General features: G+C 39.6%; 35 protein-coding genes and 2 pseudogenes. 16 read left to right on the top strand and 21 right to left on the bottom strand.

Annotated elements, in window-relative coordinates; genetic code table 11:
- Nucleotides 1-142: 142 nt before the first annotated feature.
- Nucleotides 143-1,144: an adenosine kinase gene (locus tag PL11201_RS10835; RefSeq protein ID WP_079678604.1), complete on the bottom strand. Its 1,002-nt coding sequence runs from the start codon at nucleotides 1,142-1,144 to the stop codon at nucleotides 143-145.
- Nucleotides 1,145-1,323: 179 nt separating this feature from the next.
- On the opposite strand from PL11201_RS10835, the gene PL11201_RS10830 reads away from it, so the two are divergent.
- On the top strand, nucleotides 1,324-2,865 hold the full coding sequence (locus PL11201_RS10830; protein WP_079678602.1) for a bifunctional aminoglycoside phosphotransferase/ATP-binding protein: 1,542 nt from the start codon (nucleotides 1,324-1,326) through the stop codon (nucleotides 2,863-2,865).
- A 219-nt stretch (nucleotides 2,866-3,084) separates the two neighbouring features.
- Entirely contained in the window at nucleotides 3,085-4,338 is a 1,254-nt protein-coding gene (locus PL11201_RS10825) for a glycoside hydrolase family 10-like protein (protein WP_079678600.1), read from the top strand.
- A gap of 17 nt (nucleotides 4,339-4,355) precedes the next feature.
- Here PL11201_RS10825 and PL11201_RS10820 read toward each other — a convergent pair whose 3' ends face one another.
- From PL11201_RS10820 to kdpA, 5 genes are read right to left on the bottom strand one after another with little or no spacing between them, the layout of a single operon-like run.
- Entirely contained in the window at nucleotides 4,356-5,504 is a 1,149-nt protein-coding gene (locus PL11201_RS10820) for a histidine kinase (protein WP_079678598.1), read from the bottom strand.
- Nucleotides 5,501-6,085, bottom strand: a complete 585-nt coding sequence (gene kdpC, locus PL11201_RS10815; protein WP_079678597.1) for a K(+)-transporting ATPase subunit C — start codon at nucleotides 6,083-6,085, stop codon at nucleotides 5,501-5,503. Before kdpC ends, PL11201_RS10820 begins: the two co-directional genes overlap by 4 nt.
- A 48-nt stretch (nucleotides 6,086-6,133) precedes the next feature.
- Nucleotides 6,134-6,403, bottom strand: coding sequence for a potassium-transporting ATPase subunit F (locus PL11201_RS10810; RefSeq protein WP_079678595.1), 270 nt, complete (start codon nucleotides 6,401-6,403; stop codon nucleotides 6,134-6,136).
- Between the two features lie 43 nt (nucleotides 6,404-6,446).
- Nucleotides 6,447-8,513 carry a potassium-transporting ATPase subunit KdpB gene (gene kdpB, locus PL11201_RS10805; protein ID WP_200816770.1) on the bottom strand — a complete coding sequence of 689 codons (2,067 nt, stop codon included), beginning with the start codon at nucleotides 8,511-8,513 and terminating at the stop codon, nucleotides 6,447-6,449.
- 38 nt (nucleotides 8,514-8,551) lie between these two features.
- Entirely contained in the window at nucleotides 8,552-10,234 is a 1,683-nt protein-coding gene (gene kdpA / locus PL11201_RS10800; RefSeq protein ID WP_079678592.1) for a potassium-transporting ATPase subunit KdpA, read from the bottom strand.
- Nucleotides 10,235-10,579: 345 nt separating this feature from the next.
- Between kdpA and PL11201_RS10795 the strand changes: the two genes are divergently transcribed.
- Both PL11201_RS10795 and PL11201_RS10790 read left to right on the top strand, forming a co-directional pair.
- Nucleotides 10,580-11,650 (top strand): sensor histidine kinase, encoded by a 1,071-nt coding sequence (locus PL11201_RS10795; RefSeq protein WP_079678590.1) that lies wholly within the window; start codon nucleotides 10,580-10,582, stop codon nucleotides 11,648-11,650.
- Between the two features lie 38 nt (nucleotides 11,651-11,688).
- A complete protein-coding gene (locus tag PL11201_RS10790; RefSeq protein ID WP_079678588.1) occupies nucleotides 11,689-12,360 on the top strand; it encodes a response regulator in 672 nt (223 codons plus the stop codon).
- Between the two features lie 46 nt (nucleotides 12,361-12,406).
- On the opposite strand, the gene PL11201_RS10785 is transcribed toward PL11201_RS10790, so the two are convergent.
- Nucleotides 12,407-13,708, bottom strand: coding sequence for a CrcB family protein (locus PL11201_RS10785; protein WP_079678587.1), 1,302 nt, complete (start codon nucleotides 13,706-13,708; stop codon nucleotides 12,407-12,409).
- Between the two features lie 8 nt (nucleotides 13,709-13,716).
- The gene (thrB, locus tag PL11201_RS10780; protein ID WP_079678585.1) at nucleotides 13,717-14,652 is read right to left on the bottom strand and encodes a homoserine kinase; all 936 of its coding nucleotides are present in this window, start codon (nucleotides 14,650-14,652) and stop codon (nucleotides 13,717-13,719) included.
- Between the two features lie 175 nt (nucleotides 14,653-14,827).
- On the opposite strand from thrB, the gene PL11201_RS10775 reads away from it, so the two are divergent.
- Nucleotides 14,828-15,208 (top strand): cyclic nucleotide-binding domain-containing protein, encoded by a 381-nt coding sequence (locus tag PL11201_RS10775; protein ID WP_339394359.1) that lies wholly within the window; start codon nucleotides 14,828-14,830, stop codon nucleotides 15,206-15,208.
- A gap of 11 nt (nucleotides 15,209-15,219) precedes the next feature.
- Here PL11201_RS10775 and PL11201_RS10770 read toward each other — a convergent pair whose 3' ends face one another.
- Nucleotides 15,220-16,365 carry an ATP-dependent 6-phosphofructokinase gene (locus tag PL11201_RS10770; RefSeq protein WP_079678582.1) on the bottom strand — a complete coding sequence of 382 codons (1,146 nt, stop codon included), beginning with the start codon at nucleotides 16,363-16,365 and terminating at the stop codon, nucleotides 15,220-15,222.
- Between the two features lie 340 nt (nucleotides 16,366-16,705).
- Between PL11201_RS10770 and gap the strand changes: the two genes are divergently transcribed.
- Nucleotides 16,706-17,728, top strand: a complete 1,023-nt coding sequence (gene gap / locus PL11201_RS10765; RefSeq protein WP_079678580.1) for a type I glyceraldehyde-3-phosphate dehydrogenase — start codon at nucleotides 16,706-16,708, stop codon at nucleotides 17,726-17,728.
- Between the two features lie 88 nt (nucleotides 17,729-17,816).
- Here the strand turns inward: gap and PL11201_RS10760 are convergent, their stop codons facing one another.
- From PL11201_RS10760 to PL11201_RS27500, 4 genes and pseudogenes are all read right to left on the bottom strand, one after another.
- Nucleotides 17,817-18,014 carry a cyanobactin biosynthesis PatC/TenC/TruC family protein gene (locus tag PL11201_RS10760; protein ID WP_079678530.1) on the bottom strand — a complete coding sequence of 66 codons (198 nt, stop codon included), beginning with the start codon at nucleotides 18,012-18,014 and terminating at the stop codon, nucleotides 17,817-17,819.
- A 47-nt stretch (nucleotides 18,015-18,061) separates the two neighbouring features.
- On the bottom strand, nucleotides 18,062-18,268 hold the full coding sequence (locus PL11201_RS10755) for a cyanobactin biosynthesis system PatB/AcyB/McaB family protein (protein WP_079678578.1): 207 nt from the start codon (nucleotides 18,266-18,268) through the stop codon (nucleotides 18,062-18,064).
- A 63-nt stretch (nucleotides 18,269-18,331) separates the two neighbouring features.
- Nucleotides 18,332-19,555 (bottom strand): annotated as a pseudogene (locus tag PL11201_RS10750) (PatA/PatG family cyanobactin maturation protease); the annotation flags it as partial.
- Entirely contained in the window at nucleotides 19,548-19,664 is a 117-nt protein-coding gene (locus PL11201_RS27500; RefSeq protein ID WP_369821840.1) for a hypothetical protein, read from the bottom strand. The pseudogene PL11201_RS10750 and the gene PL11201_RS27500, both read right to left, overlap by 8 nt.
- A gap of 225 nt (nucleotides 19,665-19,889) precedes the next feature.
- Here PL11201_RS27500 and PL11201_RS10745 point away from each other — a divergent pair.
- Together PL11201_RS10745 and PL11201_RS10740 are read left to right on the top strand one after the other, a co-directional pair.
- Nucleotides 19,890-20,309: pseudogene (locus tag PL11201_RS10745) on the top strand (ISAs1 family transposase); the annotation flags it as partial.
- Between the two features lie 374 nt (nucleotides 20,310-20,683).
- On the top strand, nucleotides 20,684-22,144 hold the full coding sequence (locus PL11201_RS10740) for a formylglycine-generating enzyme family protein (RefSeq protein ID WP_079678572.1): 1,461 nt from the start codon (nucleotides 20,684-20,686) through the stop codon (nucleotides 22,142-22,144).
- A gap of 246 nt (nucleotides 22,145-22,390) precedes the next feature.
- Here PL11201_RS10740 and PL11201_RS10735 read toward each other — a convergent pair whose 3' ends face one another.
- Together PL11201_RS10735 and PL11201_RS10730 are read right to left on the bottom strand one after the other, a co-directional pair.
- Entirely contained in the window at nucleotides 22,391-22,756 is a 366-nt protein-coding gene (locus PL11201_RS10735) for a clan AA aspartic protease (RefSeq protein ID WP_079678570.1), read from the bottom strand.
- Complete coding sequence (locus tag PL11201_RS10730; RefSeq protein WP_079679558.1) at nucleotides 22,753-23,025, bottom strand: hypothetical protein; 273 nt, start codon at nucleotides 23,023-23,025, stop codon at nucleotides 22,753-22,755. The genes PL11201_RS10735 and PL11201_RS10730 overlap by 4 nt, the downstream gene beginning before the upstream one ends.
- A gap of 272 nt (nucleotides 23,026-23,297) precedes the next feature.
- On the opposite strand from PL11201_RS10730, the gene PL11201_RS10725 reads away from it, so the two are divergent.
- Entirely contained in the window at nucleotides 23,298-25,829 is a 2,532-nt protein-coding gene (locus PL11201_RS10725) for an AAA family ATPase (RefSeq protein WP_079678568.1), read from the top strand.
- Nucleotides 25,830-25,865: 36 nt separating this feature from the next.
- Here PL11201_RS10725 and PL11201_RS10720 read toward each other — a convergent pair whose 3' ends face one another.
- On the bottom strand, nucleotides 25,866-26,474 hold the full coding sequence (locus PL11201_RS10720) for a 4Fe-4S single cluster domain-containing protein (protein WP_079678566.1): 609 nt from the start codon (nucleotides 26,472-26,474) through the stop codon (nucleotides 25,866-25,868).
- A 65-nt stretch (nucleotides 26,475-26,539) separates the two neighbouring features.
- Between PL11201_RS10720 and PL11201_RS10715 the strand changes: the two genes are divergently transcribed.
- Entirely contained in the window at nucleotides 26,540-26,773 is a 234-nt protein-coding gene (locus PL11201_RS10715; RefSeq protein WP_079678565.1) for a hypothetical protein, read from the top strand.
- A 60-nt stretch (nucleotides 26,774-26,833) separates the two neighbouring features.
- Here the strand turns inward: PL11201_RS10715 and PL11201_RS10710 are convergent, their stop codons facing one another.
- Together PL11201_RS10710 and PL11201_RS10705 are read right to left on the bottom strand one after the other, a co-directional pair.
- A complete protein-coding gene (locus PL11201_RS10710; RefSeq protein ID WP_079678563.1) occupies nucleotides 26,834-27,883 on the bottom strand; it encodes a coiled-coil domain-containing protein in 1,050 nt (349 codons plus the stop codon).
- A gap of 57 nt (nucleotides 27,884-27,940) precedes the next feature.
- Nucleotides 27,941-28,129 carry a hypothetical protein gene (locus PL11201_RS10705; RefSeq protein WP_079678561.1) on the bottom strand — a complete coding sequence of 63 codons (189 nt, stop codon included), beginning with the start codon at nucleotides 28,127-28,129 and terminating at the stop codon, nucleotides 27,941-27,943.
- 216 nt (nucleotides 28,130-28,345) lie between these two features.
- On the opposite strand from PL11201_RS10705, the gene PL11201_RS10700 reads away from it, so the two are divergent.
- A complete protein-coding gene (locus PL11201_RS10700; RefSeq protein ID WP_079678560.1) occupies nucleotides 28,346-29,209 on the top strand; it encodes an amino acid ABC transporter substrate-binding protein in 864 nt (287 codons plus the stop codon).
- 67 nt (nucleotides 29,210-29,276) lie between these two features.
- Here the strand turns inward: PL11201_RS10700 and PL11201_RS10695 are convergent, their stop codons facing one another.
- Nucleotides 29,277-29,468: a hypothetical protein gene (locus tag PL11201_RS10695; RefSeq protein ID WP_369821837.1), complete on the bottom strand. Its 192-nt coding sequence runs from the start codon at nucleotides 29,466-29,468 to the stop codon at nucleotides 29,277-29,279.
- Nucleotides 29,469-29,685: 217 nt separating this feature from the next.
- Here PL11201_RS10695 and PL11201_RS10690 point away from each other — a divergent pair, with 217 nt between their 5' ends.
- The 4 genes from PL11201_RS10690 to PL11201_RS10675 all read left to right on the top strand — a co-directional run bounded on the left by PL11201_RS10690 (nucleotide 29,686) and on the right by PL11201_RS10675 (nucleotide 41,339).
- Nucleotides 29,686-30,453, top strand: coding sequence for a pentapeptide repeat-containing protein (locus tag PL11201_RS10690; protein ID WP_079678557.1), 768 nt, complete (start codon nucleotides 29,686-29,688; stop codon nucleotides 30,451-30,453).
- Between the two features lie 115 nt (nucleotides 30,454-30,568).
- Nucleotides 30,569-32,284: a hypothetical protein gene (locus PL11201_RS10685; RefSeq protein ID WP_079678555.1), complete on the top strand. Its 1,716-nt coding sequence runs from the start codon at nucleotides 30,569-30,571 to the stop codon at nucleotides 32,282-32,284.
- Between the two features lie 161 nt (nucleotides 32,285-32,445).
- Nucleotides 32,446-32,754, top strand: coding sequence for a small RNA NsiR4-regulated ssr1528 family protein (locus PL11201_RS10680; RefSeq protein ID WP_079678553.1), 309 nt, complete (start codon nucleotides 32,446-32,448; stop codon nucleotides 32,752-32,754).
- 395 nt (nucleotides 32,755-33,149) lie between these two features.
- The gene (locus PL11201_RS10675; protein WP_079678551.1) at nucleotides 33,150-41,339 is read left to right on the top strand and encodes a Calx-beta domain-containing protein; all 8,190 of its coding nucleotides are present in this window, start codon (nucleotides 33,150-33,152) and stop codon (nucleotides 41,337-41,339) included.
- Nucleotides 41,340-41,471: 132 nt separating this feature from the next.
- Here the strand turns inward: PL11201_RS10675 and PL11201_RS10670 are convergent, their stop codons facing one another.
- Both PL11201_RS10670 and PL11201_RS10665 read right to left on the bottom strand, forming a co-directional pair.
- The gene (locus PL11201_RS10670) at nucleotides 41,472-41,924 is read right to left on the bottom strand and encodes a KGK domain-containing protein (protein ID WP_079678550.1); all 453 of its coding nucleotides are present in this window, start codon (nucleotides 41,922-41,924) and stop codon (nucleotides 41,472-41,474) included.
- 188 nt (nucleotides 41,925-42,112) lie between these two features.
- Complete coding sequence (locus PL11201_RS10665) at nucleotides 42,113-42,502, bottom strand: KGK domain-containing protein (RefSeq protein ID WP_159451528.1); 390 nt, start codon at nucleotides 42,500-42,502, stop codon at nucleotides 42,113-42,115.
- A gap of 353 nt (nucleotides 42,503-42,855) precedes the next feature.
- Between PL11201_RS10665 and purD the strand changes: the two genes are divergently transcribed.
- Nucleotides 42,856-44,127 carry a phosphoribosylamine--glycine ligase gene (purD, locus tag PL11201_RS10660; protein WP_079678546.1) on the top strand — a complete coding sequence of 424 codons (1,272 nt, stop codon included), beginning with the start codon at nucleotides 42,856-42,858 and terminating at the stop codon, nucleotides 44,125-44,127.
- Nucleotides 44,128-44,236 lie beyond the last annotated feature (109 nt).

Below are 44,236 nucleotides of genomic sequence, written 5' to 3'. Positions count from 1 at the left end.
AGGGGGAGCAGGGGGAGCAGGGGAGGTAGGGGAATAAGTGTCCTCGCTCGTCAATAACCCTGAACTCTGAACTTTGAACCCTGAACTTTGAACTCTGAACCCTGAACTTTGAACTCTGAACCCTGAACTCTGACCCCACAGCCTAACTAATAATTTCCTTTAATTTATCCTGTTGAGATACGGGTAAGCGGGGGCCATGAATTTGAACGATTTGGGAACCCAGGTAATTTCCCCAACGGGCGGCTTGGGTGGTGGTTAAACCGTTGGTGAGTCCGTATAATACCCCACCAGCAAAGGCATCTCCGGCTCCAACGGTATCCACGGGTTTAACCGGGAACCCCGGAACGTGAATGAGGCTTTGGTTTTCCACCACTAAACAGCCCTTATCACTATTGGTAATAAAAACAAAATTCGCCTTTTCTCCTAACTGACGGGCGCAAACCTCTAAATCTTCGCTACCGCAGAAGTGACGCACCTCATCCGCATTGCAAAACAACACATCACAATATTCGGTTAAAACACTGCGAAAATCATCCCCAAACCGTCCCACTAAAAACATATCGGAGAAGGTAAACGCCACCTTTACCCCTAGGCGTTTCGACTGTTCCATGGTTTCAATACTGGCTTTGCGGGGTTCGGGGGCATCCCACAAATAGCCTTCAATATAACTGTATTGACACTGACTCAAATGATCAATATTAATATCCGTCACGGATAAAGTTGTAGAAACCCCCAAATTCGTACACATGGTGCGTTCTGCGTCGGGAGTTGTTAATACCAAACAGGTTCCCGTCGGCCCTTGGGTACTCTCGGTGGGTTCAATTTCAAACCCAATTCCGGCGGCGACCATATCCTGTTGATAAAATTCGCCATTGGTGTCCGTACTCACTTTACCCGAATAAATGCCCGTACCGCCACTTTGGGCGATCGCAATCATGGTATTTGCAGCCGAACCCCCACAGCGTAATTCTAAAGGATGGCTCTCCAATTGTTGTAACAATTTTCCCTGTTTGACCGTATCCATCAGGGTCATGGCGCCTCGGTTGAGGTCATGGCTTTGAATAAAATCATCCTCAACTAATGCCAAAATATCGAGGAGGGCATTTCCCACACCAAAGACATTAAAGGATTTGGGTTCTGTCATTGACTATTTATATAAAAACGACTTGAGCAATTCAATGATTAATCCTATCAAATTTTCTGTAACTTTTATTTTCAAATCCTGAGAATTTGGTTTTTTCGGTGAGATAATAAAAATAAGACTCAACTGATTATCCTTTTTGTTGGGTAACTCAATTCATTTTTATCTTTATTTTTTTTAATATGACTGACTCTGACCTTCCTCCACTGATTCAACAAATGTTAGAACCGAATTTTTATCCCCATTCGGTAGAAGAACCCATTGAACTTTTACAAACTCATATTTCATTTATTCTGTTAACGGGAGAATATGCGTATAAAATAAAAAAAACCGTTGATTTTGGATTTTTAGATTATTCGACCTTAGAGAAACGGCGCTATTTTTGTGAACAGGAATTGCAACTCAACCAGCAACAAGCACCGGAATTATATTTAGAAGTTTTACCGATAGTAGAAATAGGCGATCGCTTTCAATTTGGGGATAATCAAAATTCTGCCGTTGAATATACTTTAAAAATGCGTCAATTTCCCCAAGAAAACTTATTTATTAATTTATTTAATCAGGATAAACTCACAAAACAAGAAATGGAGGACTTAGGAAATATCGTAGCTAAGTTTCATCTGAATTGTCCAACAAATGAGGAAATTTTAAAATTTGGAGAAATTGCTCAAGTTCGCCATTCCATTGATGGCAATTATCAAAAAACAGAAAAATATATTGGTTGTTGTCAAACTCAAGAACAATATGAACAAACTAAAGAATATACAGATAGATTTTTTGAAACCCATGAAGCTATTTTTAAAAGTCGAATTGAAAACCGATGGATTCGAGAATGTCATGGAGATTTACATTTAAAAAATATCTGTATTTATCAAGACAAAATTATTTTATTTGATCGAATTGAATTTAATCAAGAATTTCGCTTTGTAGATGTGATTTATGATGTGGCTTTTGTGGTTATGGACTTAGAAGGACGAGGAAGGACTGATTTGGGAAATCGGTTTTTAAATACTTATATAGAACAAACGGGAGACTGGGAAGGATTACAATTATTACCCTTTTATTTAACCCGTCAAGCCTATGTTAGAGCTAAAGTTAATTCCTTAATATTAGATGATCCTGCCGTTTCTGAAGAACAGAAAGAAACAGCCAAACAAGAAGCCACTCAATATTATAAATTAGCTTGGCAATATACCCGCAGATCTCCAGGAGGAATAGTCATGATGTCGGGGTTATCGGGGTCAGGAAAAAGCACAACCGCCCGACAACTATCTAAACAATTAAATGCAATTCATATTCGTTCCGATGCGGTGAGAAAACATTTAGCGAATGTTCCTCTCCATGAACCAGGAGGAGAAGAAATCTATACTCCAGAGATGACAGAAAAGACCTATAAACAACTATTAGAGTTAGGATTATTATTAGCAAAACAAGGATTTTGGGTAATTTTAGATGCCAAATATGAGCAACAAGAACGACGGGGAGAAGTAATAGAAACCTGTAATACCAATCAATTACCGTTACAAATTGTTGAATGTATAGCACCCATGGATATTTTACAAGAACGTTTACAACAACGTCAGGGGGATATTTCTGATGCAACTATTGATTTATTAACATCTCAACGTGCCATATCTCAACCTTTTACAGATTCCGAAAAAAGCTATCTTACTACTATTGATACAACCCAAAATATCGATAATCAATGGAAGAAATTATATTAAAATTTAGATCCCCCCTAACCCCCCTTAAAAAAGGGGGGAACTGGATGCACTTATTCCACCAGGACAGCCCGAAAATTAAAATTCAAAGTCCCCCTTTTTAAGGGGGATTTAGGGGGATCTAATCTAAGGGTTAAAGCAGGAGTTTCTAGGGCTGAAGTTGACACTAATACGAATAGCAAACTCCCTAGGACTGATCAATATTTTATCTGCGGTATAATAATGAAATTAAGAAAAAAAACTAGCTTAATTATCTATGGGATTTCCAGTTTAATTTTATCATTGATTTTAGCGATCGCCCTTTTAATTCCGCCCACCTCCCCCCAACCTATTTTAATTATCCCGAATGAAATTAGAGGGGTTTGGTTAACCAATGTTAGTAGTGGAGTCTTATTTTTTCCCTGGGGAATTAATCGTGCTTTAGAACAATTATCGCAACTCAAATTTAATACCATTTATCCCGTTGTTTGGAACCGAGGAAACACCTTTTATAAAAGTGCAGTGGGGAAAAGAGTCATGGGTCGCTCTCAAGATTCCCTATTAAATATAACCCAATTAGGGGGAGATATTCTCTCAAAAATTGTCTTAGAAGGACACCGAAAAGGGTTAAAAGTCATTCCTTGGTTTGAATATGGGTTTATGGCTCCTAAAAACTCGGCTATTGTGCAACAACACCCCGACTGGATTGCTGAAACTCAAAAAGGCGAAAAAGAATTAAATCATTTCAGAAATAGCGAGGATGTTTCCTATCAAACTAAAGTTAAAAACTGGATTGTGAATCAAATTTTAGAATCGATGACGATTCAGAATGTCTGGTTAAATCCTTTTCATCCCCAAGTCCAACAGTTTATTGAAGATTTAATTTTAGAAGTCGTGATGAAATATAATATTGATGGGATTCAACTGGATGATCATTTTGGTCTTCCCGTTGAATTTGGCTATGATGAATATACCATTAAACTTTATCGAAAAGAACATAATGGTCAATCTCCCCCCAATAATTATTATGATCAAGAATGGCGAAGTTGGAGAGCCAATAAAATCACTGAGTTAGTTCAACGTATTGTTAAAAAAGTTAAAATAGTTAAACCTAATTGTATTATTTCTCTATCTCCTAATCCCTATGAATATACTTATGAAATGTATTTACAGGATTGGTTAACTTGGGTGAATCAAGGATTAGTAGATGAAATTATTTTACAGGTTTATCGAGATAGTATGGGAAAATTTATTTCAGAATTAGACCACGAATCAGTTCAAATTGCACGGCGGAAAGTTCCGGTCATTATTGGGTTATTAAGTGGAACATTAAGACATCCTGTTCCCATGGAGCAAATTGAAAAACAAATGAAGGTTGTGCGCGATCGCGGCTTTGATGGAATCTCATTTTTTTATTGGGAAACCCTCTGGAGTTATTTTACTCCCGACTCCCCCCGATATCGTCGCCAAAGCTTTAAAACCTTATTTTTAGATTAGCTATAAATCCCATAATATTAAGAGGGTAAATTCAATATTTTCTCAGCATCAATAATATGAATATCAACTCCTTTGAGATATTTTAATAATTGTTGAACAGGTGATCCTTTCCAAACCAATTCCCAGCGAGATTTGCGTGTATGTCCGAGAACAACTTGAGTGATATGATATTGGTGAGCAACTTGAGCGATCGCTTCAGAAACATTATAACTTTTCACCCTAATAAATTCTCCCCCAAACTCCTTAATTAAATCCTGACAAGTTTCTAACAGTAAACTTTCTTCTTTCGTTAAAAAACGTTCTGGATTTTCCACATATAACCCATATAAACGCGCTTTCATCGCATTCGCTAAACGTAATCCTCGCCGCAAAAGTTGAGGGGAATTTTGATAAGTAGAAATACAAACTAAAACTCGCTCATGAACATTACAAAATAAAGTCTTTTCAGTGGTTTCTGCGGCAGCTTCAATATTATCAGCAACTTCCCGCAAAGCTAACTCTCGCAACGCCACTAAATGACGACGTTGAAAGAAATTTTGTAACGCTTGTTCTATTTTTTCAGGTGCATAGATTTTACCCTCTTTTAACCGTTCTTGTAGGGTTTCTGGGGTCACATCAATTACCACAACTTGTGTCGCTTCATCCAAAAGACGATCGGGAATTCGTTCTCGAACAATAACTCCCGTAATTTTTGCAACTAAATCATTTAAACTTTCTAAATGTTGAATATTCACCGTTGAATAGACATCAATTCCATGATTAAGAATAATTTCTACATCTTGATAGCGTTTTTCTCGAATAGAACCCGGAACATTAGTATGAGCCAATTCATCCACTAAAACCAATTGAGGTTGACGAGCTAAAATCGCATCGGTATCCATTTCCCATAACGTTATTCCTTGATGAAAAACCGTTTTTTTAGGAATAAGTTCTAAATCTATGGCTTTTTCTGCGGTTTCTTCCCGTCCATGGGTTTCTAATAACCCAATTACAATATCAATCCCTTCTTCTTTTAATTGATGTCCTTCTTCTAACATTCGATAGGTTTTACCGACCCCAGGAGACATCCCAATAAAAATTTTATGTTTTCCTCGATTTCGAGAGGATGTTTGATCATAGGATTCAGGGGAATTCTTTTGAGTTTCAATTTCACTGCTGTTAATCATCGTGAATTGGATAGGTTGTCTAAATCTAGGTTTAGTTTTAGCACATTAACTCCCGGTTTTCCAAAAATTCCTAAAAATCTATTTTTGGTATTTTTGTTAACGAGAATTTCCACTTGATTGGGATTCAAAGAACGCGCCTTAGCGACTCGTTGAATTTGGGCGTTTGCGGCTTGAATACTAATATGAGGATCTAACCCTGAACCCGAGGAATAAACTAAATCCGCCGTTGGAGTAATATTATTAGATTGTAGTTGATTAATTCGTTCTGTTACTTTTTTTAACAAATCTGGATTACTCGGTGCTAAATTACTTCCTCCTGAAATTCCCGTTGCTAAACCATCTTTAACGGGACTATAATCAACGCTACTCGGACGGGAGATAAAATAACGATTGGAGGTAAAATTCTGACCGATTAGAGCCGAACCAACAATCTCTCCTTGAGGATTTTTGATCAAACTTCCATTCGCTTGAAAGGGAAAAATTCCCTGACCGATTATTAGAATCAAAATCGGGTATAAAATAGCCGTTAAAACCCATAAAACTAGGGTAGTGCGGATGGCGGTTAACAAATCTCTAAACATAGTATATTTTGAAATTGAAGGTACATTTTTTAATGGTTTGACTGGTTTTTAAAACCGTTCAGGTTGCAAAATCACAGCTAATAAATAGAGGGCTATGGCTATTGTGACTAAAATTAAAACTCCAATAGCCCAAGCTGCTTTGCGAGTTATTTCTTCTCCCGTTGCTGCATAAATTACGGGGGCAAAGATTAAATTACAAGATAACAGGAAAAACAAAGAAAGGGGTAAAAAGTTGCGTTTACCTTGAGTTTGAATTAGGGAAATTATTCCTTTGAGTTCACTGGGTAATATTGAATTAAAATCGTCTAATGTTTTCATTTTTTACTCCTATTTTTTTTGACCCTAGAAACCTAGTTTATTTTTATATTAAACCAATAACAGCGATTATGCTATCAATCATTTTAATTCCAATAAAGGGTGCAATGATTCCTCCTAATCCATAAATCAAAATATTTTCTCTAAGTAATTGATTTGCACTGACGGGGCGAAACTTAACCCCTTTTAAGGCCAAAGGAATTAAGGCTGGGATAATTAAAGCATTATAAATTAGGGCGGATAAAATAGCTGATTGACTACTCGCTAACCCCATAATATTTAAACTGCCAATACCCGCCGCAGAAAACATCGCTGGAATGATCGCAAAATATTTGGCAATATCATTAGCAAGAGAAAAAGTAGTTAATGCCCCACGGGTAATCAATAATTGCTTACCAATGGTAACTAAATCAATCAATTTTGTGGGATCAGAATCTAAGTCAACCATATTTGCTGCTTCCTTTGCAGCTTGGGTTCCAGAATTCATTGCTAACCCGACATTCGCTTGAGCTAAGGCTGGAGCATCATTGGTTCCATCCCCGGTCATTGCTACTAATTTACCCTGGGATTGTTCCCGTTGAATTACAGCAATTTTATCCTCTGGAGTGGCTTCGGCAATAAAGTCATCTACCCCCGCTTCTTGGGCAATAACTTCCGCCGTAATTCGATTATCTCCCGTTAACATTACGGTTCGGACTCCCATCCGTCGCAGTTGGTCAAAGCGATCTTTAATTCCTGGTTTAATAATATCTTTCAAGTAAATAATTCCATACAATTCACTGTCTTTACAAACGGCTAAAGGTGTACCACCCAAACGGGAAACGCGCTGATAAGCGATATCTAAATCATCCGTTAGTTGACCTCCACGAGAACGAACAAACCCCTTAATGGCATCAACTGCTCCTTTTCTAACTTCACTGTTATCAGGTAAGTTTGTACCACTCATGCGAGTTCTAGCAGAAAACTCAATTCCTTCGGCTAATTCTCGATCAAAATTAACCATCGCCCCCATTTTTTCCGCGAGTCTAACAATTGATTTTCCTTCTGGTGTCTCGTCAAAAATACTAGCCATGAGTGCCACTTTAGCAACGGCTTCTGGAGTATGATTATTAACTGAAATAAACTCCTCAGCCAGTCGATTTCCTAAAGTAATTGTTCCAGTTTTATCCAAGACTAAAGTATTAATATCCCCACAGGCTTCCACCGCCCGCCCTGATGTGGCAACAACATTAAATTGAGCCACTCGATCCATTCCAGCAATTCCAATTGCACTTAATAAACCGCCAATTGTTGTGGGAATTAACGCTACCAATAGGGCAATTAAAATCACAATACTAACTGGAGTTTGAACGTAATTAGCAATGGGTGAAATCGTCGCAACCACAATTAAAAAAACTTCAGTTAATACGGCTAATAAAACCGTTAAGGCAATTTCATTCGGGGTTTTTGTCCGTTCTGCTCCTTCAACTAAAGCAATCATTCGATCTAAAAATCCTTTCCCCTGTTCCGATGTCACCCGCAAGATTAATTCATCAGAAATAATCCGAGTTCCCCCGGTTACAGAACTAGCAACATCACTTCCTGGTTCTTTCAAAACCGGGGCAGATTCTCCCGTAATTGCTGATTCATCAACGGAGGCAACTCCCGCAATCACTTCACCATCCACTGGAATCATATCTCCAGAAATAACTTTAATTTGATCTCCTTTTTTTAACGATGTGGAGCTAATTTCTTCAATCAAACCATCGGGTAATAATTTTCGGGCGGTGGTTTCTGTTTTCGTAGAACGTAAGGAATCTGCTTGGGCTTTTCCCCTTCCTTCTGCGATCGCTTCGGCGAAATTTGCAAACAGAAGGGTTAACAATAAAATCACTGTGACGAGGAAATTAAAAAAGCGATTATTTTCTCCTTGAACGGTTCCAAACAAATTAGGATCAAGAACTAATAAGGCTGTGATTATTGTTCCCAACCAAACGACAAACATCACAGGATTTTTAATCATGTATCGCGGATCGAGTTTGCCAAAAGCATCCCGAAATGCCCGTTGATAAAGTCCTTTAGTATTGACTTTTTTTTGCTTTTTTTGTTGTCGTTTATTTAAGCGAGTTCGCATCATAAAATTGCAGGAGTATTTAAGGAAGAACAGAGAGATTATTTGAAACTAGCAATTTGAAAGGCTTCTGCCACTGGCCCTAATGCTAAAACAGGCAAGAATGTTAAGGCTCCTAAAATCAAAATAACTCCCATTGTAACACTAGTAAATAGGAGAGAATTGGTTTTTAAAGTGCCAGGAGTTTCGGGAACAGGTTGTTTATTTAATAGACTTTCTGCTAACAGTAATAACGCCACAATTGGGATATAACGTCCGGCTAAAAGTACAACGCTGGTACTCAGATTCCACCAGATAGTATTATCCCCTAATCCTTCAAATCCTGAGCCATTATTAGCGGCGGCGGAAGCATATTCATAAATCACTTGGGAAATGCCATGAAATCCCGGGTTTGAAATCCCTGAAAGTTGAGGATAGGCGAGGGTAATAGCACCAGGAATTAGAATGGCAATGGGGTGAACCAGTAAAATTACACTGGCGAGAATAATTTGTTGTTTTTCGATTTTTCGCCCTAGAAATTCTGGAGTTCTACCCACCATTAATCCGGTTAAAAACACTGTTAAAATCAGGAAAATGAATAAGTAGACTGTTCCGGTTCCTTGTCCCCCCCAAACAATTTGTAAAAACAGGTTAAATAAACTTGAAAAACCTCCATTTGGCATAAAGGAATCCAGCATTCCGTTAACAGCACCACACATCGTTCCAGTTGCGGTAACAGCCCACAATGCTGTTCCTGCCCAACCGAACCGGATTTCTTTTCCTTCTAAATTCGGGGCTTGTTGACCGAGAACATGATTAACAATTGGGTTTCCTTGAAATTCCCCCAGGGCGGTAATAATGATAAAGCTAGAATAGATGAAAAATACCATTCCAAACAGTAACCAAGCTTGTTTTTTATCCTGGGTAAAAATTCCAAAGGTATAAATCAAAGCAGCAGGAATACTAACCATTGCTAAGGTTTCTATTAAGTTAGAAAACCCATTGGGATTTTCATAGGGATGGGCTGAATTTGCCCCAAAGAAACCGCCTCCATTTTCTCCGAGTTGTTTAATGATTTCAAAATGGGCAATTGGCCCCCTAGCGATGACTTGGGTTCCTCCGTCTAAGGGTGTAACAATTTGCGACCCAGCTAAGGTTTCAGGCACACCTAATGCTAATAAAATGACTGCACCGATTAAGGAAATAGGTAATAAAATTTGAGTAATAGAACGAATAAAATCAACATAGAAATTTCCTAATGCGCGACCTGTTATTCCTCGAATAAAAGCGATAGAAACCGCTAAACCTGTCGCAGCCGAAGTAAACATTAAAAACCCTAATGCAAGTACCTGGCTGGCATAGCTGAGGGTGTTTTCACCGGAATAATGTTGTTGATCCGTATTGGTTAAAAATGAAATGGTTGTATGTAGGGTTAAATCCCAACGTGGAGGATTTAATTGCATGGGATTTAAGGGTAAAACTCCTTGTAAACTGATGATAAAATAGACAAAAACTCCCATGACTAAGTTGATCAAAAGCATGGCACGAGCATATTGCCAACCTGTCATATCCCTTTGTAAACGAACTCCACTGAGTTTATAAATCAGGTGTTCCAGGGGATTAAGTATGCGGTCAAGAGGGGTCTTTTTCCCTAAGAAAACATCAGCAATATAGGTTCCGAGAATAGGAACAATCGCCACTAATAGTCCCAAAGTTAGGGCAATTTGAAAAAAGCCTTGCCACATAAATTATGATAGAGATTAGCCGTAGAATTTAATTTGATTGTCTGACTTTTTCCAGATAAAACCATCTAACGAAAAGTATAATTTTGAGCAGAACACGATATAAGCCAAAAATATAAGAGATATGTAGCTACTCCTATCTGAGCCAATAAACCCCTTGATATAGATGAGTATAACTAGAGATATATACCAATCCTAAAAAAATCTAGGGGTTGGGTCTCTAAACCTAGGCAGAAATAGGGTTGGGTCTCCTAACCCCTGTGATAAAATATTACAGCGCGGATTGCTATAGTTCACTTTCAACGGTAATTTTAAGCTAGATTAAAAATAGTAATTGATAAATAAATTATGATTTTAAAAAATACTTTAAAAATTCATTGGTTAATTTTAGGATTATTTACGGTGGTAATTTTATTAGAATATATGACCCCCGCAGAATATATTTTTGGTTATCTTTACACAATTACTATTTTATTAGCTCACCCCCGTTTGAATCAGAGGATTACCTTACAAGTGACCGTGGTCGCTTGTTTATTAACGTTATTAAACTTGGTTTTTCCGAATCATGAAATTATCAATTTAGCAACAGTCGGTAATCGAGTAATTGCTGTTTTTGCCTTAATTATTACAGGTTGGTTAAGTGATCGCGCTCGTCGTTATGAAGAAGCGATCGCCCAACAACAAGTTCAACTCCAAGCTCACAGCAAACTTGCCAGTGTTCGAGAAGATTTTGCCTCTACTCTAACCCATGATTTAAAAACACCCCTTTTAGGGGCAATTGAAACTCTAAAATCCTTTCAAAATGGACAATTTGGTGAAATTAATTCGACTCAAGAAAAAATTCTTAATATGATGTTGCGTTCTCACCAAAGCAGCTTACAATTAGTTCAAACTTTATTGGATGTTTACCGCAATGATACTGAGGGATTAAAACTAAATTTAGAACCGATTAATTTGGTCAGAATTGCAGAAGAAGCGATCGCAACTTTAATAGCTTTAGCCACAACCCGGCGCATTTATTTGGGTTTAAGTTATCGGGATTCCAATTTTCGGCGATTTCTCTGGGTAAAAGGCGATCAACTGCAACTTCAGAGGGTTTTTAGCAATTTATTAATTAATGGGATTAATCATTCTCCCCGTGGGGGTCGGGTCGAGGTGATATTGGAGTCTGAAGCTAATTTTCAAGTGGTGAAAATTCGAGATCAGGGTTTAGGAATAACCCCCGCAGAACTCCCCAATTTATTTGAGCGATTCTATCAGGGAAATAGCGATCGCCAAGCCCAAGGCTCAGGATTAGGATTATACTTGACTCGACAAATTATTGAAGCCCATGGGGGTATAATTTGGGCAGAAAACAAAATTCCCAATGGAGCGATATTTTGTTTTCGTCTTCCGGCTTTGGCTCAGGGAGAAATTTAACTGTAACACTTAAAATATTTTGAAAAAAGTTAGTAAAAATGCCATCAAACCTATTAAGAGTTTTATTAGTCGAAGATGATGAATTATTCCGTTTAGGATTAAATATTCGTTTGCAAAAAGAACCAGAAATTAAAATTATTGGAGAAGCGACTGATGGAGAAACAGCTGTTGAATTGACAAATCAATATTTACCCGATGTGGTACTATTAGATGTAGGATTACCGGGAATTGGAGGCGTAGAAGCCTGTCGTCAAATCAAACAAAACCATCCTGAAATTCCGATTTTAGTCCTAACTTCCCATTCCCAAAAAAGCCTAATTGAACGATTAATTAAGGCGGGTGCATCGGGATATTGTTTAAAAGGAATTGAACCAAATTTACTAATTTTAGCTTTATATTCTGTGGCGGCGGGAGCTTTTTGGTGGGATCAAACCGTAACGGCAGAAATTCGGACATTGTTTGATAATATCAAATCAGGAGAAACCCAAAATTCAGCGATCACTGATCATGATTTAACCCACAGGGAACAGGAAATTTTAGCCTTAATTGCCGATGGCAAAACTAATCAAGAAATTGCTAATTTACTTCATATTACATCAGGAACGGTTAGGAGTCATGTTCATGCTATTTTACAAAAGTTAGAGGTACGCGATCGCACCCAAGCCGCCATTTTAGCGATTCAAAAAGGATTAATTTCTAAACCTTCATAATTCCTGATTCAACTGTTATAAAATTTGATTTTTGCCTGTTTTATGATTATTCAGATTCATCTAAACGTTTTTGCCATTCTACATCAATTTTATCAGAATTTTGTTCCTCTTGTTCTAATAAATCCGTTTCAGTTGTATAAGCTAAATCATCTTTATTAATTACATTCTTCTTCGCAAATTGGCGGGCATAATTGAGTTTTTTCTGTATAATTGAATTATCATCATCCAAAATATTAACTCTGTCTTTGCGAGTTGTATTGCGAATATTGATTTTTTGATTTTTCCATTGTACCCAGAAATATCTAATTAAAGGAATCGTCAAAAATACTATACCATAAATCAATAGAACTGGATAAATTACATGAACAAATCCTAAAAATCCGGTTAAATATCCAGCAATCTCAGGGCTTTTCAATAAACTCCCTAACATTAATGCTCCAATTAAATTAACCGAACCTAAACCAATTGCTCCCATAATTTGCCCGGAACTTGCCAAACTAAATCGCCAAGATTTTTCCTTTAAATAAGCAGGAACTGACTGAGAATTAGATGCTTTGGCGGTGATTTGTAATTCCGGGAAATGATAGATTAACTGTCCCTCTGGACTCACCTCCGGTCTACCATCAAATCTAGTTAAAATCGGCAACATATAATCTTCATATTCTTGAGCCATGGAACTGCCAATTTCATCTAAATATGGAGTTACTTGTTCAGCAATAATCGCTCCTTTTTGGTTTTTAATAACTTTTGCAATGGTTTGCCATCGGCGTTCTTCTAAATTATAATTCGGATTCCCGTCTCCAAAAATAAACGAAAAAATAGATTCAAAAAAATTCATCTGTTGCTTTTCGCTACTCTTGGCTTTTTGGCGTTGATAATTATTATTATCGACACTATAAAACCACCGAAAATCAGGCATCAACCAAGCTATCCAAAACCAACTACCACCACTACGATTATTACTGGAACTATTATTATTTTGATTTGAATTAATCACAACTAAAATCGTAATAATAGCAGCGACAATCAGAAGAATCGAGGCAATTAAAATAATTCCAAAGGAAATTCTAATCAGATAAAATAAAACTTTCCAAATCTTATTCCACCAGTCTTTTAACTTTAACTGCCAATATTTATTCCGCAGAATTGCTTGAAAATTGCGAGGAAATTCAAAGGCAATATTTCCTGAATCCGCAACTTGCAAATGACCTCCAGCTTCCGATGCCAGGACTAAAAGTTCCCGTTGGGCAATATTAATATCAATTCCGGCTTGAGTTGCTACATCGCCACTGGTGACCCGATATCCCAGTTTTTCAACAGCATTAATAATACTAGGATTAAGAACCATTGTTGCTCCTATTTAATATTCATAGCCGTAGCCCCTTGAGTATCCAGTTGCAAAACCTTAACTTCTGGGTTTACGCCCTCTTGTTTCCAGGCCATCGTCATCGCTACCGCCACCGCCGGGGCTGATATTTTATCGGTTAAAGCTAATAACGTCGGCCCCGCCCCACTAATAACTAATTCAAAAGCTCCGGCCGTTAATGCCGCCGTGCGCACGGTTTCAAAGCCTTTAATTAAGGATTTTCGATAGGGCTGATGAATTTTGTCCTGGAGAGCCACCCTCAACCAGTCGGGGTTTCCGGTTTCTAAACCTCTAATTAATAATCCCAGATGGGCTGTATTAAAAATCCCATCCGCCCGACTATAGGTTTGGGGGAGAACCTTTCTGGCTTCTGCGGTGGATAATTCAAAATCAGGAATTGCCACCACCGGAACCAGATCAGAATGCCAGGGAATGGGGCAAATTTCCCAGCCGATGCCATTTTCCCCTCTGGATACGGATAATTGACAATGGCCTAGGAGAGCCGGAACCACATTGTCCGGGTGTCCTTCCATTTCAATTGCCAATTGTAAGATATCTCCCTGATTTAAGGGATTTCCGGCTAAGGTATTCGCCCCCACCAGTCCCCCCACAATGGCGGTGGCGGAACTCCCTAAACCCCTGGCTAAAGGAATTCCTAAATCAATCTCGATCTGAACAGGGGGCGGCGTTTGACCCAGATGTTGATAAACCCGAATAAAGGCTTGATAGGCTAAGTTACTTTCATCGGTCTGCACTCCGGCGGCTTCTGTCCCTTGAACCGTAATATTTAAGGTCTCACTTGAAGTATTTTTAAAATTAGAAAAACGCAGCGTATTGTATAGAGTTAAGGCGGCTCCAATACAATCAAACCCTGGCCCCAAGTTGGCCGTTGTTGCGGGAATAGTTACAGTAACAGTGTTAGGCATAAGATTTAAATGTAGTAGGGAATGGGGAATGGGGAATGGGGAATGGGGAATGGGGAATGGGGAATGGGGGAGAAAAGATTTCACCCTCGGGGTTTGGGTATTGCTATATTACCCTGTCTTTCTTTTCCTATTCTGCCCTAGGATTGATCTAAGAGAGCATATTTCAACTGGTTGAATGGATAACACTATGTTACAGCCCATCGAAACCGTAAAACTGTTTAAAAAACAGCCAGAACAATCCTATCTGGCCAATCAAGTGATTTTTGAGGAGGGCGAAACCGGAGATGTTTTGTATGGCATTCTCGAAGGGGAAATCCAATTATGGGTGAATGGGAAAGCGGTGGAAACTCTGACGGCTGGAGATGTCTTTGGGGAGGGTGCTTTAGTTCAACCCGATCACACACGAGCGTCTACGGCGATCGCTAAAACCGATTGTCTTTTAGCCACCATGGATAAATCTCGATTTCTATTTGCCGTTCAGCAAACTCCCATGTTTGCCTTAGAAGTTCTCAAGAGTTATTCCGATCGCTTACGTCGGTTAAAACACTCTATTTAAACCTAATTAATCTAAGTTATTGTCTCTAAATAAGGAGGCTTTAAACAATTTATATTCGGGTTTAACGGAGTGACGTTTTCACAATCGAGTTCTTCTCCCAGATAAATTCCCAGGGATCGGGCGGTTTCCACCCAAAATCCCTGGGGGTCAATGAGTAGGGGACTATCGGCAAATACCTGATCTAAGGGAACAGTGGTAACAGCATTATTATGCCAAGCCACCATCACTCCGTAGGTTTCCTGGGCAATTAAATCCACCGCCACCTTTCCAAAGGCAGTGCCAATTAATCGATCTAAGGCAGAAGGAGCCCCACCCCGTTGAACATGACCTAAGACGGTGACCCGGGCTTCTACCCCCAGATTTTTTTCAATTTCCCCAGTCACATATTCCCCAATTCCCCGCAGTCGGACTTCTCCCAGGGCATCTTTATAGTAGCGACTCTCCCCATCGGCGGTTTTTGCCCCTTCAGCGACTACCACAATGGCGAATTTCCGTCCCCAGAGATTGCGTAACTCGCGAATGCGTTTACAGAGGGTTTTAATTGAGTAGGGAATTTCCGGGATTAAAATGGCATCGGCTCCCCCAACAATTCCCGAATATAGGGCTAAATGTCCGGTTGTCCGTCCCATCACCTCCACCACCATTACCCGGTCATGGCTGGCGGCGGTATAACTCAACCGATCTAAACAGTCTAAAATTGTGGTGACGGCGGAGTTAAAACCCACGGATAATTCGGTATGGGCAACATCATTATCAATGGTTTTGGGGACAGCAACTAAATTCCAATTGCCTTTTTCGGCAAGTTTCTGCAAAATTGCCAGGCTACCATCCCCCCCAATGGCGATCAAAGCATCAAGTCCTAAATCATAATATCCCTGAATAATTTCGTCCGTATTGCCTTCTGTATCTCCCTTGTTAATCGAACCCAAAATGGTTCCACCCATACTTAATAGGGGATCGGTTCCATGCCGTTCTAAACCATAGGAATTTAATACCACACTTTTTCGTTCAATCAGCCCCTGAGTGGCATAGGGAATGCCTCGGACTTCCCAGTTATACTCAGATGTGGCATGATTGACAACGGCCCGAATCACCGCATTGAGACCCGGGCAGTCTCCGCCACTGGTAAGAATGCCAATTCGTTTACGTTTGTTCATTTAAGTTTAAGCCCAATCGTATACCCTTGAATAGTACAGATTTTCGATCAATTTGTTAATACTGTTGGGGATAAAATTAGTCTTTTTTATTCTTTCTTAACGTTCAGTAAAAAAATCAGGAATATCAGCATTTTAAACCTTTAACCTGGGAATAAACTTATGTGAGTTACCCCAAATATCACCTAACTTTGAAAATCACCGAATCAAGATTAAAATTCTAATTTTATTAAAATTACAGAAAGAAAGAAGCTCAACAATCAACACTTATGCTACAGTTTACCACTAGTTGACAGCTTGAGCCATCAAGTCTGTTTAAATTTTGCCTAAAGGAGTTAATAATATGGCGTTAAGAGTAGGAATTAATGGGTTTGGTCGCATTGGTCGTTTGGTGATGCGGTCAGCTATTAATAACCCCGATATTGAGTTTGTGGGGATTAATGATCTCGTTCCTCCCGATAACTTAGCCTATTTGTTCAAATACGACTCGACCCACGGGGTATTTCCGGGCGTCGTGGAAGCCAAGGAAGATGGCATTATTGTTGATGGACATTTTATTCGCTGTACGGCCATCAAAGACCCGACCCAACTCCCCTGGAAAGAAGACAGGGTGGATTATGTGGTCGAGTCTACGGGGTTATTTAGTGACTATGATGGCGCCCACAAACATATTGAAGCCGGGGCTAAACGGGTAATTATTTCCGCGCCCACCAAAGACCCGGAAAAAGTTAAAACTCTGTTAGTTGGGGTGAACCATGAAACCTTTGACCCCGCTTCTGATTTAATTGTTTCTAATGCCAGTTGTACCACCAACTGTTTAGCCCCGGTTGCCAAAGTGATTCAGGATAACTTTGGGTTAGCGGAAGGGTTAATGACCACCATTCACTCCATGACCGCCACCCAACCGACCGTTGATGGCCCCAGTAAGAAAGACTGGCGCGGGGGACGCGGGGCGGCGCAAAATATTATTCCCTCATCTACCGGGGCAGCTAAGGCCGTAACTTTAGTTTTACCTGCACTAAAAGGAAAACTGACGGGAATGGCCTTTCGAGTTCCGACTCCTAATGTTTCTGTGGTTGACCTCACCTTCCGCACGGAAAAAGCCACCAGCTATAAAGAAATCTGTGCGGCGGTGAAAGCGGCGGCTGAAGGCCCGATGAAAGGTGTTTTAGCCTATACTGAAGATGAAGTGGTTTCTTCAGACTTTATTACTAACCCCAATTCTAGTATTTTTGATGCTAAAGCTGGGATAGAACTTAATGCTAATTTCTTTAAAGTTGTGGCTTGGTATGACAATGAATGGGGTTATTCTTGTCGCGTCATTGATTTAATCACGGCAATGGCGAAAAAAGACGGTATTCTTTAATTATTTCTGAACCTCTGTAGAGATACGTTAATGTTGTGTCTCTACAGAGGTTTTGTTCTTATGATCCAGAATTGCGATCGCACCAACACTAACACCAAATTCGACCCCGACGGAAAGGAGCATCAGGTTCTTTTCGGGCTGCAACTTCTTCTTTAACCTTTTGTGACCAGAAACCATAATCCGAAAGTCCGGTCATGAGACAATCTTGTTGAATTTCTTTTTTTTCGGGTTTGCTAATAGATTTAGTCACTTTATTTTCTGCCTTTGGATTTTTTTCCTTGCTCATAATTCCCTTAACTCCTTGTTCAATTTAAGTAAAAACCACAACCTATATTAAAATCCACATCGACAACCTGAAGATTTAAGTTGTTGATAGCTTCGGTTCGCAAAAGCTGCGGGGTCGTTATAATTAGCACCGTGTAATAATTGCAAGCGAATGTGAAGTAATTCTGCCTCTGTTCCGTGAATCACATCCACCGACCGATGGGGATAAATAATATCAGGTCTTTTAACAGGAGGGGAAAGGTTAGGTAATCTCATTTGATTTAATCCTTACTGATTATTTATTTTTAATTCCCCCCTTAATAAGGGGGGTAGGGGGGGTTAATAAGCGCTTGACCAAGAACGAACTTCACCCAAGGTGACAGGAATGGTATCGCTAACATCAATGGTAAAGCGATAGATTTTTTTGGCGCGACGGCTATTTTCCGGGTCAAAGAATTTTAATTTCACATCCCAACAATCGCTATCTAAACGACAGAAAGGACTTTTTTCTACGGTAATACTATCTAATTCATAACCTGCACCCACCGCTTGAGCAAAGGTTTGGGCGGCTTGGAAAGCATTTGTAGAAGCAAAATTTAAAGCTCTGTCTTGAGAGGTTGTACCTAAGTTGCGTAAATCATAATAAATCCGATTTAAGAAGCTGCTTAAGGTGCGGCGAATGGCATCTTCTTGAGCATCACCAGCTTCAGCTTGCACACTTTCAATTGCGGCACTGACTAAGGTATTAACTTTCCAGCCGTATAAACCACGAGTATTATTAATTTCAATTACCGGAACAACTTGTCCTGAGAATAACTTAACACTACGTCCGGTTAAAACACCAGGAATACTAACTCGTTGCACAAATTCGGGATTATTTTCTTCTTGAATTTGCCCGTCTAAAAGTGATTGTAAAACCTCATAAACATCTCGGGAAAAACCGCCTACGGGTTCAATGGCATAAATAGGAGTTAACTCTAAATTAAGTGTCCAAATTAACGCTTTAGCTTCGGGTAAATTTTCTCCTAAATAATCTACCATTTGCCGAGCATCGTAGGGATTAGCAGGAATCATTGTTCCTTCAATACTAACTCCTGGCATCAGTTGTTTAAAGGAATCTCTGCGGGCTTCTGAACCGAAATCATAACCCAAAACACCTAAAGCATAAACTAAGTTTTTGCCTTCGAGTTCGCTGGGGGCTTCACTGGCAGTCACAAAATTTGAGGTACGATTGGACATAACGGGTTGGGTTGTAATTTGTTGAGGGAATGAGGGAATATTAATCGGGGTTTGGGTCGTCACAGAAGCAACTATTTCATCGGGGTTTATTTCCGATGCGGGTTGTAGTTCACTATCAAGTTCAGACTCGTTAATTTGAGTCTCTTGGCAACCACAACCAGAAGCCTCTACGCTTTCTAATTCTAATCCTTCGGACATGGTTTCTCCTGTTAAGTATTCTATCGCATCAAGGATGTTTAATTTTCCCATTAAACAACGACTTAAATCATCGGTATCTTTGGGATTACAGGGTGTAGCACTTTGCAAAAGGGCATTTTTAACTTGTAGAGATAGCCAAAGGTTTAAGAGCCGCAGGTGAGAGAATTTCCTCTAGCAATTTGCGGACTTTTATTTGTTGAAATTCCTCTCTTTTAACTTCAGGATAAAGCTCTATAGCACTGCGACCATCTAAATAAAAATCAAATCCAAAAAATTCTCTCTATGATAGAGGAATGTGGGTTATTAAATAAAGTATTTACTCTCGATGCTCTCCATTGTAGTAAGGGAACAACTCAGGCAATAATTGAGAGCAAAAATGATTATTTAATTACGGTAAAAGGCAATCAAATGAAATTGCACAAGCAGATAAAAAAAATTAGCAAAAGTTGAAAAGCCTTTAACAGTATATGAAGAAAAAGATTTTAGTCATGGACGAAATATTAGCAGAAAAGTATCGGTATTTGATAGCCAAAATGTGAATCATAAAAATTATCCTCATCTTCAAAGTTTTATTGAGGTAGAAAGAACAGGTTTTCGGGGTGATCAAGAATATAATCAAACCTTATATTATATTAGTAGTCAGAAATTAAGTGCGAAAACATTTGCAGAAAAAATTAAAGCACATTGGTTAATTGAAAATCAAGTACATTGGGTCAAAGATGTAAATTTTAATGAAGATAAATCAGGAATAAAAGGGATAGACGTAGCGGGGAAATTCTCGTTATTAGTAACATTAGTTTTGAATATATACAGAAGTTTGGGTTTTAGTTCAATAAAAGAGGGACAGTCATGGTTGGGAAATAATTGGGAAAAGATTTAAGTGATCGCTTAAATTAATTGAGTTTTTAAAACTATTTTCTTAAAAAAAATCAAAAACATTTAATAATAAATAGCCATAAAGTCTTATCAATCAAGACAATGGCTATTTTTTGCTGTCAATAAATATCAAAATTGTTCATTCTTAATATTTCTAACTTATCTGATTAAAATTAGAGGTAATTTGACCGGAAAACTTGATGATTTTTTTTGAAGATAGCGATCGCATTTTGGAAAATGAAAACGCCCTGCTTATTAAGGGGGATTTAGGGGGATCTGGGGTGAAAATCGGGTTTTAAGGTTAAAATTTACAGAAACAATTGCAGAAATCGCCCCGACAATGATATAATTTTATCTAAGATTGCAAACCCTAAACTTATGGCTAATTGTCCCATCTGTCAAACAGAATATACAGAAAATCAAGTTAGCTTCTGTACAACTTGTGGATGGGATTTAACGCCCTATCCCGTGACTTTCCTTGGACATATCCCTAATGAATTTATTGCTAAGGAAAAAGCTAAATTCAATTGGGCAAAACAGGCATGGTTAAAATTAACAACCCTGCAAGATCAACTAAATCAACAACAACTTGCTGCTCAACAACAGTTAACCGAACTTCTGGATAAATTTGATCAATTTTCCCAAGTTCCCAGCCAACAGTTGACAGAATCTATCTCTACTCTCACCCAACAGTTAACAATAATTCAACAACAACTGACCACCGCAACCGCAGAACGTCAGGAACTCCAAACCCAAGTTAATCAGTTAAACCAATCTCAAATAGAATATCAGGAAAAATTAGCCCAAGAAATCGTAACCCCGCAAACCTTACTCAATTTTTTTACCCCCATTAATGAACAGTTAACGGCGATTCAAACCCAACTCGAAGCTGCTAAAATAGAAGAACCAATTCCCGAACCTCCCCCGTCTTTAAAGATAAAACTGCAAGAATTTAGTTTTGTAGCACTTACCGTTAATCGTCATGGACAAATTATTAATTCTCAAGCCCAAAAAGCCCAAGAATTTCTGGAAGATTTAGGCAACAATATCATTTTAGAAATGGTGTCTATTCCCGGTGGGACGTTCTTGATGGGTGCACCCGAGGGGGAAGGAAGTGCTGACGAAAAACCCCAACATCAAGTTACCGTTTCAGCTTTTTTGATGGGCAAATATCCTATTACTCAAGCCCAATGGAAACGGGTTGCTAACTTACCGAAAGTTCGCCGTGACCTAAAACCAGACCCTTCTAAATTTAAAGGCGATCGCCGACCTGTAGAAAATGTAAACTGGTATGATGCCGTAGAATTTTGTGCTAGACTATATAAAGACACAGGAACAGCCTATCGCTTACCCAGTGAGGCGGAATGGGAATATGCCTGTCGCGCTGGAACTACATCGCCGTTCTACTTTGGGGAAACGATCACCAGTCAGTTGGCCAACTATAACGGCAGCATCATCTATGCCAGCGAACCCCCGGGGCAATATCGCAAGCAAACTAATCCCGTCGGGGAGTTTTCCCCCAATGCCTTTGGGTTGTGTGACCTCCATGGCAATGTTTGGGAATGGTGCGCCGATCCTTGGCATGACAGCTATGCTGATGCGCCAATTCTAGGGAAAGTTTGGGATAATCTACATGAGAATGATAATCGTTATCAAGTTTACAGCGTTGAAAATTTAGTCAACTATTATTTATTGGATTACGGAAGAATTCGTTGTTTGCGGGGCGGTTCGTGGTACTCCGATCCCGATCTCTGCCGTTCTGCTAATCGTAACTGGAACCATCCCGACTACTGCTTCAACGTCTGCGGGTTTCGGGTTGCCTCCTGCTTTGCTGGCTAGGATTCGTAGGGGCGGGTTCGAGTTAACCTTGAATACTCACAAATAATTTGTCTAAACCCGCCCCTGACTCAGAAATAATTTATCTAAACCCGCCCCTGACTCACCCCAAAATTGAATCAGTAATTTAAAATTCATGGCGGGGTCGGGCGGGTTTATAATAGTTATCGCTGAGAATTATAAATTGGTACGGAACCCGCCCCTACGGGTTGTATTGTTAGCCTGTGCTGCCTCACGCTAGATTGGTATTTACAACTGATCGATTGTCACCAACCCGCCTTCTGTAAATTGAATGACGAGTTCTTGCTCATCCAATAAAGCAGTTCCAAGCAAGGGTCGTCTCCCTGTAGCAATAACCAGGACTTCTCGTTCTTCACCATCCCACAGGACGGTGGCTTCGTGAATTGGCAGCAGGACTTCACTGTTATCTGCCAAGTTTGCAGGAGTATCGTGTCTGAAGGGTAAGCCCATCAATGAAACCGCTTCTATTGGAAGACACAGTTCTCCTGTAAAACCTGTATCTATAACAAACTCAATGGGTATGCTTGAGCCATTTGGCAACAAAAACGTCAGCGCGACAGTTGGATGTCTATCTGTCACGATTCCAGAAATCACTGATAGACACGCTCCATGACACCACCAAATGAAACAGCAACGTTGTAGCCGATGCGAATACCAAAGAGGCGGGCGTTTGGGTGCTTTTTGCTAAGGTTGCGTGATGCTTGCAACCCAGTTTTATCGACCTCATAATCACCGGTTTCAATGTCGATGATCACCATTTTGCCAAGGTTTTCGTCGATATCGACCTGTTGACGGATTCCGCACTCGTACAGTTGCTTTGCACGTCGCGCAACTTCTTCACGGCTTAGAAGGATCGCTTGCATGGGTTGACTCCCGATCGCTACACTATCTGTTTGAGATTCTCCATAATATAACATATAAGGAATATTTGATCACCCGTAGGGGCGGGTTCGAGTTAACCTTGAATACTCAGAAATAATTTATCTAAACCCGCCCCTGACCCTACCCCAAAATTTCATCAGCAATTGAAAATTCATGGTGGGTTTGGGCGGGTTTATGATAGTTATTGGTGGGAAACATAAATTTGTACGGAACCCGCCCCTACGGGTTTATTAATATATTCATCCCTAATAATATGACTGTTGAACGAATTACCTCATGGTTAAATTTAGATTCAGGCGATCGCTTTTTTATCTTCTACGGAACTAATACTAGCGATACTTTCTGCACTCCAGATTTATTATTACAAGATATCGAACAGGTTTTACATCGTTATTTACAATCCCAAGGTTATCAAAGAATCCTGTTTTATTCAGGAGTGGAAAAACTGTATTTCTTAGATAAAGTATCCCGCGATCGCTGTCTTCCCCAAACTCAATCTAACAATAATTCTGCCCCTTGTCAAGAACTTAGATTTTCCGGTTCATTAGGAAGAAAACGGGGATTATTAGGGCGACAAACTCCCGCACCAACAGTCGCACCCCAACCAACAACCAGCAATGCTCCAACTCGATTACAAGATGTTAATATTCTGCCTATTTTTGAAACTGTCATGCAGGATATTAACCAAAAATCCGTAATTATTTTTACTAATACGGAAGATTTAGGACAATTTGCTAATCACCGCGAACTATTTGGGCGGTTTGTTAATTGGTTACGTTTACCTCCGCAGAATTGTAACCTGTGTATTTTTATTTCTCACCATGAAACTATTGCCAAATTGCAAGAATATTGCGATCGCATTGGTTTCACTCTCCTGTCTAATTATATCAGAAACCGAGATAATTCTACAACTCAATCCCTAAATTTAGTTCGCCTCTCCTCTCCCGATATTCAAGAAATTAATAACTTACAACAGTATTTTCGGTTACAGGAACAAAAAACCCTAGTTTGGAAAAATCTTAATCAACTCTCCCAATGGATATCGGCGGAAAACCAATCTCTAAAGACTTGGTATCATCGGTTTAAAATTGTTCCTGAAATTTCCCTCACTCAAGCAAAAGCAAAGCGTTGGTTTGTTGCGGATATTAGCACCCAACCCGCTTTAGAAAGGTTAAATCAAATGATTGGTTTATCGAGTGTCAAAACCTTAATTAGTCAACAAATACCCCAGCTAATTGTACAACAACAACGTCAAAAACAAGGACAACAAACCGACCCACCCCGTCTCCATTTAATCTTTACCGGAAATCCGGGTACAGGGAAAACCACCGTAGCGGGATTAATTGGGGAAATATATCGAGATTTAGGATTATTAAAACGGGGTCATGTTCGAGAAGTTGCTAAACAGGATTTAGTCGCTGGATATATAGGACAAACCCCAATTGAGACCAATGAAGTGATTGATCAAGCCTTAGATGGGGTATTATTTATTGATGAAGCTTATACCTTAAGTCAAGGGGGAAATAATGATTTTGGTCAGGAAGCGATTGATACTTTGCTAAAAAGAATGGAAGATGAACGTCATCGACTGGCGGTAATTATTGCGGGATATCCTGATAATATTAATGAATTTTTAGAAAGTAATCCAGGGTTAAAACGTCGCTTACCAACTACGATTATTTTTGAAGATTATACTCCCTCGGAATTGTTGGCTATTTTTCAACAACGGTTATCACGGTTACAGTGTTCGATGACACCGGAATTAGAATTAGCTTTAGTTAGTTTATTTACGGATTTATATAGACGAAGGGATCAGAATTTTGGCAATGCGGGGGTGGTGGAAAATTTATTTGACAAAATGGATCAATTGCGTTCTCAGCGTGTAATTCAGCAGAATTTAGAACCGTTACAAGAACCTTTTCAACTTCAAGATTTACCCCCAGAATATCGCCAAGAATCTCGAAAAAATGAGCAGGTTTTACAGGAGTTATTACAACAATTAGATCGATTAACCGGATTAGATTCTGTGAAACAGAATATCAAAGAAATTGTTAATGAACAATTAGCCAATCAACAATTAAGAGAAGCGGGAATTTCTATTCATGAAGGTCAGCAAACTCGCCATCTATTATTTACAGGAAATCCAGGGACGGGAAAAACAACGGTAGCGCGATTAATTGGGCAAATTTTTAAGGCGTTGGGACTATTAGAAAAAGGGCATTTTATTGAAGCAAATCGCAGTAATTTAGTCGCCGGATATATAGGACAAACGACCTTAAAAACGAAAGAAGTTATTGAATCTGCCCTAGATGGGGTATTATTTATTGATGAAGCTTATGCGTTAAGTCGGAGTGATGCGGGTCAAGATTTTGGAAAAGAAGCGATTGATACGTTAGTACCCATGATGGAAAATGAACGCGATCGCCTAATTGTTATTTTAGCAGGATATACCCTAGAAATGCAAGGGTTTATGAATGCAAATTCAGGGATTAAATCTCGAATTGGTAATATTATTGAATTTCCCGATTATACCGGAGAAGAATTGCATCAAATTTGTTTAGGAATGGGTCAGCAAGGGGGGTGGATAGTTACCCCAGAAGTATCAGCAAGATTGTTAATAATATTTAGAGATATGTATGAAAATCGAGGGCGAAATTTTGGCAATGGTCGAGAGGTAAGAAACCTTTATGAAAAAATGGTACAACGTCTCAAAAGTAGGATTGTTAGAGAGCATTTATCCGGGGAAGGAATGAGAACTTTTAGATTAGAAGATATTCCCAATTAACAAGGGATAATGGTGCGTACGCGGAGCTTACAAACCCTACTTTGTGGCGGTATCAATGGCGGTTTTAAACTGATTAGAAAAATTAACAGGGGGAACACCAACCATTAAGGCGTCATTGGGGCGCAGATGAATTTCAACATCTCGCTGACGCTGTGTAAATAAACTTGCTTCGGGTAAATGACGAGGGGTTAAAAAATGTACGACTTGATTTGATGAACCTCGCCAACCTTGATTATCATTAAATTCAGGAAGATATTGTCCATCAATTAAAACATCAATTAAGGTTAAAATCTCATCAATAGCGGGGTTGTTTTGGGCTTGGAGTTGTGTTAAAGTAAACCCAGTAAAACAAATAATAGAAATATCCCGTTGTTGACGCAAATTATGAAATAATTCACTCAATGCGACGGCTTGTAACATGGGTTCACCGCCGGAAACCGTTAACCCTTCTGTACCCGGAATTGATAATATATAATTAGCTAATTGTTTCGGATGAATTTCTGTGGCTTGTGTCTGGGGTATCCACTCAGGAGACACACAACCGCGACAGTTAAAACAACATCCCTGCACCCAAATTACAGACCGTTGACCAGGGCCAAGGGTACGGGTTGCAGGGCAAATTTCAGCAATATTAAGTAAGGTCATTTTAGGAATAGGGAGCAGTCAAAAACTTTTGATTATGAACTATTATAACTATGGAGAGAGTGCTGATGACACTGCAAGAATTACAAAACCAAGCATTGCAATTACCAATTAGCGATCGCTGGCAGTTAGTCCAGTCTGTTTTAACCTCAATTCAACAAGAAACCCTGTTATCTATTTCTCCGACTCCAAGCGTTGAATTTATCACCGCTCTTGATCCTTGGACTCAAAGTTTGATCGGTGTAATTAAACTCAATGCAGATGATTCTATTGAGTCCTATAGCACTACGCATTATAGTTAGGACATTTCTAAATCCTGAAATTTCTTTACCGCTTACTGTTCCCTGTTCCCTAGTGCTATATTAAAAAGTAAAGCGGATTTTTTGTTGTATCTGTTCTTGTTTTTGTCGAGATGTTGATAATTCTTGGTCAATTTCTACTAAAGTTTCCTGTACAGTTTTGAGCAGATGATCGATTTTTTGACAATTCACAGGTAAGAGTTTTCCTAATACCGCATTGGTTTGATAATGACTATTTAAAATTGTGATTAATTCCTGGTTTATCGTTTGATAAGTTTCAAAATCGGTTTGAGTTTGTTGGATTTGTTGTTGCACTTGGGTATAGGTTTCTTGTTGTTGAATGAGTTGTTGTTTCTGGGTTTCTAAATTAGCTAATTCTTCGGCGAGCGCTTCTGATAATCGTTGACGTTGAAGTTGGGTTAAGCTGATTAATTCTGATACGGAATTGCGGGTATTTTGTTCTAAATGGTTTTGTCGAGATTGCCAATAGTTGATTTCCTCTTTTAATAAGGTTTGTTGCTGTTGTAAGGCGGTAATTTGTTCGTCTAATTCAGCTTTTTGTTGGCACAAATCGGTGAGAATTTGTTGTTGGGGTTCTAGTTGGGTGGCTTTTTCTGCAATAGTTTTCCTGAGTTGTTCTAAGTTAGTGGTTTGTAGTTCTGCTTCTAGGGTAGTTAACTGTTGAATCTTAGATTTTAAGGTTTTTAATTCCTGATTTTCTTGACAAATTTGTTGCTCTTGTGATAGAATTAAACTAGATGATTTTAATAGTTCTGATTTTTCAGTAATTAGGGTTTTTAAAGATTGATTGCGATCGCTAATTCTTTGCTTCAGGTTCGCAGAAATTGGAAAAGAATCTAGTAGAGGTTGCCAAGAGTTGAGCAGTTTGAATTGAGTTCCCAGGGTTTTAGAAAGAGCGATCGCCCAAGATTCTAAAGTTTCCGGTTCCGTTTCTGATAAATGTTTTAATACTTCAGGGGTAAAAGTTGATGCACAGGTTTGAGTGATAGCATCTATTAACTCAAAGGGTAAACAAATCGTTTCAAATTCCACTAAACTTTGACAGTTTTGAATTTGTTTAATCAGATTCAGAATTTCTGGATTTTGCCGCATGATTTTTTATTGTTATGATTAATCTTAGGGAGAAAAATTTTTATAGAAACCGGGTTTCTATTCAGAAATTATTCCATCAATTAAAACATGACCAGGGAACATCTCAGAAACAACATTTCCCAAGGGATATTCTAATCGATTTCCGCTCCTGAGTTCTTCGAGAACTAAATAAGCAATTTGAGATCGATCTACTTTCATTCCGATTCGATATTTAGCATCAGGTGAACAATAGGGTAACTCAATCATATCAGGAAGGGGATGTTGATGTTTCTTTCCTTTTTATTATACTATTAACTAATAAAAAAGAGTATAAAATCCCAAAATTCGGTGAACTTAAATGTTGTTAATCACCAAAATCCCATAACTGGTTTCAAGTAAATATATCTTTTCCCCTTGCCTTGAGTTCCCAATTAATGTTATAGGATGACAGGACGTTTTAATCTGGTTAAGAATCTAACACCAATGGACAAAAAACTTGCTGTTTCTCTTTTGAGTCTTCTTTTCACCGTTAGTTTTCCCCTCTCGGTTTGGGCGGAAACCGTATTAGAAAAAGTCAGCCGGACAGGGGTACTTACGGCCGGGGTGAGGACGGATGCGGTTCCCTTTGGTTATACAGACAAAAACAACACCTTACAAGGGTATTCCGTTGATTTAATTAAACTCATTCAACAGCGCCTAGAAAAACAACTGAATAAACCGATTAAATTAGAATTAAAAACCGTTGACTTAAAAAACAGATTTAATCAGGTAGAAACAGGTAAATTAGATATTGTTTGTGAAGCCACCAGCATCACCCCAGAACGAGAACAAAATGTTGATTTTTCCACTCCCTATTTTACCACTGGGATTCAACTTTTGGCAAGAGAAGCGGATGCAGAACGTTTAAACCCGACCCGCACTTCTGAAACCAAATTGCAAACAATTAGGGAAAGTAATATTACCGTGGGATTCTTATTGGGAACAACAACCGACGATGAATTTCGTCCCATTTATCCTGAAGCGAAATGGCAAGTTATTGGAAGTCGCACCGATGGAATTCGTCGCTTAAAAGCTGGAGAAATTGATTTAATCGCCAGTGATGGAATTCTATTATTGGGCGAATTGTGGCGACAAGGACTAGACTTTAAAGCCTTTCGTTTAGTCCCATCACAACCCCTAACCTTTGAAAATTACGGTTGTATTTTACCTAAAAATAGTTCTCAATGGGGAAATTTAGTCAATCAAACGATTACCAGTGAAGAAAATACCCAACTCTGGAATAAATGGTTTGATCCCAAAACCGGGCGTTTTCCTTATCAACGGTTTCAAACTAGCACAAAATCTTAAAAAAACGAAACCACAGGCTGTTAGTTCCTGTGGTTTTAGTTCTGGGTTTAAGAGTAATTTCTGATGCTTAATCAACGACATGAATTAGCCCCCGTCTTAGGCGTTCAAAAACTTGATCAATATAGGAATGTTCTTCTGAACTCAATGCGTCTTTGGAGAGTAGTAATGACATCAGTAATCGTTGGTCGTTGCGGGTGATTTTTCGAGAGGAAAAAATTTGATTGACCAATCTTTCGACACTAACAGAGGGTTCAGTCATTAACATGGGCAGCACCTACAACCTGATGGGTTCATCCTATATTATTGATTGAATCGCCGATTTTACCAGTGATATAAACCGCGAAATTAGTGTGATTAAAGTCACTTTTTAATCGTGATTTTGATCAAGATAAAACCGAAAGTCCGCTTGGGAACGGTAGCAATTACCCTAATAATATTTTATCATAGCCATAACGAGCTTTTGATTAGTCTGTCCTATGAAACAAAAAATTATCGCTGGTGTTGCTTTGTTAGCAGTGCTTAGTCCCCTAACTCCAGCCCAAGCCGAAAATTTACAACAGACTCAACAACTTTTATCAACCAAACAATGTCAAAATTGCGACCTCAGTGGTGCAGGTTTGGTGTTGGCAAATTTGGTCGGTGCTAACCTCAATGGTGCTAATCTGGTGGGAGCGAACCTCAGCCGAGCTAACCTGACGGGAGCAGACCTACGGGGGGCTAACCTAGCTGGGGCGAGTTTATTCGGGGCTAACTTAACCGGGGCGAACCTGGCGGGGGCGAACCTCAACGGCACGGATTTAAGAAGTTCCTACCTCACTAATGCGATTTTAGATGCCAAAAGTATTAATAATGCTCAGTTAGTAGGTGTTATCGGACTTCCGGCGAGTGTGGGCGATGCGGAGGACTTTTACCGTCTAGGAGTGAGTGAAGCCAAAGCGGGTCATTATGTTAATGCGATTGATTTTTATAATCAAGCCTTGAGATTAGACGAAAAGTTAGCTGCCGCCTATTTTGCTCGCAGTATGGCACTGGCAGATTTAGGGAATTTAACAGCGGCTATGGCTGATGCAAAACAAGCCGAACAACTGTATAAAACTTTAAATTCCCCAGAGGGCGAAAAAATTTCCCTTCAGTTAGTTGAAACCTTGGAATATCGATTAAATCCTCAAGAAAATAAACCTCGCGGTGGATTTGTCGGAATGTTAGAATCGGCGGCTCCGATATTATTAAAGTTGCTGTTTTAATCCAGAAAATCCCAGGAGAAAAACCAATTTAAAAATAGGGGTTGATCTGAGCTAAAATAACTTGATGGTAACTATTCTATTATGGCTTTAGGGGAGTTCAGGGGGGAATGAATCAATGGGCGATCACAAAAATAAATCCTTATGGAATTCGATCAGTCGAAAAGCAGCCAAAGCCAGTCAGTCTTTAACGGAAAAAGCCACCAAAGCCGCTAAACATGGAGTATCCCATGCGGGAGAAGCCATTACCCATAAAGCCACCGAAGCCGGAAAAACGATTCGGGATACGGCAACCCATTCCGTAGAATCCACTTGGAAAAAAGGTCAAGATTGGATGGATTATTTGGGTTCAGAATTAGAAGAACCTTTATCCAATCCCCAAGGAACCGATTGCAGTTTAGATGAACTGTATCATATTTTTATTGCCTATCAAACAGCCGATCAAGGGGGAAATCAAACCGTTACCTTAAAAAACGGTAAAACCTATACCGTTAGAATTCCGCCCCACCGCACAGAAGGAGCAAATTTACGACTCAAAGGCTGTGGAATTCGGGGAAATGATGCCTTTTTAGTCTTGCATAGTTTTTATAACTCAGAATTGAATCTGGATCGACAAATCAATCGTTTAATTAATCAATTCTCTCTCTATGAACAAACTAAGATTAGATGTTTAGAAGCCTATAATCGTCTAAATAATGGACAAGCAACTCAAGATTTTACCGCCTTAGATTTATTAGATTATTTGGTGCTAACCTCTAAACTGTATTCTGATATCGGTCAACGTTATATTATTGCCAGCCATCATTCCCGTTGTTTGATCTTAGAACATTGCTTGGAAAAAGCCTTAGAAACATCGGATTTAGGGTTAGAAGAAAAAAATCAGTTAAAAGGAACCTATCAATATGTCCGTTCAGGGGAAGCGGTTCCCGATTTAGATGCGTTAACAAAAATTGATACGATTATTCTCAATTCCTCCTTAAAATCTAACTTAAAAAAATACTATTTGCGTGGCAGTATTACCGCCAGGGTTTTAACCTTAGATATTCTGATTATTAATACTATTTATAATCAATCCGAATTATCCGAATCCGATAAAAAACGCTATGCAAAAACCTATATTCAACTGCGAGAAGGGAAAAGTATTCTTGATGCTTTAACTTTAATTAGTTTAGATGAATGGATAATCAATGCAGAGATTCCAGCCCTAGGAAAAGTGATTTATCAACTCATCCGTCAACCGGATTTAGCCTTTGATCATGAGTTTGATGATGATGACTATTTAGAAGCCTTTAAAACCATTCAAACAACGATGCAATCTATCTTAGAAAAGCATCAAGATTATCCTGCAACGGATATTCAACGGATTGATATTGCCGAGGTTAAAATAGATCGATTAGCGGAAAAATCCTATAATTCCGTTTCTCGGGGCGGCTTGGGTTTATTATCGGGAAATGTAATTATTAAAGGAGCGATTCCTTTAATGGAAATGACCGCTCGGGTGGCGATCGCAGAAGTAGCACAAAAGTCAATTTCTGATAAAATTCAATTAGGAATTCCGACGGTTTCAGAAACCAGAAATCCCTCCACTGCGATCGGCAATAATTGGATGGCGGTGGGTTCCTTTGGAGAGGGAGAAAAACCGATAGACCATCTATTCGGCGCGGCATTTTATCGGACAATTATGGGTGAAATAGACGGGGTGAGCGGCTTTGCTGAACCCGTTAGTAATAAACCGATTCATCAAGGGTTAGGACTACTGAAACTCTTGAAAGGACAACCGGATAAACAACGGATTATTAAGGATTTGGAAACTCAAATGTATAGGAGGGAATAGGGATCACGGATTTAAGAGGATTTCACGGATTTCACGGATTTTAATCTGTGTCAATCTGCGTAATCTTTTTAAATCCGTGATGGGGAATGGGTAATAGGTAACAAGGAACTTAGAATCACGGTAGAATGGAATGGTTTAAAGATTAAATTGGATGATTTCCCATGACTTCAGAAGCTAATATATCAACGGAATCAACAACGGGCGCGGATGCAATTGATGTGGCGATCGCGAAAGGAATTGACTTTGATGGCACACCCATTCCTCCGGTTAAGTTAGACCTTTACCATCAAGTTATGGGTTTAGAAGCCGGACGTCAACGCAGTGGTGTGAGTAATACCATGCGGTCTCGAATTGTTCGGATTGGTGCTAAACATATTCCCGAAACCGAACTGAATCAATTATTAATTGATGCGGGATTTCAAGGCTTAAAAGAGAAAGAAATCCTATTCTATTATGGCAGTAAATCCTAAGAAATTGAGTCATCTTTACACTTCTTTAGCGGGTTGGGTTTATTAATGTCCGATTCCTTATGGCAACGGACATGACAATATATACGCTTGTCATTCGGTGCTTGAGCGTAGTCCGAGCTTGGCGCTTAAGCACCGAATCCATTTTCTAAGCACCAAGGGCGACTTCTACATAGCAGAGAATAGAGAATACCATACACCCATTGCCTACTCTGTAAGTGATTATTCCTATTTAGTAAGGGGTCTTTTTTGGGTATATTAAAAAGACGTGCGGCAGAATTGAATAAGTATAATCTTGATTTTTTGTGTTTTAAAACCCTTCAAAACATCAAAATCAATCTTACTACAATTACTTTTATTAATGATTAATTGCGATCGCCAACTCAGAGGTAAAACAAATGCCAGAGAATAATAGTTATATTTGGGCAAAGAATTTAGGGGGCAGTGGTGATGACGTTGGCTATGACATCACCGTGGACAGCGCGGGGAATGTCTACACGATTGGTTTTTTCAATGGGACTGTAGACTTTGACCCAAGTGCAGGAATTTTTAATCTGACTGCTGCTAGGGCTAATGAGAAATTCATTACCAAATTCGATAGCAATGGCAATTTTGTTTGGGCGAAACCACTGATTGGTGATACTGATGATACCAATGGGCTTAGTAGTATTAGAGTTGATAACTTAGGCTATATCTACACCACAGGTCGCTTTTTAGGGACGATAGATTTTGATCCTGGTGCTGGCGTATTTAACCTGGCTGCGACTCCCGGGGGGCAGGAAGACAGCTTTATTTCCAAATTGGACTCCAATGGCAATTTTGTTTGGGCAAAACAACTGGGGGGGACTCTGGGTGATTTTGTGTATGACATAACTGTAGACAGTTTAGGCAATGTCTACACTACAGGTAATTTTGAAGGGACTGCGGACTTTGACCCCGGTGTCGGTGTATTTAATCTAACTTCTGCCGGACTGGGAGATATCTTTATCTCCAAATTGGACTCCAATGGTAATTTTGTTTGGGCGAGACAACAGGGGGGAATTGATAATGATTTATCAACTCGTATAGTCCTAGATAGCCTGGGAAATATCTACACAACAGGTTCGTTTACTGGCATTGGTGTAGATTTCGATCCGGGTCTAGGTAATTCTAATACTAATTCTCTGGGAAATCCAGATGTTTTTGTCTCCAAACTGGACTCCAATGGTAATTTTATTTGGGTTAAAACACTGGGCGGGACTAATAATGATAGTTCAACTGGTCTTGTCCTAGATAGCTTAGATAATGTTTACACTGTAGGTATTTTTCAAGGGACTGGGGACTTTGACCCCGGTGCAGGTGTGACTGGCTTCACTTCTTTTGCTGGAAGTAATGACATTTTTATCTCCAAACTGGACTCCAGTGGCAATTTTGTTTGGGCAAAACAACAGGGGGGAATTGGTGATGATGTGCCATTCGATATAGCCCTAGATAGTTTAGGGAATGTCTACAATACTGGTCGGTTTCCGGGAACTGCGGACTTTGACCCCGGTGTCGGTGTATTCAACCTAACTTCTGCCGGACAGGGAGATATCTTTATCTCCAAATTGGACTCCAATGGTAATTTTGTTTGGGCGAGACAACAGGGGGGAACTGCTGATGATTCTCCGCGTAGTATCACTGTAGATAATTTAGGCAATGTTTACACTACAGGTTGGTTCAATGGTGTTGCCGACTTTGACTCCAGTGCAGGCACAGTTAACCTTACCAGTAATGGGGGTGTGGACATCTTCATTTCTAAGTTGGGTATTATTCCTTTTGAACCCACTAATGCTGGACTAACAGGAACTACAAGTAGCGACGGGGTTTGGGGAGATTATAACAAAGATGGTGCTTTAGACGCCTTGGTTGCCGGGTTTAATGCTCCCACAAAGGTCTATCAAAATAGTCCGGGAAGCTTCACCGCCGTCGCCACACTCCCCGAGGTTTCCAGTGGTGGGATAGCTTGGGGAGATTATAACAATGATGGCAACCTCGATATTGCCCTAGCCGGGTATGATCAATTGACCATTGGAACAGCCCAAATCTATCGCAATGATGGGGGAATTTTTAATAATATTGGGGCTGGATTACTGAATTTTTATCACAGTGATTTAGCCTGGGGAGATTATGATAATGATGGAGATATTGATCTTTTAATTAATGGTAATGATTATTTAACTAATATACCCACAACTAAACTTTATCGGAATGATGGAGCTAACACTTTTGTTGATAGCGGAATCCTACTAATTGGTTTACAAAATGGTTCCGTGGCTTGGGGGGATTATGATAATGATAGGGATTTAGATATCTTAATCACAGGGGAGGATCTATTAGCCCCTTATAGTAAAGTTTATCGCAACGATGGGGGAATTTTTACAGATATTAATGCAGCCCTACCCGGTGTTTATCATGGGGATGCAGCTTGGGGAGATTATGATAATGATGGTGACCTAGACATTGCTCTAACGGGAATTGATAGCCTTACCAATTTAGTTACACAAGTTTATACCAACACGAATGGAGTTTTCTCCCCAGCCGCCTCATTAATTGGTTTAGGTGATAGTTCGGTGGCTTGGGGAGATTATGATAATAATGGCAACCTCGATCTAGTTGTAACAGGTTCCGACCAATCGATTGTTTATCGAAATGAAGGTGCTAATGTTTTTACTAAAATTGCTGCTGGATTAGTGGGTGTTAGTCAAGGTTCAGCCCATTGGGGAGATGCTAATAATGATAGAAAGTTAGATATTTTATTAACGGGTAATAATATTGGTACTCCTTTCGCAGACATTTATCAAAATAATACCTTAATTCCGAATACCCTCCCCACTCCTCCTAGCAGCTTAAATATCCCAATTATCACAGCTAATACGGTTAACTTTAGCTGGAACCCGGCAACGGATATTGAAACCCCTGTAACGGGTTTAACCTATAATTTGCAGGTTGGAACAACACCTGGGGGGTCTGAAATTGTTTCGGCTATGCCTTCTTTACCCCAAATGGGTAATGTTAATCATAATCTGAACTGGACATTAAATAATTTACCCTACGGCACTTATTATTGGACGGTACAAGCAGTTGATACTGCCTTTGGACGATCTACCTTTGCACCGGAAGCTACATTAATTGTACCCCCTCCCACCTATAATTTTGGTAGTATTAATTATACCACACCTGAAGGGAATATTAGGGCTATTCCTCCTACGGTAGAAATTATCAGAACAGGGGATATTACCGTCGCAGAAAATGTCACTGTTACAGCTATTTCGGGAACAGCAACTCCAGGAACTGATTATACCACAGGGCCGTTTACTGTTAGTTTTGCAGCCAATCAAACCAATGCTTTTGTCCCAATTGAAATTTTAGGGGATATTGGATTTGAACCCGATGAAACCCTGAATTTACAGATAACTGGATTTAGTGGTTTAGGAGTCGTTGGAACCCAGGGAAATACAACCCTAACCCTAGCCAATGATGATATTAGTGGTGTGGGTATTACTCAAACTGGAAGTAGTTCCGATATTACGGAAGGAGGACTATCCGATACCTATAATATTGTCCTAAATTCGATTCCGACCGCGCCAGTTACGATTACTATTACTCCTTCAAATGCGGAAGTTAATTTAGGTGCGGGGGCGGGTGTTCCCCTCAACTTAAACTTTACGGCGGATGCTACAGCTTTAACTCCTCAAACTGTTACTGTCACGGCTGTTGATGATTTTATTGCGGAGGGAATTCATAATAGTATTCTGGCTCATTCTGCTTTAAGTTCTGACCCCAATTATAATGGTATATTAGTCCCCTTTACGGTAGATGGAATTGTCGCCTCAACGGTTACTGTGAATATCACAGATAACGATATCCCCGGAATTACCATTAACCCCACCAGTGGTTTAAGCACCACCGAAGTTGGAGGGACAGCTAACTTTAATCTCAGCTTAAAATCCCAACCCACCGCCGACGTTACCCTAACTCTTAACAGCAGTAACCCCAAGGAAGGAAGCCTATCAACTTCTAAAATTACCTTCAATTCCACCAACTGGAATCTTCCCCAAACCGTGATCATTACCGGAGTCGATGATAATATTGTGGACGGTAATATTCCCTACAGCATTATTACCGACCCAGTTATTAGTCTTGACCCCAAATATAATAATCTTAATCCCGACGATATCACCGTCACTAATACTGATAACGATATCCCCGGAATTACCATTAACCCCACCAGTGGTTTAAGCACCACCGAAGTTGGAGGGACAGCTAACTTTAATCTCAGCTTAAAATCCCAACCCACCACCGACGTTACCCTAACTCTTAACAGCAGTAACCCCAAGGAAGGAAGCCTATCAACTTCTAAAATTACCTTCAATTCCACCAACTGGAATCTTCCCCAAACCGTTGTCATTACCGGAGTCGATGATAATATTGTGGACGGTAATATTCCCTATACCATTATTACCGACCCGGTTATTAGTCTTGACCCCAAATATAATAATCTTAATCCCGACGATATCACCGTCACTAATACAGATAACGATATCCCCGGAATTACCATTAACCCTACCAGTGGTTTAAGCACCACCGAAGTTGGAGGGACAGCTAACTTTAATCTCAGCTTAAAATCCCAACCCACCGCCGACGTTACCCTAACTCTTAACAGCAGTAACCCCAAGGAAGGAAGCCTATCAACTTCTAAAATTACCTTCAATTCCACCAACTGGAATCTTCCCCAAACCGTGATCATTACCGGAGTCGATGATAATATTGTGGACGGTAATATTCCCTACAGCATTATTACCGACCCAGTTATTAGTCTTGACCCCAAATATAATAATCTTAATCCCGACGATATCACCGTCACTAATAGTGATAACGATATCCCGATAATTAACCTCTCCATTGATACCGTAACCGCAACTGAATCAGAAGCAACCATTGTCACCCTAACCGCAACCGTCGCCGCCGGGGTGACGCAAAATCAAACCCTGGATATTAATATTACGGGAACCGGAATTACTCCCAACGATTATATCCTATCTAATCCTCAAATAGTCATTAATCAAGACACTAATATTGGCACTGTGACTTTAAAGATTAATGATGATAAGGAAGTTGAGGGGGATGAAATAGCCAATATTAAAATCTTAAATCCTTCTTCGGGATTAATATTAGGAACTACAACCGCAGCTAACCTAACTATCGTTGATAATGATATCCCATTAACCTATAATTTTAGTGCAGCTAATTATACCATACCTGAAGGGAATAGTTCTAATAGTTCTCAAGTTATTACCCTGAATCGAACTGGAAATATTAATCTCCCAGAAACTGTTACTTTGAGTATTATCGGAGGGACTGCTACCCAGGGAGATGATTATTTAATTAATAGTTTAACCGTTAACTTTGCTGCGGGTCAAACCCAAGCTATTTTACCCGTTGAAATCCTAGGAGATACTACCTTAGAACTCGATGAAACTATTGAATTGCAACTCTCTAGTTTTAGTGCTGGAGGAACAGCTGGAAACCCATCAACCACCACCTTAACTCTACAAAATGATGATAACTCTCCCGCAACCGTTAACTTTTCCCAATCACAATATCAAACCAATGAAAATGGGACAATTATTGGAAATCAAATTACCTTAAATCGTACCGGAAATCTATCTCAATTCTCCTCCGTTGAAGTACAACTCAATACTGGAACAGCAATTGCGGGAGAGGACTTTATTGCGACTCCCATTGTTGTTAATTTCGCCGCCAACGAAACCTCAAAAACCCTGACTATTCCGATTAATGATGATAACGTAGCCGAAAACCCAGAAAACTTAACATTAACCTTAGTAAACCCCAACACGGGAACCCTGCTTGGAACCCAAACGACCGCCAATTTAGAAATCATTGATAACGACCAAACTGGAATTACAATTAATCCCACCCAAATTTCAGCCACTGAAGCAGGAGTCACCGGAAATTATACCCTAGTTCTCAATAGTATTCCCACGGAACCTGTTACCATTAATTTTAATCTGGATAATCAAATTAATCCTATTACCCCCCTCACTTTTGATCAAAACAATTGGAATACTCCCCAAACCGTGACAATAACTGCAACGGATGATAACTTAGTTGAAGGAAATCATCAGAGTTTAATTCGTCATACCCTCCAAACCAATGATGTACAATATTCTAATGTATTGATTCCCGATGTTACGGTTAATATTACCGATAATGATTCCGCCGGAATTTCTATTTCTCCCTTATTAATTACGGCGACAGAAGGCGGCGCAACCGGAATATTTCAAATCCTATTAACCACCGTACCGACCGCAGATGTCACCCTAACCTTTAAGAGCAATACTCAACTCCAACCTCTACCGGATATTACCTTTAATTCTAATAACTGGAATATCCCCCAAACCGTCACCGTTACCGCAACGGATGATAATTTATTGGAATCCCTCCATCAAGCAATTATTACCTCCACGGTTAGCAGTTCTGATATCACCTATAACGGGTTAAAAACCAATCCAGTTACGGTAGAAATTACCGACAATGATTCCGCCGGAGTCTCGATTAATCCCAATAATTTAGATATTATAGAAGGGAAAAAAACCGAAACTTATAATATTTTCTTAACCACCCAACCCACCGCTCCCGTTACCATTCAATTTAACTCGGGAGACCCCCTAAAACCAATTACAGAAATTACTTTTAATCCTGATAATTGGAATCAACCTCAAACAGTCACGGTAGAAGCGATTGATGATACAGAATTTCAAAATAATCGGACTGCGAGTATTACCCACACCGCTATTAGTTCCGATAAAAATTATAATGGAATTAATATTAGTTCCGTGGCGGTGGAAATTACTGATAATGACCCCCCTCCTACTATTTTAATTAGTTCCCCAACCCTGGGAGTAACCGAAGGAGGAAATAGCAACACCTATCAAATCAGTTTAACCGCAAAACCCACCGCCCCTGTAACAATTGATTTTGAAACAGGCGACCCACTTCAACCCATTTCAGCGATTACCTTTGATGTTAATAACTGGAATACACCTCAAACCGTTACCGTCACCGCCGTTGATGATAATATTACTGAGTCTGAGTTTACTACCCCGATTCGCCACCGCATCACCACCACTGACCCTCAGTATGCTAAGGTAACACTGCCTGATGTGGTAACGCGGATTACCGACAATGACACCGCCTCGGTCAAGATTACCCAAACTGATAATCGCACCGATGTTAGTGAAGATGGACTCACCGACACCTATAGCGTCGTTCTCAATAGTAAACCCACCGCCGATGTCACCGTGACGATTACCCCCGATAGTCAAACCGACTTAGGTAACGGAGAAGATGAACCCAAAAAACTCACTTTTACCTCAGAAAACTGGAATAAACCCCAAACGGTGACGGTGAAAGCGGTGGATGATCAAGATATTGAAGATACAATTCATACCAGTACCTTAGTTCATACGGTTAATAGTTCCGATACTAACTATCAAAATCAGGTTCCGATTTTAATTGATGGTGTGAGTAGCACATTACTAACTGTTAATATTACCGAAAATGATGCTCCTTTACCGCCAGGAACAGCCGGAATTAATATTCTTCAACCCCTAAGAACAACCGAACTCTGGGAAGGATTTGGTTCTGCAAATTATAAAGTTGTTTTAACCAGTGAACCCATTGCGAATGTGGAAGTCAATCTTTCCACCGACCCACAGTTAAATGTTAATCAAACCGTCTTATTTTTTACTCCAGAAAATTGGAATATTCCCCAAACCGTTACGGTTAATGCTATTGATAATACCCTAGATGAACGTCAACATACAAGCATTATCACCCATCAAACGATTAGTACCGATAGTCGTTATCAAGGATTATCGGCGGTGAATGAAATCGTAATTCATGATAATGATAATGTGGGCGAGATTATTAACTTAATCGAACCCGATGCAATTGGTGTGGGTAACAAGGATGACCGGGTGACGGGTTCAGTATTTGATGATGTGATTTATGGACGAGACGGGAACGATGATTTGTCCGGAAAAGGGGGAAATGATGTCATTTTAGGTCAAAATAATGTCGATCTTTTATTGGGAGATGAAGGAAATGATGTTTTATTAGGAGGGAGAGAAAATGATTTTATCTTTGGAGGAATTGGAGATGATATTCTGTTTGGGGGGTTAGGAGATGACCGTTTATATGGAGAAGAAGGTAACGATCAACTTTTTGGAGGTTTCGGAAATGATCGTTTAGATGGGGGGGTGGGAACTGATATTTTAACTGGATTTTCGGGGAATGATGTGTTTGTGATTAATCAGGAAACAGCCAGTGATGATCTAAATCAGGTTGATATTATTAAGGATTTTACCCTGACTCAAGATATTATTGAATTATCTCCCAATTTAACCTTTGAACAATTAAATATTATCCAAGGAACCGGGATTTTTATTAATTATACTCTAGTTCAACTTAAATCTAATGGTCAATATTTAGCAATTATCCAGAATATTACAGCTACGGATTTAGATAGTAGTGATTTTATTTAAAACCTTAAAAATTATCATAAGGAATGTCGATAAAGTAAGTGTGATACCTCTTTTTTTTAGACTACGATGGCGTAGCTCGTTGTTGCGCTTTAGCGCATGAGCAGGGACGACGCATCGTAACAACGAACTTTATTATTTATGAATTTGTAATTGTTTTCTCAATTCATCTAAGGAAGAATCGGAGGTTTCTAATAATTCGGGTTCATCAGGACAGAATTCTAGTTCAATTTCAATGGTAAGTTGAGGTTCTGATAAGTTATTATAATTGGCGATCGCTTTAAATCTCAATTTCCCACTTTTCCAAGATGCAGCACCTAATTTTAAGAGTTGACAATCAATTTGTTCACTAATTGTATTCCAGCTACTTTGATTAATTTTTAAAGGAACTTTATTTTCAATATTATATTCTGAATTTAGATCGTGAAATAAGCAACGTCCAAAAGTTCGTTGACCTTCACTATAGGAAAATAGCATTTTCTGATTTAAACCTTTAAGTAAATGTTCTTTAATTTTTTCTACAATAAATATATTCTTTTCATACATTAACATACAATCATCACTCAGCTTATAAAATGTATTGTTCATGTTGATATTATCCTCGAAATTTGATCTGATATAGCAATTATAAAATAATTGTAACCCAAAAAATGGTTGATTCTCGTTGCTAGGTTCTACCTAGCAATGTCTTAGGGCAGGCTCCGCCTGCTATCAAATAGAGGCAGAGCCTCAAAAATACATTCCCTGGTGGAACTGGGGAACCAGAAAATGCTGTATTATTTATGAATTTGTAATTGTTTTCTCAATTCATCTAAGGAATAATCAGATGTTTCTAATGGTTCAGTTTCGTCTGGACAGAATTGTAATTCCATGTCAATTTCCGATTTGGGGTAAGATGGAGATTTTGGATCATAAGTAAAGTTTTTATAGTCTTCAGGAAAAAGATTAACAGTGCTTTTTATAATTAATTTACCACTGATCCAACCTTTGCCAGAAGTTAAACTTAGTAATTTACATTCAACAGACTTACTAACATTACTCCAAGAGCTTTGTGTTAATCGTAGTACAATTTTTTGATCTATTTCATAGCCATAATTATTAAGATAATTAAAAATCATAGGTCTTTGATTTGATGAGTCTCTGTAAGCATATATTGTTTTATTCAAAGAATATATCGCGAATTATTTAAAGCGAGCAACAGTAAAAGTATCTTTATCAATCAATAAAAGATCTTCATCACAAGTTAAAGGATAAAAATTATCAGTCATGGGGTTTAACCTCAAAAGCAAATTAATTTTTAAATTATACTAAATTATAGATAGCAAATTTTAATCTGTTGTAGAAATGGCTTGAAATTCAATCATCGTAGGGGCGAGGCGCGCCTCGCCCCTACAGAGTCATGTAGGTATTTTTAAAGTTATCTTTTTAGGTTAGAATATAGCAATCCTCAACCGGATGTAAAAACAACCGCCACAATTGTACAATCAAAAACTGCTAATCAATTCGAGAACAAAAAACCGTGAAAATTCTAGTAGTGGGAAATGGGGGACGGGAACACGCCATCGCCTGGACATTACTCCAGTCGCCCCGGGTTGAAAAAGTATTTTGTACCCCCGGAAATGGCGGGACAGCCACCCTCAAAGGCTGTGAAAATTATCCGATTTCCGTAGAAGATTTTGCAGGTATCAAAAACTTAGTTCAAAATCAGGATATTTCCCTAGTGGTAGTCGGGCCAGAATTACCCCTCGCCCTAGGAATTACCGACTATTTGCAACAACATAATATTAAAGTATTCGGCCCCAACCAAGCCGGGGCGCAACTTGAAGCCAGTAAAGCCTGGTCTAAAGCCTTCATGGAAGACGCCGGAATTCCTACGGCTAAGGCGGCCGTCTTCACAGATGCAGCCAGCGCTAAGGCTTATATTCAAACCGCTCCTATCGTGGTCAAAGCCGATGGGTTAGCCGCCGGAAAAGGTGTCACCGTTGCGACCACCGTGGAAATGGCCCATGAAGCGATAGATACTATTTTCGCCGGGGAATTTGGCCAGGATAACCTACGGGTAGTGGTGGAGGACTTCCTAACCGGACAGGAAGTCTCCGTACTCGCCCTAACGGACGGGTTAACGATTCGGCCCTTAGTTCCAGCCCAAGACCATAAACAGGTCGGAGAGGGGGATACTGGCCCCAACACGGGGGGGATGGGGGCCTATGCTCCCACTCCCATTCTCCCCCCGGAACTGCTGTCTCGCGTGCAACGGTCGGTCTTAGAACCCACTTTAGCCACCCTGCGTCAACGGGGTATTGACTATCGGGGGGTGGTCTATGCCGGGTTGATGATTTCCCCGGAAGGAGAAATTCAGGTATTGGAATTTAACTGTCGGTTTGGCGACCCCGAAACCCAAACGGTTCTCGCCCTGTTAGAAACCCCCCTAGAAGAAGTCCTACTCGCCTGTTGTGAACAGCGGCTAGAACAGGTTCCTTTAACCTGGAAATCGGGGGTTTCTGTGTGTGTGGTATTAGCTTCTGGGGGTTATCCGGGTTCCTATCAAAAGGGCAAAGTGATCACCGGAATAGAAGACGCAGAAGCATCGGGGGCGATCGTATTTCATGCGGGAACTAAACTACAAGACGGCCAAATTCTCACCGATGGCGGACGAGTTTTAGGGGTTACGGCCGTTGGGTCTACTTTCCAAGAAGCCATCACCCAAACCTACAAAGCCGTTGATTGTATCAATTTTGAAGGACTCTATTATCGTCGGGATATCGGTTGTCGCGTAACGGTTGATGGTTGATGCTTAGGCTATTCGGCATCTAAATTCCAGATTTCAAAATCCTACAACTCTTGCAATGCGAGCGTCCTCGCTCCCCCTCTACCTCCCCTGCTCCCCCTGCCTCCCCTGC

It is taken from the genome of Planktothrix sp. PCC 11201, from assembly GCF_900009135.1.
Lineage (GTDB): Bacteria > Cyanobacteriota > Cyanobacteriia > Cyanobacteriales > Microcoleaceae > Planktothrix.
The sequence above is the reverse complement of the archived record's forward strand: the minus strand, read 5'-3'. Positions and strand labels throughout refer to the sequence as shown.

Bases quoted from the DNA above. Each gene is read 5' to 3' on its own strand.
- PL11201_RS10835 (WP_079678604.1), bottom strand. From the start codon at position 1,144: ATGACAGAACCCAAATCCTTTAATGTCTTTGGTGTGGGAAATGCCCTC.
- PL11201_RS10830 (WP_079678602.1), top strand. From the start codon at position 1,324: ATGACTGACTCTGACCTTCCTCCACTGATTCAACAAATGTTAGAACCG.
- PL11201_RS10825 (WP_079678600.1), top strand. From the start codon at position 3,085: ATGAAATTAAGAAAAAAAACTAGCTTAATTATCTATGGGATTTCCAGT.
- PL11201_RS10820 (WP_079678598.1), bottom strand. From the start codon at position 5,504: ATGATTAACAGCAGTGAAATTGAAACTCAAAAGAATTCCCCTGAATCC.
- kdpC (WP_079678597.1), bottom strand. From the start codon at position 6,085: ATGTTTAGAGATTTGTTAACCGCCATCCGCACTACCCTAGTTTTATGG.
- PL11201_RS10810 (WP_079678595.1), bottom strand. From the start codon at position 6,403: ATGAAAACATTAGACGATTTTAATTCAATATTACCCAGTGAACTCAAA.
- kdpB (WP_200816770.1), bottom strand. From the start codon at position 8,513: ATGCGAACTCGCTTAAATAAACGACAACAAAAAAAGCAAAAAAAAGTC.
- kdpA (WP_079678592.1), bottom strand. From the start codon at position 10,234: ATGTGGCAAGGCTTTTTTCAAATTGCCCTAACTTTGGGACTATTAGTG.
- PL11201_RS10795 (WP_079678590.1), top strand. From the start codon at position 10,580: ATGATTTTAAAAAATACTTTAAAAATTCATTGGTTAATTTTAGGATTA.
- PL11201_RS10790 (WP_079678588.1), top strand. From the start codon at position 11,689: ATGCCATCAAACCTATTAAGAGTTTTATTAGTCGAAGATGATGAATTA.
- PL11201_RS10785 (WP_079678587.1), bottom strand. From the start codon at position 13,708: ATGGTTCTTAATCCTAGTATTATTAATGCTGTTGAAAAACTGGGATAT.
- thrB (WP_079678585.1), bottom strand. From the start codon at position 14,652: ATGCCTAACACTGTTACTGTAACTATTCCCGCAACAACGGCCAACTTG.
- PL11201_RS10775 (WP_339394359.1), top strand. From the start codon at position 14,828: ATGGATAACACTATGTTACAGCCCATCGAAACCGTAAAACTGTTTAAA.
- PL11201_RS10770 (WP_079678582.1), bottom strand. From the start codon at position 16,365: ATGAACAAACGTAAACGAATTGGCATTCTTACCAGTGGCGGAGACTGC.
- gap (WP_079678580.1), top strand. From the start codon at position 16,706: ATGGCGTTAAGAGTAGGAATTAATGGGTTTGGTCGCATTGGTCGTTTG.
- PL11201_RS10760 (WP_079678530.1), bottom strand. From the start codon at position 18,014: ATGAGCAAGGAAAAAAATCCAAAGGCAGAAAATAAAGTGACTAAATCT.
- PL11201_RS10755 (WP_079678578.1), bottom strand. From the start codon at position 18,268: ATGAGATTACCTAACCTTTCCCCTCCTGTTAAAAGACCTGATATTATT.
- PL11201_RS10740 (WP_079678572.1), top strand. From the start codon at position 20,684: ATGGCTAATTGTCCCATCTGTCAAACAGAATATACAGAAAATCAAGTT.
- PL11201_RS10730 (WP_079679558.1), bottom strand. From the start codon at position 23,025: ATGCAAGCGATCCTTCTAAGCCGTGAAGAAGTTGCGCGACGTGCAAAG.
- PL11201_RS10725 (WP_079678568.1), top strand. From the start codon at position 23,298: ATGACTGTTGAACGAATTACCTCATGGTTAAATTTAGATTCAGGCGAT.
- PL11201_RS10720 (WP_079678566.1), bottom strand. From the start codon at position 26,474: ATGACCTTACTTAATATTGCTGAAATTTGCCCTGCAACCCGTACCCTT.
- PL11201_RS10715 (WP_079678565.1), top strand. From the start codon at position 26,540: ATGACACTGCAAGAATTACAAAACCAAGCATTGCAATTACCAATTAGC.
- PL11201_RS10710 (WP_079678563.1), bottom strand. From the start codon at position 27,883: ATGCGGCAAAATCCAGAAATTCTGAATCTGATTAAACAAATTCAAAAC.
- PL11201_RS10705 (WP_079678561.1), bottom strand. From the start codon at position 28,129: ATGATTGAGTTACCCTATTGTTCACCTGATGCTAAATATCGAATCGGA.
- PL11201_RS10700 (WP_079678560.1), top strand. From the start codon at position 28,346: ATGGACAAAAAACTTGCTGTTTCTCTTTTGAGTCTTCTTTTCACCGTT.
- PL11201_RS10695 (WP_369821837.1), bottom strand. From the start codon at position 29,468: ATGACTGAACCCTCTGTTAGTGTCGAAAGATTGGTCAATCAAATTTTT.
- PL11201_RS10690 (WP_079678557.1), top strand. From the start codon at position 29,686: ATGAAACAAAAAATTATCGCTGGTGTTGCTTTGTTAGCAGTGCTTAGT.
- PL11201_RS10685 (WP_079678555.1), top strand. From the start codon at position 30,569: ATGGGCGATCACAAAAATAAATCCTTATGGAATTCGATCAGTCGAAAA.
- PL11201_RS10680 (WP_079678553.1), top strand. From the start codon at position 32,446: ATGACTTCAGAAGCTAATATATCAACGGAATCAACAACGGGCGCGGAT.
- PL11201_RS10675 (WP_079678551.1), top strand. From the start codon at position 33,150: ATGCCAGAGAATAATAGTTATATTTGGGCAAAGAATTTAGGGGGCAGT.
- PL11201_RS10670 (WP_079678550.1), bottom strand. From the start codon at position 41,924: ATGAACAATACATTTTATAAGCTGAGTGATGATTGTATGTTAATGTAT.